The sequence below is a fragment of the Streptomyces sp. MNU76 genome (genome assembly GCF_020982545.1).
Taxonomy (GTDB): Bacteria; Actinomycetota; Actinomycetes; order Streptomycetales; family Streptomycetaceae; genus Streptomyces.
In genome coordinates this window covers 1085923-1142774 of record NZ_JAJKLK010000019.1, presented here as the reverse complement: position 1 = coordinate 1142774, position 56852 = coordinate 1085923, and the positions used below count along the sequence as shown (strand labels likewise).

General features: G+C 70.8%; 48 protein-coding genes and 5 pseudogenes (2 of these 53 only partly in view). 21 read left to right on the top strand and 32 right to left on the bottom strand.

What is annotated here, in order from left to right; translation table 11 throughout:
* A protein-coding gene (locus E4N62_RS31680) for a SpoIIE family protein phosphatase (protein WP_374117092.1) crosses the window boundary here: on the top strand, positions 1 to 155 show its end. Its footprint begins 1948 nt before the window's first position; the window shows 155 of its 2103 coding nt (coding positions 1949-2103); its start codon lies beyond the left edge, outside the window; the stop codon is at positions 153 to 155.
* 315 nt (positions 156 to 470) lie between these two features.
* On the opposite strand, the gene E4N62_RS31675 is transcribed toward E4N62_RS31680, so the two are convergent.
* The gene (locus E4N62_RS31675) at positions 471 to 2849 is read right to left on the bottom strand and encodes a transglycosylase domain-containing protein (RefSeq protein ID WP_230220311.1); all 2379 of its coding nucleotides are present in this window, start codon (positions 2847 to 2849) and stop codon (positions 471 to 473) included.
* Positions 2850 to 3193: 344 nt separating this feature from the next.
* Here E4N62_RS31675 and E4N62_RS31670 point away from each other — a divergent pair, with 344 nt between their 5' ends.
* The 9 genes from E4N62_RS31670 (at position 3194) to E4N62_RS31630 (ending at position 14245) form a co-directional block, all read left to right on the top strand.
* Positions 3194 to 3718: a PadR family transcriptional regulator gene (locus E4N62_RS31670; RefSeq protein WP_033531809.1), complete on the top strand. Its 525-nt coding sequence runs from the start codon at positions 3194 to 3196 to the stop codon at positions 3716 to 3718.
* Positions 3715 to 4419 (top strand): ABC transporter ATP-binding protein, encoded by a 705-nt coding sequence (locus tag E4N62_RS31665; protein WP_230219871.1) that lies wholly within the window; start codon positions 3715 to 3717, stop codon positions 4417 to 4419. The genes E4N62_RS31670 and E4N62_RS31665 overlap by 4 nt, the downstream gene beginning before the upstream one ends.
* Complete coding sequence (locus E4N62_RS31660) at positions 4416 to 6770, top strand: ABC transporter permease (protein WP_230219870.1); 2355 nt, start codon at positions 4416 to 4418, stop codon at positions 6768 to 6770. Before E4N62_RS31665 ends, E4N62_RS31660 begins: the two co-directional genes overlap by 4 nt.
* Positions 6771 to 6870: 100 nt before the next feature.
* Positions 6871 to 7404: a carboxymuconolactone decarboxylase family protein gene (locus tag E4N62_RS31655; protein ID WP_230219868.1), complete on the top strand. Its 534-nt coding sequence runs from the start codon at positions 6871 to 6873 to the stop codon at positions 7402 to 7404.
* Positions 7405 to 7576: 172 nt separating this feature from the next.
* A complete protein-coding gene (locus tag E4N62_RS31650; protein WP_230219866.1) occupies positions 7577 to 8359 on the top strand; it encodes a class I SAM-dependent methyltransferase in 783 nt (260 codons plus the stop codon).
* Between the two features lie 612 nt (positions 8360 to 8971).
* Positions 8972 to 9745 (top strand): isoprenyl transferase, encoded by a 774-nt coding sequence (locus E4N62_RS31645; RefSeq protein WP_230219864.1) that lies wholly within the window; start codon positions 8972 to 8974, stop codon positions 9743 to 9745.
* Between the two features lie 350 nt (positions 9746 to 10095).
* Positions 10096 to 11421, top strand: a complete 1326-nt coding sequence (locus E4N62_RS31640; protein WP_230219862.1) for a PhoH family protein — start codon at positions 10096 to 10098, stop codon at positions 11419 to 11421.
* Positions 11422 to 11809: 388 nt separating this feature from the next.
* The gene (locus E4N62_RS31635) at positions 11810 to 12535 is read left to right on the top strand and encodes a transglycosylase SLT domain-containing protein (RefSeq protein WP_230219860.1); all 726 of its coding nucleotides are present in this window, start codon (positions 11810 to 11812) and stop codon (positions 12533 to 12535) included.
* A 330-nt stretch (positions 12536 to 12865) separates the two neighbouring features.
* A complete protein-coding gene (locus E4N62_RS31630; protein ID WP_230220309.1) occupies positions 12866 to 14245 on the top strand; it encodes an AI-2E family transporter in 1380 nt (459 codons plus the stop codon).
* Positions 14246 to 14263: 18 nt separating this feature from the next.
* Here the strand turns inward: E4N62_RS31630 and E4N62_RS31625 are convergent, their stop codons facing one another.
* Together E4N62_RS31625 and E4N62_RS31620 are read right to left on the bottom strand one after the other, a co-directional pair.
* Positions 14264 to 14461 carry a hypothetical protein gene (locus E4N62_RS31625; RefSeq protein WP_230219858.1) on the bottom strand — a complete coding sequence of 66 codons (198 nt, stop codon included), beginning with the start codon at positions 14459 to 14461 and terminating at the stop codon, positions 14264 to 14266.
* 36 nt (positions 14462 to 14497) lie between these two features.
* Positions 14498 to 14749, bottom strand: coding sequence for a hypothetical protein (locus E4N62_RS31620; RefSeq protein WP_230219856.1), 252 nt, complete (start codon positions 14747 to 14749; stop codon positions 14498 to 14500).
* Between the two features lie 160 nt (positions 14750 to 14909).
* Between E4N62_RS31620 and E4N62_RS31615 the strand changes: the two genes are divergently transcribed.
* The 3 genes from E4N62_RS31615 to E4N62_RS31605 are packed head-to-tail and all read left to right on the top strand — an operon-like array spanning position 14910 to position 15988.
* A complete protein-coding gene (locus E4N62_RS31615) occupies positions 14910 to 15203 on the top strand; it encodes a winged helix-turn-helix domain-containing protein (RefSeq protein WP_230219854.1) in 294 nt (97 codons plus the stop codon).
* A gap of 57 nt (positions 15204 to 15260) precedes the next feature.
* Positions 15261 to 15596: a hypothetical protein gene (locus E4N62_RS31610; RefSeq protein ID WP_230219852.1), complete on the top strand. Its 336-nt coding sequence runs from the start codon at positions 15261 to 15263 to the stop codon at positions 15594 to 15596.
* Positions 15572 to 15988 carry a DNA-binding protein gene (locus tag E4N62_RS31605; RefSeq protein ID WP_230219850.1) on the top strand — a complete coding sequence of 139 codons (417 nt, stop codon included), beginning with the start codon at positions 15572 to 15574 and terminating at the stop codon, positions 15986 to 15988. Before E4N62_RS31610 ends, E4N62_RS31605 begins: the two co-directional genes overlap by 25 nt.
* A gap of 80 nt (positions 15989 to 16068) precedes the next feature.
* Here E4N62_RS31605 and E4N62_RS31600 read toward each other — a convergent pair.
* The 14 genes and pseudogenes from E4N62_RS31600 to E4N62_RS31540 all read right to left on the bottom strand — a co-directional run bounded on the left by E4N62_RS31600 (position 16069) and on the right by E4N62_RS31540 (position 28120).
* Positions 16069 to 16690 (bottom strand): annotated as a pseudogene (locus tag E4N62_RS31600) (OmpA family protein).
* Positions 16687 to 17289 carry a hypothetical protein gene (locus E4N62_RS31595; RefSeq protein ID WP_230219848.1) on the bottom strand — a complete coding sequence of 201 codons (603 nt, stop codon included), beginning with the start codon at positions 17287 to 17289 and terminating at the stop codon, positions 16687 to 16689. Before E4N62_RS31595 ends, E4N62_RS31600 begins: the two are co-directional and overlap by 4 nt.
* 15 nt (positions 17290 to 17304) lie before the next feature.
* On the bottom strand, positions 17305 to 17925 hold the full coding sequence (locus tag E4N62_RS31590) for a pilus assembly protein TadG-related protein (protein ID WP_268270059.1): 621 nt from the start codon (positions 17923 to 17925) through the stop codon (positions 17305 to 17307).
* A complete protein-coding gene (locus tag E4N62_RS31585; protein WP_230219845.1) occupies positions 17922 to 18134 on the bottom strand; it encodes a hypothetical protein in 213 nt (70 codons plus the stop codon). The genes E4N62_RS31590 and E4N62_RS31585 overlap by 4 nt, the downstream gene beginning before the upstream one ends.
* A gap of 101 nt (positions 18135 to 18235) precedes the next feature.
* The gene (locus tag E4N62_RS31580; protein ID WP_230220307.1) at positions 18236 to 19006 is read right to left on the bottom strand and encodes a response regulator transcription factor; all 771 of its coding nucleotides are present in this window, start codon (positions 19004 to 19006) and stop codon (positions 18236 to 18238) included.
* Positions 19007 to 19114: 108 nt separating this feature from the next.
* Positions 19115 to 19297 (bottom strand): annotated as a pseudogene (locus E4N62_RS49750) (two-component sensor histidine kinase); the annotation flags it as partial.
* Between the two features lie 184 nt (positions 19298 to 19481).
* Positions 19482 to 20039: a histidine kinase gene (locus tag E4N62_RS31575; protein ID WP_230219844.1), complete on the bottom strand. Its 558-nt coding sequence runs from the start codon at positions 20037 to 20039 to the stop codon at positions 19482 to 19484.
* Positions 20040 to 20624: 585 nt separating this feature from the next.
* On the bottom strand, positions 20625 to 21536 hold the full coding sequence (locus E4N62_RS31570; protein WP_230220305.1) for a DUF5936 domain-containing protein: 912 nt from the start codon (positions 21534 to 21536) through the stop codon (positions 20625 to 20627).
* A gap of 19 nt (positions 21537 to 21555) precedes the next feature.
* Positions 21556 to 22512: a type II secretion system F family protein gene (locus tag E4N62_RS31565; protein WP_230219843.1), complete on the bottom strand. Its 957-nt coding sequence runs from the start codon at positions 22510 to 22512 to the stop codon at positions 21556 to 21558.
* A 30-nt stretch (positions 22513 to 22542) separates the two neighbouring features.
* A complete protein-coding gene (locus E4N62_RS31560; RefSeq protein ID WP_230219842.1) occupies positions 22543 to 23883 on the bottom strand; it encodes a CpaF family protein in 1341 nt (446 codons plus the stop codon).
* A gap of 27 nt (positions 23884 to 23910) precedes the next feature.
* Entirely contained in the window at positions 23911 to 24420 is a 510-nt protein-coding gene (locus E4N62_RS31555) for a TadE/TadG family type IV pilus assembly protein (RefSeq protein WP_308185890.1), read from the bottom strand.
* Entirely contained in the window at positions 24417 to 26030 is a 1614-nt protein-coding gene (locus tag E4N62_RS31550) for an AAA family ATPase (RefSeq protein ID WP_230219841.1), read from the bottom strand. Before E4N62_RS31550 ends, E4N62_RS31555 begins: the two co-directional genes overlap by 4 nt.
* A gap of 367 nt (positions 26031 to 26397) precedes the next feature.
* A complete protein-coding gene (cpaB, locus tag E4N62_RS31545) occupies positions 26398 to 27114 on the bottom strand; it encodes a Flp pilus assembly protein CpaB (RefSeq protein ID WP_230219840.1) in 717 nt (238 codons plus the stop codon).
* Between the two features lie 142 nt (positions 27115 to 27256).
* Positions 27257 to 28120, bottom strand: a complete 864-nt coding sequence (locus tag E4N62_RS31540; protein ID WP_230219839.1) for a hypothetical protein — start codon at positions 28118 to 28120, stop codon at positions 27257 to 27259.
* 338 nt (positions 28121 to 28458) lie between these two features.
* On the opposite strand from E4N62_RS31540, the gene E4N62_RS31535 reads away from it, so the two are divergent.
* Both E4N62_RS31535 and E4N62_RS49745 read left to right on the top strand, forming a co-directional pair.
* Positions 28459 to 30174, top strand: coding sequence for a chitinase (locus E4N62_RS31535; RefSeq protein WP_230219837.1), 1716 nt, complete (start codon positions 28459 to 28461; stop codon positions 30172 to 30174).
* Between the two features lie 134 nt (positions 30175 to 30308).
* Positions 30309 to 30587: pseudogene (locus E4N62_RS49745) on the top strand (epoxide hydrolase N-terminal domain-containing protein); the annotation flags it as partial.
* 206 nt (positions 30588 to 30793) lie between these two features.
* On the opposite strand, the gene E4N62_RS31525 reads toward E4N62_RS49745, so the two are convergent.
* Both E4N62_RS31525 and E4N62_RS31520 read right to left on the bottom strand, forming a co-directional pair.
* Positions 30794 to 32116 (bottom strand): Nramp family divalent metal transporter, encoded by a 1323-nt coding sequence (locus tag E4N62_RS31525; protein ID WP_230219835.1) that lies wholly within the window; start codon positions 32114 to 32116, stop codon positions 30794 to 30796.
* A 189-nt stretch (positions 32117 to 32305) separates the two neighbouring features.
* Positions 32306 to 32701 carry an ATP-binding protein gene (locus E4N62_RS31520; RefSeq protein WP_184898931.1) on the bottom strand — a complete coding sequence of 132 codons (396 nt, stop codon included), beginning with the start codon at positions 32699 to 32701 and terminating at the stop codon, positions 32306 to 32308.
* Between the two features lie 453 nt (positions 32702 to 33154).
* Here E4N62_RS31520 and E4N62_RS31515 point away from each other — a divergent pair, with 453 nt between their 5' ends.
* Positions 33155 to 34531 (top strand): M14 family metallopeptidase, encoded by a 1377-nt coding sequence (locus tag E4N62_RS31515; RefSeq protein WP_230219833.1) that lies wholly within the window; start codon positions 33155 to 33157, stop codon positions 34529 to 34531.
* A 92-nt stretch (positions 34532 to 34623) separates the two neighbouring features.
* Here E4N62_RS31515 and E4N62_RS31510 read toward each other — a convergent pair whose 3' ends face one another.
* The 5 genes and pseudogenes from E4N62_RS31510 to E4N62_RS31490 all read right to left on the bottom strand — a co-directional run bounded on the left by E4N62_RS31510 (position 34624) and on the right by E4N62_RS31490 (position 39397).
* Positions 34624 to 35211, bottom strand: a complete 588-nt coding sequence (locus tag E4N62_RS31510; RefSeq protein WP_230219831.1) for a hypothetical protein — start codon at positions 35209 to 35211, stop codon at positions 34624 to 34626.
* Between the two features lie 77 nt (positions 35212 to 35288).
* Complete coding sequence (locus E4N62_RS31505) at positions 35289 to 36740, bottom strand: GntP family permease (RefSeq protein ID WP_230219828.1); 1452 nt, start codon at positions 36738 to 36740, stop codon at positions 35289 to 35291.
* A gap of 150 nt (positions 36741 to 36890) precedes the next feature.
* Positions 36891 to 37299, bottom strand: a pseudogene (locus tag E4N62_RS31500) (RidA family protein).
* Between the two features lie 16 nt (positions 37300 to 37315).
* Positions 37316 to 38077, bottom strand: coding sequence for an IclR family transcriptional regulator (locus E4N62_RS31495; protein WP_184898924.1), 762 nt, complete (start codon positions 38075 to 38077; stop codon positions 37316 to 37318).
* Positions 38074 to 39397, bottom strand: a pseudogene (locus E4N62_RS31490) (PfkB family carbohydrate kinase). The gene E4N62_RS31495 and the pseudogene E4N62_RS31490 overlap by 4 nt, the downstream one beginning before the upstream one ends.
* A 145-nt stretch (positions 39398 to 39542) precedes the next feature.
* Here E4N62_RS31490 and E4N62_RS31485 point away from each other — a divergent pair.
* Positions 39543 to 40838: an amino acid deaminase gene (locus E4N62_RS31485; RefSeq protein ID WP_230219826.1), complete on the top strand. Its 1296-nt coding sequence runs from the start codon at positions 39543 to 39545 to the stop codon at positions 40836 to 40838.
* 152 nt (positions 40839 to 40990) lie between these two features.
* Positions 40991 to 42613, top strand: a complete 1623-nt coding sequence (locus E4N62_RS31480; protein WP_230220300.1) for an amidohydrolase family protein — start codon at positions 40991 to 40993, stop codon at positions 42611 to 42613.
* A 136-nt stretch (positions 42614 to 42749) separates the two neighbouring features.
* On the opposite strand, the gene E4N62_RS31475 is transcribed toward E4N62_RS31480, so the two are convergent.
* Together E4N62_RS31475 and E4N62_RS31470 are read right to left on the bottom strand one after the other, a co-directional pair.
* On the bottom strand, positions 42750 to 43676 hold the full coding sequence (locus E4N62_RS31475) for a serine protease (protein ID WP_230219824.1): 927 nt from the start codon (positions 43674 to 43676) through the stop codon (positions 42750 to 42752).
* 390 nt (positions 43677 to 44066) lie between these two features.
* Positions 44067 to 44462, bottom strand: coding sequence for a hypothetical protein (locus tag E4N62_RS31470; RefSeq protein ID WP_230219822.1), 396 nt, complete (start codon positions 44460 to 44462; stop codon positions 44067 to 44069).
* Positions 44463 to 45248: 786 nt separating this feature from the next.
* Between E4N62_RS31470 and E4N62_RS31465 the strand changes: the two genes are divergently transcribed.
* Positions 45249 to 46460: a pyridoxal phosphate-dependent aminotransferase gene (locus E4N62_RS31465; protein WP_086804985.1), complete on the top strand. Its 1212-nt coding sequence runs from the start codon at positions 45249 to 45251 to the stop codon at positions 46458 to 46460.
* Positions 46461 to 46569: 109 nt separating this feature from the next.
* A complete protein-coding gene (locus E4N62_RS31460) occupies positions 46570 to 46995 on the top strand; it encodes a hypothetical protein (protein WP_230219819.1) in 426 nt (141 codons plus the stop codon).
* Between the two features lie 409 nt (positions 46996 to 47404).
* On the opposite strand, the gene E4N62_RS31455 is transcribed toward E4N62_RS31460, so the two are convergent.
* Together E4N62_RS31455 and E4N62_RS31450 are read right to left on the bottom strand one after the other, a co-directional pair.
* Positions 47405 to 48298, bottom strand: a complete 894-nt coding sequence (locus E4N62_RS31455) for a hypothetical protein (RefSeq protein ID WP_230219817.1) — start codon at positions 48296 to 48298, stop codon at positions 47405 to 47407.
* Positions 48295 to 48690 (bottom strand): hypothetical protein, encoded by a 396-nt coding sequence (locus tag E4N62_RS31450; RefSeq protein ID WP_230219815.1) that lies wholly within the window; start codon positions 48688 to 48690, stop codon positions 48295 to 48297. The genes E4N62_RS31455 and E4N62_RS31450 overlap by 4 nt, the downstream gene beginning before the upstream one ends.
* Positions 48691 to 48856: 166 nt before the next feature.
* Between E4N62_RS31450 and E4N62_RS31445 the strand changes: the two genes are divergently transcribed.
* Positions 48857 to 53575 carry a CHAT domain-containing protein gene (locus tag E4N62_RS31445; RefSeq protein ID WP_230219813.1) on the top strand — a complete coding sequence of 1573 codons (4719 nt, stop codon included), beginning with the start codon at positions 48857 to 48859 and terminating at the stop codon, positions 53573 to 53575.
* A gap of 78 nt (positions 53576 to 53653) precedes the next feature.
* Here E4N62_RS31445 and E4N62_RS31440 read toward each other — a convergent pair whose 3' ends face one another.
* The 4 genes from E4N62_RS31440 to E4N62_RS31425 form a co-directional block, all read right to left on the bottom strand.
* A complete protein-coding gene (locus E4N62_RS31440) occupies positions 53654 to 54748 on the bottom strand; it encodes a hypothetical protein (protein WP_230219812.1) in 1095 nt (364 codons plus the stop codon).
* Positions 54749 to 54911: 163 nt separating this feature from the next.
* Positions 54912 to 55700 carry a PP2C family serine/threonine-protein phosphatase gene (locus E4N62_RS31435; RefSeq protein ID WP_230219810.1) on the bottom strand — a complete coding sequence of 263 codons (789 nt, stop codon included), beginning with the start codon at positions 55698 to 55700 and terminating at the stop codon, positions 54912 to 54914.
* A gap of 1 nt (position 55701) precedes the next feature.
* Positions 55702 to 56463 carry a VWA domain-containing protein gene (locus E4N62_RS31430; protein WP_033531750.1) on the bottom strand — a complete coding sequence of 254 codons (762 nt, stop codon included), beginning with the start codon at positions 56461 to 56463 and terminating at the stop codon, positions 55702 to 55704.
* Between the two features lie 71 nt (positions 56464 to 56534).
* Positions 56535 to 56852, bottom strand: the 3' portion of a protein-coding gene (locus E4N62_RS31425) for a hypothetical protein (protein ID WP_230219808.1). Its footprint extends 30 nt past the window's final position; the window shows 318 of its 348 coding nt (coding positions 31-348); its start codon lies beyond the right edge, outside the window; it ends in the stop codon at positions 56535 to 56537.

Sequence of the window (56852 nt, the reverse complement as noted above, 5' to 3'; positions counted from 1 at the left end):
CCGATGACGTGCCTCAGCTGCCGCGGCTTCGGCAGGCTCGTGCGACGGACGAGGGGGGCCGTGGGCTCTACCTGGTCAATCGGCTGGCGAAGCGGTGGGGGGCCACTCGGTTGAGTGCGGGGAAGGTTGTGTGGTTCGAGCTCAACCAGGCGTGAGCGCTCTGCTGGGTCGAGCCGTTGAGAGCTCGGGAGCGGCTGTACTCCGAGGGGCGCGGGTTCGTCGTGGCTGGTCGCGCAGTTCCCCGCGCCCCTTAGAAGCAAAAGACACAAGCAAAAGGGCGCCCGGTGAGATCACCGGGCGCCCTTCGCTTGTCGCCTGCGCTAGGGCGTGTTTCGGAAGTCCCTTCTGCTCTGCGACGCCCGGCACGCTCCCCCGGTCTCGGCTGGCGCTCGACCGGGAGGTACCCCCACCGCCGCACCGGACGCCGCAGAGCCGCCCTTCGGGCGACGAAGGGACTTCCGAAACACGCCCTAGTCGTCCGCCTGTGGATCGTTCGGGTTCGTCGGGAACTCGATGCCGCCGTTGTCGCCCGACGGGGTCTCGTCCGGGGAGGTCGCCGGAGTCGTCGAGGGCTCGCTGGTCGGCTCCTCCGTGGTGGGTGTCTCCGAAGGAGTCTCGGACGGCGTCTCCGACGGGGTCTCGGACGGCGTCTCCGAAGGAGTCTCGGACGGCGTCCGCGACGGGGTCGGGGACTCCGTCGGCGCGACCGCGGCACCCTGCTTGGTGTCGAGGTCGAACTTGGTGGTCTTGCCCATGACGCCGAAGGTGTACGTGGCCCAGATCTGGGCGGGGAAACCACCGCCGTTGACCCGGGGGACGCCGAGGGCGTTGTACATGGAGACGTGCTTGCCGTTCTTGCTCATGTCCTCGCCGAACAGGCCGACGGAGGTCACGAGGTTCGGCGTGTAGCCGGTGAACCAGGCGGAGCGGTTCTCGTCGGAGGTACCCGTCTTGCCCGCGACCTGCTGGCCGTTGCGGGCCGGGTTGTCGCGGACGGACGTCTTGGCCGTACCGTCGTCGACCACGCCGGTGAGGACCGAGGTGACCGTGTCGGCGGCCTCGCGGGTGATGACCTGCTCGCCGATCGGGTCGTCGAACTCGACTTCGTCGTCCCGGCGTTTGGCCTCGGCGAGGATGGTCGGGGTGACCTTCTTGCCGTGGTTGTCGAGGGTGGCGTAGATGCCGGCCATCTCCAGCGGGCTGGCGCCCATGGAACCCAGGGTCTGGGCGGGGACCGCCTGCATGCCCTCGGTGTCCATGCCGAGCTTCCCGGCGACCTCCATGACCTTCTCCATGCCCACGTCGACGCCCATCTGCGCGAAGACGGAGTTGATGGACTTGTTCATGGCGGTCTGCACGGTGACGTCGCCGTAGTTGACGTTGTCCTCGTTCGGCGGGGCGAAGCCGACCGCGGTGCCGTCGTCCTTGACCTTGTGCCGGCTGTCACCGTCGTAGACCGTGCTGGCGGTGATCGGGTCGCCGTCCTGCGTCTCGGCGTTCTCGTCGACGGCCGCGGCGAGGATCACGGGCTTGAAGGTGGAGGCGGGCTGGTAGTCGCGGCGGGTGGCGTTGTTGGTGAAGTGCTTGACGTAGTCGACGCCGCCGTACATGGCGACGACCTTGCCCGTCTTCGGGTCGACGGAGACGGCACCGGCCTGGATGTGCTGGTCGACCTTGCGCTTCTTCGGGTCGAGCTTGCTGGTGAGGCGTTCCTCGACGGCCTTCTCCAGCGCGGCCTGCTTCTTCGGGTTGATGTTCAGCGTGATCGTCCAGCCGCGCCTGTCGATGAGCGCCTTGGCGTCCTCGGTGTCGTCCGCCTTGCCCGAGGCCACGAGCTGCCTGGCCAGTTGGTTGTTGGCGGCCTCGACCAGGTAACCGTTCTGACCGGCCATGCCGGCGGCGGCCTGGGGCGCCTTCGGCTTGGGGAGCTTCATGCCCGCCCGCTCCGAGGCGGTCAGCTGCTTCATCTCGACCATGTTGTCCAGCACGTAGTTCCAGCGCGCCGTGACCAGCTTCTTGCCGGTCGGGGTGGCCGTGGCCAGGTCGTACTGGCTGGGGGCCTGGAGCAGCGCGGCGAGGTACGCGCCCTCCTCGACCGTGAGCTTGTAGGCGTCCTTGCGGTAGTACGCCTGGGCGGCGGCCTGGATGCCCGACGCACCGCGGCCGTAGTAGCTGGTGTTGATGTAGCCCGCGAGGATGTAGTCCTTGGTCTCCTCGCGCTCCAGCTTCAGGGAGATGACCAGTTCGTTGAGCTTGCGGGTCACCGTCTGGTCGGACGTCAGGTAGTAGTTCTTGACGTACTGCTGGGTGATGGTCGAGCCACCCTGCTTGCCCTTGCCGGAGAGGGTGTTGATGACACCGCGCGCCATGCCCTTGAGGTCGACGCCGGGGTCGCTGTAGAAGGTCTTGTTCTCAGCGGCGACGAAGGCCATCTGGACCTTCTTGGGGACCTTGTCGAGCTCGACGATCTCGCGGTTGGTGTCGCCGGTGCGGGCGAAGATCTTGCCGTTGGAGTACTTGTAGACGTTGCTTTCCTGCGTCGCCTCGGGGTTCCCCTTGGGGATGTCGATCATCAGGTAGAGCACGATGAAGGCGCCCATGCCGAGGAGACAGACACCGAAGAAGGCGCCGAGGATCTTCTTCCAGGTGAAGAGGCGGCGCAGGAAGCTCCTCTGACCCTTCTTCTGCTTCTTGTTGCCGGCCTTGGCCGCGGCGCGGGCCGCCGCCCGGCCTCCGCCCTCCGGCGGGGCTATGACCGCCGTCGCCCCCGCATCGCCTCCGGACGAGGGCTGGGGCGCCGCGCGGCGACCGCCGCGCTGCCGCGCTCGTCTTTCTTCCGCTCGTCCCATGGCTCCGGTCCGCTCCGCCTTCTGCTCGGTCTCATACGTCACTCGGGTCTTGTCAGCTCAGCAAGCTAACACCGAGGACTATGACAAGGGGGAGTCGGTCCGCTCCGTGGCGACGTGACAAAGCGCACGCGCGACGCGTGTCCACAGACCTCATCCCACCGGAACGGACGTTCCAGCAGGGGCGATGGTTGCCCCACCCGGCTCATGAGTTTCCGACGCGTTCCTGACGTTCTCGGTGACAGAACCGTGACAATCACCTCTGACCTGCGTCCCCTCCCCTCCGGTAGCGACCTATACACGGTAGGTATACGTGCGGTGTATACCCCGTGTGTACAGTCGTGCTCATGTCCATCGGTCACACTCTCCTGGGACTCCTGGAGTCCGGGCCCCGACACGGTTACGACCTGAAGCGGGCCTTCGACGAGAAGTTCGGTCACGACCGGCCTCTGCACTACGGCCAGGTCTACTCGACGATGTCGCGCCTGCTGAAGAACGGCCTCGTCGAGGTCGACGGCATCGAGCCCGGCGGCGGCCCCGAGCGCAAGCGGTACGCGATCACCGAGGCCGGCATCACGGACGTCCAGCGGTGGCTGGCGACACCCGAGAAGCCCGAGCCGTATCTGCAGTCGACCCTCTACACGAAGGTCGTCCTCGCCCTGCTCACCGACCGGAACGCGGCCGACATCCTCGACACCCAGCGTTCCGAGCACCTGCGCATGATGCGCATCCTCACCGACCGCAAGCGCAAGGGCGACCTGGCCGACCAGCTGATCTGCGACCACGCCCTGTTCCATCTGGAGGCCGATCTGCGATGGCTGGAGCTGACCGCCGCCCGACTGGGCAAGCTGGCCGAGGCGGTGACCCGGTGAACCCGACCGCCTCTCCGGCCCCCGCCGGCTCCCTGCTCGTCGCGACCGACCTGCGCAAGGCCTACGGCCCGACCACCGCGCTGGACGGCGCCGAGTTCTCCATCCACCCCGGCGAGGTCGTCGCGGTGATGGGGCCCTCCGGCTCCGGGAAGTCGACGCTGCTGCACTGCCTCGCCGGGATCGTGCCGCCCGACTCGGGCTCGATCACCTACAACGGCCGCGAGATGGTGTCCATGAACGACGCCCAGCGCAGCGCGCTCAGGCGTAGCGAGTTCGGGTTCGTCTTCCAGTTCGGCCAGCTCGTCCCGGAGCTGACGTGCGTGGAGAACGTGGCCCTGCCGCTCCGGCTGAACGGCGCCTCCCGCAAGGAGTCCGAGCGGACCGCCCTCGGCTGGATGGAACGCCTGGAGGTCGACGACCTCGCCCGCAAGCGGCCCGGTGAGGTCTCCGGCGGCCAGGGCCAGCGGGTCGCCGTCTCGCGCGCGCTGGTCACGGGCCCCCGGGTGCTGTTCGCGGACGAGCCCACCGGCGCGCTCGACTCCCTCAACGGCGAACGGGTGATGGAGCTGCTCACCGAGGCCGCCCGGTCCACCAACGCCGCCGTCGTCCTCGTCACGCACGAGGCACGGGTGGCCGCCTACTCGGACCGCGAGATCGTCGTACGGGACGGGAAGTCCCGGGACATGGAGCGCGTCGTATGAGGTCCGCCGTGTTCCGCCAGTGGTACCGGGACCTGGCGATGGGGGTGCGGTTCGCCTTCACCGGGGGCCGTGAGGGCTGGGTGCGCGCCGCGCTCACCGCGGTGGGCGTCGGCCTCGGGGTGGCGCTGCTGCTGCTCACGGCCGCGGTGCCGAACGCGCTGTCGACGCGGGGAGCCCGGGAGGAAGCCCGGCAGGACCGGGGAATCGGCTACCTGGAGAACAACACCCGGTCCAAGCCGACCGACCGGAGTCTGCTCGTCGCCGACACCGACACCGAGTACCGGCACCGGGAGATAAGGGGACGGCTCCTCGAACCCGAGGGCGAGCACGCGCCGCCACCGCCGGGGCTGGACGAGTTCCCCACGCCGGGCGAGATGATCGTCTCCCCCGCGCTCGCCGAACTGCTGAAGTCGGACGCCGGGGAACTGCTGCGCGACCGGCTGCCGTACGAGACCGCGGGCACCATCGGCGAGGCCGGGCTGATCGGCTCGGGGGAACTCGCCTACTACGCCGGCGCCGAGGGGCTCGCCCAGCGGATCAACGGCTCGGTGGTGGCCCGGATCGACCGGTTCGGGGCGACCGAGCAGCCCGCCGACGAGGAGATGGACCCCATCCTGCTCCTGCTCGTCCTGGTCGTCTTCGTGGTGCTGCTGATGCCGGTGGCCGTCTTCATCGCGGCGGCCGTACGGTTCGGCGGGGAGCGGCGCGACCGCCGACTGGCGGCACTGCGGCTGGTCGGTTCCGACGGGCGGATGACACGCCGGATCGCGGCGGGCGAGGCCCTCGCGGGCGCGGCGCTGGGGCTGGTCTTCGGCACCGGGTTCTTCCTGCTCGGCCGGCAGATCGCCGGTTCGGTCGAGGTGTTCGACGTCAGTGTGTTCCCGAGCTACCTCGACCCCTCCCCCGGCCTCGCGCTGCTGGTCGCGTTCGCGGTGCCGGCCGCCGCCGTCCTCGTCACCCTGTTCGCGCTGCGCGGCGTCGTCATCGAACCGCTCGGGGTGGTCCGTACGGCGAGGCCCGCGCGGCGCAGGCTCTGGTGGCGGCTGCTGCTGCCGCTCGGCGGTCTCGCGCTGCTCTACCCGATGGTCGGCCAGGGGTCGGAGAACGGGGAGTTCAACGAGTACATGGTGACCGGCGGTGTCGTCCTGCTCCTCGTCGGCATCACCGCGCTGCTGCCGTGGGTCGTCGAGGCGTTCGTCGCCCGGCTGGGCTCCGGCCCTCTCTCCTGGCAACTGGCCGTTCGCAGGCTCCAGTTGAGCAGCGGCCCGGCAGCCCGCATGGTCAACGGCATCGCGGTGGCCGTGGCCGGCGCGATCGCCCTGCAGATGCTGTTCGCCGGGGTCGAGGGCAGGTTCACCCGGCCGACCGGGAAGGACACCACACGGACCCAACTGGAACTCTCCATGCCGGACGACCTCCCGGTGAGCGCGGTGGGCCAGGAGCTGAAGCGGGCCAAGGGCGTGAAGGCCGCCGCGACGCTGTCCGACGCGGAGGTCTCCGCCACCGCCAAGGACCCCGAGGAATGGGCCCGGGTGACCGTCGGCGACTGCGCCGCGCTGCGCGAGCTCGCAAAGATCTCCTCCTGCCGCGACGGCGACGTCTTCACGCTGAGGGCCTCGGAGGACCCGGTCACGGCGAAGCTCGTGACCGCCGGGAACACGCTGTACTTCGACGCGTCCTACAGCGGAGAGGAGCGGGGCTCCGAGATCGCCTGGAAGCTGCCGGACTCTTTGCGGAAGGTGTCCGCCCGCGCCGACACGCTGCGGCCGGGGACAGGGGGGCTGCTGGTCACTCCGAGCGCCCTGCCCGCCAAGGCGGAGGACGAGCTCGACAGCACCGTCTACGTACGGGCGGATCCCCGGGTTCCGGACGCCCTCGACGAGGTGCGCAACGCCGCCGTCGCCATCGATCCGCTCATCCGGACCTGGGAGTGGGAGTCGATCACACGGGCCGACGAATTCACGGACATCCGCACCGGTCTGCTGGTCGGCGCGTCCGCCGTACTGGTCCTCATCGGCGCGAGCCTCCTCGTCTCCCAGCTGGAGCAGCTGCGGGAACGCCGCAAGCTGCTGTCGGCGCTGGTCGCCTTCGGTACACGGCGCCGCACGCTCGGCCTGTCCGTGCTGTGGCAGACCGCCGTCCCGATCACGTTGGGCCTGGTCCTCGCCATGACGGTCGGGCTGACCCTGGGCGCGGTGCTGCTACGGATGACGAACGTGGACGTGTCCGTCGACTGGTCCGGGGTGCTGTCCATGACCGGCATCGGCGCGGGCGTCGTCGTCCTGGTCACGGCACTGAGCATGCCGCCGCTGATGCGGATGATGCGGCCGGAGGGGCTGCGGACGGAGTAGACCGGTGCCGCGGCGGCCCCGCGGCACCGTCACACTGGACCCCGCCGACCGCTCGCCCGGCAGTGAGGACGACCGGCAGTGAGGACGAAGTGAGGACGCCATGTCGCTCGACACCCTGAGGTCCCTGATCCCGGACTACGCCAAGGATCTCCGCCGGAACCTCGACGCGGTGCTCGGTGACTCCGGGTTGTCGGCACAGGGGTTGTGGGGGACGGTGCTGGCCACGGCGATCGCGTCGCGTTCGCCGGTCGTGCTGCGCGAGCTGGCGCCGGAGGCGAGGGCGCGGCTGTCGCCGCAGGCGTACACGGCGGCGAAGTCCGCGGCCGCGGCGATGGCGTTGAGCAACGTCTTCTTCCGTACGCGGCATCTGCTGTCCGACCACGAGTACGGGGCGCTGCGGACGGGGCTGCGGATGAATGTCATCGGCGACCCCGGGGTGGACAAGGTCGACTACGAGTTGTGGGCGCTGGCCGTGTCCGCGATCAACGGGTGCGGGGCGTGTCTGGACTCGCACGAGCGGGTGCTGCGGAGGGCCGGCGTGAGCCGGGAGACCGTGCAGGAGGCGTTCCGGGTCGCGTCGGTGGTGCAGGCGGTGGGGGTCACGGTGGAGGCGGAGTCGATTCTCTGCGAGTAGGGGCGCCGGGAGCGGGGTGGCTTGGATTCGCCTACGAGCTCGGCGGGTGAGGTCGTGGGGCGGCCGCGGGTCGGATGTGGTTGATCGCGCAGTTCCCCGCGCCCCTGAAGGAGCCTGCGGTCCTTCATAAATGCGGTCGCGCGCGCACTCGCCTTCTTGGGAGGCTCGCTCCATGGCCTCCTCCCTCCCCTCCCCCACCTTCGAGAGCCTCGTCGCCGAGGCCGATGCCGTGCCCACCGACGGGTGGGACTTCTCCTGGTTCGAGGGGCGGGCCACCGAGGCCCGGCCCTCGTGGGGGTACGCGCGCGGGATGGCCGAGCGGCTCGGGCGGGCCTCGGCGGCGCTGGACATCCAGACCGGGGGCGGTGAGGTGCTCGGTTCCGCTCCGCGGTTTCCGGCGGTGACCGTGGCCACGGAGGGGTGGCCGCCGAACGTCGCGAAGGCGACCGCCCTGCTGCACCCCCGGGGCGCGGTGGTGGTGGCCAGTGCGGAGGACGCGCCGCTGCCGTTCGCCGACGGGGCGTTCGACCTGGTCACCAGCAGGCACCCGGTGCGGGCGCACTGGTCGGAGATCGCCCGGGTCCTGCGGCCCGGCGGCACGTACTTCGCACAGCACGTGGGGCCGAGCAGCGTCTACGAACTCGTCGAGCACTTCACCGGACCGTTGCCGGAGGAGAACCGGAACGCCCGCCACCCGGACGGGGAGCGCGCCGACGCGGAGGCGGCCGGCCTGGAGATCGTGGATCTGCGGGCCGAGCGGCTGCGGATGGAGTTCTTCGACATCGGGGCGGTCGTGCACTTCCTCAAGAAGGTCGTCTGGATGGTCCCCGGCTTCACCGTCGAGGCGTATCTCCCGCAGCTGCGCGCCCTGCACGAGCGTATCGAGGCCGAGGGCCCGTTCGTGGCGCACAGCGCCCGCCATCTGTTCGAGGCCCGCAGGCCGTCGGCCGGCTGAGCCGGTGTCCACATCGTTATCGCCCGCGGCTTGGCTTCCCCGGGTCTACTCGCGTAGGTTCAGACCAAGGTAATTCGCGTGAGCAAAGCTGCGCGGCACGGCCTCGCGCAGTGGAGGGGGCTGCGCGAAGCCGTGCGCCCCGCCGTCGGCGTCAAGCGCGCGTTCCGCCCGCGCTCACCCGTACGGGGACGCCGAGCCCCTCCCTCTCGGAAGTCGCACAAGGGTACCCAAACCCCACATTCCCACTGGGATTCCTTCATTTCCCCTTGGAATCCGCCGGGATTCGGCCATGATCGCCCCTCGATCACACCCTGAATGAACGCCTCCGCACTCACCGCCACGCTGTCGTCCGACTTCGGAGAGTAGTTGTGGCACGCCGATGCACGCAGCATCACTCACGAAGGGTTATGGTGGAAACCCCCCCTCGGGCCGGTCCGTCTCCCCCCCACGGACCGGCCCGTTTTTCTGCCCGGAAGGCGGCCCTCCGACGAGGCCGCCGCCGGGGCCCCGGAGGGCGTCCGACCCCGCGCACCCCTTGGCGTAGTTGGCCTCCAGCCCCGGTAGGCTCTGCCAACCTAGGGGACTGCCACCGCACCGGAGGGGCTGGAAGACGTGAACCTGCGCGACACACTGCGCGGCCTGTTGGTCAAGGTCTACGCACGCAGGGTCGAGGGCCACCTGGACCACGCCCAGGTGCCCGAGCACATCGGCGTCATCGTGGACGGCAGCCGCCGCTGGGCCAAGGCCGCGGGCTCCACCACGGTGCAGGGCCACCAGGCGGGGGCGAACAAGATCGAGGAGTTCCTCGGCTGGTGCACCGAGACGGACGTGAAGGTCGTCACTCTCTGGCTGCTGTCCACCGACAACTTCAACCGCCCGAAGGAAGAGCTCGTCCCGCTGCTCGGGATCATCGAGGACACCGTCCGCTCCCTCGCCGCCGACGGCCGCTGGCGCGTGCACCACGTCGGCGCGCTGGACCTGCTCTCCTCCGGGATGCAGCGCACGCTCAAGGAGGCCGAGGAGGCCACCGCGGACGTCGACGGAATACTGGTCAACGTGGCCATCGGGTACGGCGGACGCCAGGAGATCGCCGACGCCGTCCGGTCGATGATCCAGGACGCGCAGGAGCGCGGCACCTCGATGGAGGAACTCGCCGAGAACGTCTCCGTGGACCTGATCGGCAGCCATCTCTACACCGTCGACCAGCCCGACCCGGATCTGGTGATCCGCACGAGCGGCGAGCAGCGGCTGTCCGGATTCATGCTCTGGCAGACCGCCCATTCCGAGTACTACTTCTGCGACGTCTTCTGGCCGGCCTTCCGCAAGGTGGACTTCCTGCGCGCGCTCCGCGACTACGCCGCGCGACACCGCCGCTACGGAGGCTGACCCTCCGCGATACGCGTGAGGTGTGTATCGCCCCCACCGGGACAGAAGTAACGAGGAGTTCACCGGGCCGCCGTCGTACGGCTTGGCATGGCGGCGCACGTTCGAGGGCATAAGCCAGTCAGGTCGACGCCCGAACCACGGGTGTCGGATCTCAGCGGGCGGCTCGGGGCCGTCCGCCCGGGAGGCCCTTTGCACCAGCCCGATCGTGCGGTCACAGCACGGACGAAGCAGCGGAGGGCCGGTCACCGGCCCGTGCAACGGCGCCGACGACCGGTCGCTTGTTCCCACCCTGCCCACCCTGGGTTCAAACCCGTCGCTCCCCGACCTCATCCGAGGGGGTACGTCCTTCCGTGGTGACCAGCACAAAGCGCCGCATGCCAGACCGGCGCACCTACGTTCTCGACACCAGCGTCCTGCTGGCCGACCCGAATGCTTTGAACCGCTTCGACGAGCACGAAGTCGTGCTGCCGATCGTGGTGGTCACGGAGCTGGAGGCGAAGCGGCACCATCCCGAACTCGGCTACTTCGCCCGGCAGGCCCTGCGCCTGCTCGACGAGTTCCGGGTCCGGTACGGCCGCCTCGACGCCCCCATCCCGATCGGGGACCTCGGCGGCACCGTACGGGTCGAGCTCAATCACTCGGATCCCAGCGTGCTGCCGAGCGGCTACCGCCTGGGGGACAACGACTCCCGGATCCTCGCGGTCGCCCGCAATCTGCAGGCCGAGGGCTTCGACGTCACCGTCGTGTCGAAGGACCTCCCGCTCAGGATCAAGGCGTCCTCCGTGGGCCTCCTCGCCGAGGAGTACCGCGCGGAGCTGGCCATCACGGACGCATCCGGCTGGACCGGGATGTCCGAGCTGACGCTGCCGGGCGAACAGGTCGACATCCTCTTCGAGGAAGGGTCGATCTACGTCCCCGAGGCGAGCACGCTGCCCGTCCACACCGGCCTGACGATCCAGTCGGAGCGCGGCAAGGCGCTCGGCCGCGTCACGCCCGACGGCAACATCCGTCTGGTGCGCGGCGACCGGGAGGCGTTCGGCATCAAGGGGCGCAGCGCCGAGCAGCGCATCGCGCTGGATCTGCTGCTCGACCCGGACGTGGGCATCCTGTCGATGGGCGGCCGGGCCGGCACCGGCAAGTCGGCGCTCGCGCTGTGCGCGGGGCTGGAGGCCGTGCTCGAACGGCGCCAGCACCAGAAGGTGATGGTCTTCCGGCCGCTGTACGCGGTGGGCGGGCAGGAACTCGGCTATCTGCCCGGTTCCGAGTCCGAGAAGATGAGCCCCTGGGCGCAGGCGGTCTTCGACACGCTGTCCGCGGTCACCAGCCGCGAGGTCATCGAGGAGGTCACCGCGCGCGGCATGCTGGAGGTCCTGCCGCTGACGCACATCCGCGGCCGTTCCCTGCACGACGCGTTCGTGATCGTGGACGAGGCCCAGTCGTTGGAGCGGAACGTCCTGTTGACCGTTCTGTCCCGGATCGGTGCGAATTCGCGGGTCGTTCTGACGCATGACGTCGCCCAGCGGGACAACCTGCGGGTCGGTCGCTACGACGGCGTCGTGGCCGTGGTCGAGAAGCTGAAGGGCCATCCCCTCTTCGCCCACGTCACGTTGACGAGGTCCGAACGGTCCCAGATCGCGGCCCTTGTGACCGAAATGCTGGAGGACGGCCAGGTTTAACCCGACCCCCACACCAACCCCGGGGCGCCGCCCGGCAAAAGGCTCAGCAGCCTAGCCGGGCGGCGCCTCGGCGTGTGGGCTTTTCCTGGAATCTCCGGCGTCAAACGAGGTGTGACCTTTCACACTCACCACTGAATTGCCTCCCGGTGTCGGGTTACGGCAGAGTCTCATTCCTGTCAGGCCCCGCATACGACACACCTGTACCCCCAGCGGTACGGAACAACAGCACCACCAGGTCAACTCAACAGCGTCGTCGTATGCCGCCCGAGCACCACGCGGCGCTCCCCGCATGGGGAGTTGCCCACCGGGCCCGCGCCTCCGTGACCCCGCAGTTGGGAGGCCAGCGTCAGGGGCACGATTGCGTCCGCCAGGGTCACCGAGGCGGGCGATGCTGGAAGGAAACCGTGTGAGCCGGATTTCGGTCCGGGGATTCGCAGTGGCCTCGGCCACCGCGGTCACCGCAGTCGGCAGTGTCGTCGGAGTTGCCTCGGGCAGCACCGCGCAGACGACCACTGACGACGCCGAGGCGGTCGCGAACGACACCACGTTGCTCGCCGACATACCCGTGGGCCAGCAGGCCCAGGTGCAGACCGCGTCCCTGACTGCTCAGGCCGACGCCCAGGCCATCGCCGCCGACGCGAGCGCCCGTAAGGACGCCGAGGAGACCGCCCGTAAGAAGGCGGCCCAGGACGCGATCGACAAGCAGAAGGCCGCGGAGAAGGCGGAGCAGGAGCGCAAGGCGAAGGAAGCGGCGGAGGCCGAGGCCAAGTCGAAGGCCGCTGCCGCCGGCTCGCTCGGTGACATCCCCGCACAGAGCTCGTACACCGTCGCCGAGATCCAGGCGATGGCGAAGGCGGTCGTGGCCAGCGACCAGTGGACGTGCTTCAGCAACATCGTGAACCACGAGTCCACCTGGAACTACAAGGCCGTGAACCCCTCCTCGGGCGCCTACGGTCTCTTCCAGGCGCTGCCCGCCGGTAAGTACGCCTCCGCCGGTTCCGACTGGCGGACCAACCCGGCCACGCAGATCAAGTGGGGCCTGAACTACATGGAATCGCGCTACGGCAGCCCGTGCGAGGCCTGGACGTTCTGGCAGGCCAACCAGTGGTACTAGGGGGTGTTTCGAAAGTCCCGCACAGCACCCACGGCGCCCGGCACGCACTCTCGCCGCACCGGCCGAAACCCCAAGTACACCCAGTACGAGGGCTTTCGTCCGGCACGCCGAGAGCACGCACCGGACACCGCGGACACCGCACAGGACTTTCGAAACACCCCCTAGACCGGTCGGCGACAGGGTGACGCACACCCGCCGCTCAACCTTGTGAAGCCCTCCACCGTCCTTTGGTGGGGGGCTTCTGCCATGTACGGTCGGAGCCCCCGAGAGGATGCGCGGCCTCCGGGAGGAGTGGTGACCCACAGGAGCGACGGGGGAAGAGGACGGATGATGTCGCGAGTTCCAGGGTGGCTCGGCCGGCTCGGCGCCGGACTGAGCGGATGGGGCGAGCGGTTGGAGCGGCGCCGGGCGGAGATGGAGGCGGAGGCGGAGCGCGCTGACGAGGGCGAGGACACCACCGCGGGACACCGTCGCCACGACGACGGCACGGGCGGCGCCGCCGACGGCCCCGACACCCCCGGGGAGAGCACCGAGAACGAGGGCGTCGACGACGGTAGGAGCGGCTCTCCCGGCTCGCCCGCCGGTGCCCGGGGCCGGACGGCCGCCCCCGTCCTCCCCACCCGTCCGGACCCCGCGTCGGTGGTGCCCTGGGGCATGCGGGTGGCGGCCGAGGCCGGCTGGCGGCTGCTCGTGCTCGCGGGCACCGTCTGGGTGCTGATGCGGGTCATCAGCTCGGTACGACTGCTGGTGCTGTCGTTCACCGCCGCGCTGCTCGTCACCGCCGTGCTCCAGCCGACCGTGGCACGGCTGACCCGGCACGGCGTACCGCGCGGCCTCGCCACCGCGCTGACCGCCGCCCTCGGCTTCATCGTCATGGGACTGATCGGCTGGTTCGTCACCTGGCAGGTCATGGAGAACATCGACGACCTCTCCGACCAGATCCAGGACGGCATCGACGAGTTGCAGCGCTGGCTGCTCGACAGCCCGTTCCACGTCACCGAGAACCAGATCAACGACATCGCCAAGAACCTCCGCGAGGCGGTCAGCGACAACACCGACACGATCACCTCGGCGGGGCTGGAGGGCGTGACGGTCATCGTCGAGGCGCTCACCGGCATCCTGTTGACGATGTTCTCCACGCTCTTCCTCCTGTACGACGGCAAGAGGATCTGGCAGTGGACGCTGAGACTGGTGCCCACGGCGGCCCGGCCGGGTGTCGCCGACGCGGGGCCGCGCGCCTGGCGGACACTGACGGCGTACGTGCGCGGCACGGTGGTCGTGGCGCTGATCGACGCCATCTTCATCGGCCTGGGGATCTACTTCCTCGATGTGCCGATGGCGGTCCCACTGGCCGTGTTCATCTTCCTGTTCTCCTTCATCCCGCTGGTGGGTGCGGTCGTCTCGGGCGCGCTGGCCGTCGTGGTGGCCCTGGTGACCCAGGGCGTGTTCACGGCCGTCATGACGCTGGCCGTGGTGCTCGCCGTGCAGCAGATCGAGGGACACGTCCTCCAGCCGTTCATCCTCGGCCGGGCCGTCCGGGTACACCCCCTGGCCGTCGTGCTGGCGGTCGCCGCCGGTGGCATGATCGCCGGGATCGGGGGCGCGGTGGTGGCCGTGCCGCTGGTCGCGGTCACCAACACGGTCGTGGGGTCACTGCGGGCTTACGCGGACGAGCACGGGCGGGGCGAGGCCGTCGGCCCTGGGGCCTGACGTCGCACGGGCAGGGTGTCAGAGCGGCCTGTCCGGTCCCTCCGTCGGCGGTGGGTAGTGCGGGGCGCAATCCGCGCAGGCGTACACGTTGAAGCCGGGGCCGGTGGCGCCGTGGTGCTCGTGGACCAGGACCGGGCTCTCGGTGACGCGTTCGCAGCGGGCGCACATACGGACCGGGGGGCGTCGCGGTACGCGGTGGTCGGCGCCGCTCGTCATCGTGTCGCTCCCGCCAGGGCGCCGGGGCCGTGCGCCTCACCAGAGGGCGCGGCGTCGTTCACGTAGGCCACGGGTCGCGCGGCGGCGGACGCGGTCGTCCAGGGTGAGGGGACGGGAGTGGGGCGGGGTGGCTGTGCGGGTCACGGCACCGGGTGGGCGCGGTGACGCCGTGCGGTGGGGAGTTGGGGCGGACGGGACGGGGACGGGGCCCGCGCGGTGGCGGCCGCGTGAGTGCGGCAGCCAGATGCCCAGCATCCGGGCCAGGGGTCGGACGATAAGGTCCAGCATTGTCGGCGCTCCTTCGAAGCGTTCGGCCATGCCCCGGGACGGCCCCACCGTCGCCGGGGTCTACTAGCACAGGCACGCTACAGAGCGGAGCTGGGAGGTGTATAGCAGTTAGGCGTGCTCCATAGGTTCGCACAGCTGAGCGGTGTCGTACGTTGTTGGAATGACCCCCGCTTCGGACGAGTCGCCGATCGACCCGAGCAAGATCGCCTACGTGTACATGCAGATGGCCGACCACATCGCCGAGCGCATCAGCAAGGGCGAACTGAGGCCGGGCGCCCGCCTGCCCGGAGAGCGCGACCTCGCGGCGGAGTACGGAGTCGCGCACCTGACCGCCCGCCGCGCCACCCGCGAACTACGCGAACGCGGCCTCGTCGTCACCCTCCCCGCGAAGGGCACCTTTGTCGCCTACCCGCAGGAGTCGGAAGCGGAGAGCAACACCGATCCGGACCACTAGGCCATCACTGCCCTGCGTTTACTACTCTGCTTGCCACTTCATTGCTAGCCTTGCCTCATGGAGACTCCGGAGTCGTACGCCAAGGACGAGGGGCCGGCGCAGAAGGTCAGCGTGTCCATGCCCGCAGGCCGTATCGCGGCGGTCAAGGCCCGTGTGGGCGTGCGCGGCTTCTCCGCCTACGTCAGCGCGGCCGTGGAACGGCAGATACAGCGCGATCTGCTGGAGGAACTGCTCCAGAACAAGGAGAAGGAGATCGGCCGCCCTTCCCCCGAGGTCCAGGAATGGGCCGCCGAGATCTTCCGGGAGGCGGAGGCCATGGCGGCCAACGATCACTCCGCTGAGGCGACCGAGGGAGACGAGAGCCCAGAATGGCACGATCGCAAAGCCGGTTGAGCCATGGTGTCCTGCTCCTCGACAGCGAGGGGCTGAGCAGGTTCATGGCCAACGATCCACAGGTCACCGGCTTGATCCGCACCGCACAGGCGAACGACACCCTCGTGGCCCTGAGCAATCTCACCTTGATCGAAGCGTGGCATTCCAAGGTACGCATGGATCGCCTTCGCTGGCACACGTCCCGTCTGGAGGTGTTGCCCGTCAGCGATGCCATCACCTGGCAAGCCATCGACCTACTGCGGAACGCGAGCCTCCACGGGCACAAGTACGCGATCGACTCCGTCGTCGCGGCCACGGCTCTGGGCTACGCCGGGCCCCGCATCATCGTCACCTCGGACGTGAACGACATGAACAAGCTCTGTGGCGACCGAGTCCGCGTCGTGGGCGTGTGAGGGAGACCTGTCCTGCCATCAAGGGCCTGCCCTTGTCCCACCAGTGACGGCAGGAGTCAGGTCTGTTCGTCGCCGGTCCCCTACTCGGTCCTCGGGAACGAGACCTCCACCCGGCGGTTCTTCTTGCGGCCCTCCTCGGAGGAGTTGTCGGCGATCGGGTAGTCCTCGCTGTAGCCGCGCACCTCGAAGGTGATGTTGCCGCCCAGGTCGGCGGCGAGGATGTCGTGGACGGCCTCGGCGCGTTTCTTGGAGAGGGTCAGGCCGTGGGCGTACGAGCCCAGGTTGTCCGTGAAGCCGAAGACGCGGACGGTGCCCGCGCTCTGCTTCTTGATCTCCTCCGCGATGGTCTGGATGCGGGAGCGAGCCTGCGGGTTGAGCTTCGCGCTGTCCTTGGGGAAGAGGACCTCGGCCTGGAGGGCGAACGTGACGTTCTCGTTGGTGTCCTCGCGGCGTTCCTCGCCACCGAGGTCCTCCACGACCGACTTGATGTCCAGGACCTTGGCCGGGGCGAGCGTGGCCCCCTGGGCGAGCTTCAGCCCCGGGCTGTTCGCGTCGACCTCCGGGGGTGGGGAGGTGGTGACGGTGCCCGGGGTTCGCTGGGATCGTCCGCGGCGGCCGGGGAGGGGTCGCCAGGGCGAGGCCGAGGGCGGCGAGGACGGCGAGGGCCGCGGTGACCCGTGGGGTGAGGACGGTCATGGTCACTCGTCCTCGGAGAGTTCGATCGTGGCGGGGGGCATGGAGCCGACTTGGAAGTCCACGGAGGTGGTGCCTTCGGGAGGGGCGGGGAACTGGGCGAACCAGTCGGCGCTGGCTCCCTGCACCAGGGCGCCGGTGAACCGGGTGCACAGGCAGCGCCCTTGGGTGTCACGGAGAATGAGGTACTTCTTTTTACCCGCCTGATCGACGAGACTCGCGCCCGCGACTGAACCGCCGTTGTTGGACAGTTCGCGTTCGTCCCCCCGCCAGTCCGCAGCGACCCAGGACCGGCTGCCGTTGTTCGTCACCGTGCCCTCGACGGTGACAAAGCCTCCACCGTCGCGAACGGCGGAGGTGACCTTGAGCGTCAGGTTGTCGCCTTTGACCTCGGCCAGCACCGACTCGCCAGCAGGTGAGTCGGTCTCCTGTTTGCCGTCGTTCCCATCGGGCTCAACTGACTTGCTGGAAGGTGCCGAGGACGAATCGTCCTTCGCCGAGTTGTCGTCCCCTCCCCCGCCACAACCGGCAACCGTGAGGAGCAGCACGGTCGCGATCGCCACCGCGGTCACTGTCCTGCGGCCCTTCATGGTGTGCCGAAGGTTCATCGGTACTGCTTCCTCTCACTTGGCCAGATACACAGAGAACATCACGGACGCGTCGGGAAGGTCGGCCAGATCGAAATTGCCGGGATCGATGTCCACGGAAACGCCGTCGCAGTCCAGGGAGACAGGATCCGCGGGATTCGTGTTCACACCGAAGTCGCAGCGCGGCTGGATGACGGCGACCGCCTGGGCCGTGGCTGTCATGTTCTCGGTGCCGGGGATGATCGAATCGCCGACGGTGTAGTCCGTCACGACGCCGACCTGGAAGCCGGGGGCTCCGTCCACCTCGGTGAGCTGGGCGCCGCCTTCGAGGGTCGAGTTGTTCTGGGCTGCCAGCTCAGCAGCCGCGGCATCAGCGCCCTCGACGGGTAGTACTGCTCCCCCACTCAGGTCGAGCCATTCCAGCCAGTCGCCGCCGCCCGCGTCGATGGCGTCCCCAAGCTCAAGCAACAATTCGTCCCGCGCTTGCTGAGCGGCTGCCAACGCAGCCGCGTCTGCGGCGGACTGGGCACCGTTACGGGCGGACGCGGCCTGGGCGAACGCGAAGAAAGCCAACGCCACGAAGAGCAAAATGGTCGTAAGCCAGATGTAGATAGGGAGAGTCGACCCTCGATCCCCGAGGAGCCGTGGAGGTGTCAGCCTCCGCCGATAACGCTGTTCACAGCATCGAAGATCGCGCCCGAGATCAACCCGTCCAGCCCCAGTCCGTCGATCATCACGAAGATGCCCGCGATGATGATCATGATGCCCGCGTACTCCACGAACCCCGCGCCCGCGTCCCGGCCCCTTCCCCGCATGCGGGACGCGACCGTGGTCCTCCAGGTTTCGAAACGGTGTTTCACCTTCATGGCGGTTGCCTTCCCGCGCGATGCCGACACCAACCGGATCACCGTACGTGAGTCGGCCCGTACGGGGTGGGTCCGGGGGCCCAATTTTGTCGGGGGTGGGGTCATCGGGGCCACCCCCCGAGGGCCGTGCCCAGCCAGTGGGCTATCGCTTCGCTGCGGGTCGAGCTGTGCAGTTTCGCGAAGATGCGGTTGATGTGGTTCTTGACGGTCTTCTCGCTGATGAAGCAGGTGGCGGCGATCTGGCGGTTGTTCATGCCGGACGCGATGAGGTCCATCACCTCCACCTCCCTTGAACTCAGGCCGAAGGACGGTCGGTTGGAACGGTCGAGAGTACGGCGGTGCGGAGTCGGAGTGCGAGCGGGGCCCACCTTTGGCGACTGTGCCACAAATGATTGCAGCTGCGAAGCAAGGTCGTGACTTTCGTGTGAAGGTTCGTAGGAAACGCCGAGTGAAGTTGAGACAGTCGCGGAGATGGTCGGGCGCCCCTCCCGCAGATCCCGTACCGCTGCCATCAGTTCGGGGGCCGTGAAGTCCCCGTGGACCAGGTAGCCGGACGCGCCGCGGCGCAGGGCCTCGGTCACCACCTCGGGCTCCGTGCTGTAGGTCAGCATCAGCACGGCGCAGAGGGCGGCCAGTTCGGGGAGCGCGGTCAGGCCGTCCGTGCCCGGCATGCGGACGTCGAGGAGGGCGACGTCCGGGCGGTGCCGGCGCGCTTCGGTCACGGCCTCCTCGCCGTTCGTGGCCTGGGCCACCACCGTGATGTCGGGGTGCGCGCCCAGCAGGGCCGTGAGACCGGCGCGGACCACCGGGTTGTCGTCCGCGACGAGTACGCGGAGGGGCGGGCCGGGGCGTGCCTGCGGCTGGTCAGGCATGTGCGGCCTCCTGTCGGAGGGTGAGGGGGTGACCGGGGGTGCGGCGGTGGGCAGCGGGAGGGTCAGCACTACTTCCGTGCCGGTGGGGGTCGTGCGTACGTCGAGGGTCGCGGCCGTGCGAGCCGCTCGTTCCGCCATGCCCAGGAGGCCGAAGTGGCCGGATCTTTGCGCTTCTTCGAGGGTGAGGGTGGGCGGCAGGCCCACTCCGTCGTCCTTGATCGTGAGGTGGAGCTTGTCCGGGGTGGTTCTCAGGGACACGTCCGCTCGCGTCGCGTGGGCGTGGCGGTGGATGTTCTCCAGGGCCTCCGAGGTGATGGCCAGGAGGTCGTGGGTCGTTTCGGGTGGGAGGGGCGGGGCGCCTCGTCGGCGGTATGGGTGGCGACGGTGACGTGCGTGCGGAGCGCGGTGCGGGACGTGAAGTCCGCCGCCCTCGCCTTCAGTTCGGCCGTGAGGTCGGTGGGCGGGGCCGGTGTCGTCAGGTCGGTGTGACGGCGTAGGTCCGTGAGGAGGTCGCGGGATTCTGCGGCGGCCCGGCGGGCGGCCGACGCGACCAGGCCGCCTGTTGTCTGAGGTGGGCCGGGTCGGGGGTGGGGTGGTCGGCCGAGGTCGCCAGGGCGTCGGCGGCCAGGGCCAGGCCGTGGAGGGTCTTGGCCACCGAGTCGTGGAGGTCGCGGGCCAGGCGGGCGCGTTCGGACTCCACGGCCTCCGCGACGGCCAGGCGGGACGTGGCCTCGGCGAGCGCCTGGGTGGCCGTGCCGAAGCGGAACATCAGGTTGCGGAGGGTGACACCGATGATGCCGGCGGCGACGCAGAAGCCGGCGATGAGGAGGGTGTTGGCGCCGGCGCCGGGGCGGTGTTCCCAGGCGCGGTGGACCGTGAGGAGGACGGCGATCTGGAGGCCGGTGAGGACGCCGGCGCCGCGCCAGCCGTAGAGGAGGCCGGAGAGGAGGGGGGTGCAGACGGTGGCGTAGGCGAGGGGAGACCGGGGAGGCGGTGAGGAGGAGGACCGCGCCGAAGAGGAGGTCAGAGCCATGAGGGTGGGGTGGGCGAGGAGGCGGGGGCGAAGCGGTCAGTCCCTGAGCATGGCGTACGAGATGGTGATGCCGAGGACGGCGGCGATGAGTACGGCGTGGGTCGGGGCGCCGTCCGTGGTGTTGGCCATGGCGAAGGGGTGCCGATGGTGAGGGTGACCAGGCGGACGGCGAAGGTCTGGCGGGCCAGGGCCTGGAGGGCGTTGAGCTGGAGGCGGAGGGTGGCGGGGGTGTGGCGTCGTCGGCGAGGTAACCGGTGGTGGGGGCTCCGCCGGGGTGGGGCCCGCCGGGGGCGGGCGGCTGTGGGTGGGGGCCCTCGCTGGTGTCGGGCGGTGGCTGCGCGCGTGCGCCCTCGGGGGTGGGCGGAGGTTGGAGGCGCTCACCGGCGCTTGCCGGGTGCCGCCTGCGCCCACCCTCCCCAGTCTCGGCTTCGCTCGACCGGGGGACCCCATCGCCCCAGCGGCACGATTGCCCGCAGTGAGAACAGGCAGAAGCGGCAGGCTGGCACGATTGCCCGCAGGTGGGGGAGGGTGGGAGGGAGAGCCGCAGGCGGGCCCGCCAGGGGCTGCGCGCGCTTTGGGAGTTCATCAGCGGCCCAGGATTTCGCCGAAGTTTGTGCCCGAGCCCAGGAACATGCCTGCGGCGATGAGGATCATCGTGGCCGGGAGCATGAAGACCAGGGTGACGAGGGTGGCCTTGGGGATGGTGCGGGCGGCTCGGCGGCGGGCGTTCTGCGCGTCGGTGCGGCGCATGTCGGCGGCCAGTTGGATCAGGGTCTCGGCGATGGGGGAACCCAGCTCCTCGCCCTGTTGGAGGGCCGAGACGAACTGGGCGACCTGCTCCGAGGAGTTGCGTCGGCGGAGTTCGTCGAAGGCCTGGCGGCGGCTGACGCCCATGTCCATCTGGCGGAGGGTGATGCGCAGTTCGTCCGCCCAGGGGCCCTCGTACTTCTCGGCGACCCGGTCCAGGGCCTGGCGGAAGCCCAGCCCCGCCGAGACCACGACCGCGAGCACGTCGAGGAAGTCGGGCAGCGTGCGGTCGATGACGTCCTTGCGCTCGCGCACGGCCTGCCAGATCGCCGCGTCGGCGGCGAGGAGGCCGAAGGCGAAGGTGAACGCGGCGAACAGGGGGCGCCCGCTGGTGAGGAAGACGAGGCCCATGAAGGCGCCGAAGAAGCCGTAGACGGCGCGGCGGGCGGCGTAGCGGTTGAGAGTGAGGCCGCCGGGGTTGCCCGCCATGTCGATGCGGTGGCGTTTGGCCTCGACCCGGCGCGGGCCCATGAGGCGCAGCACGAGGGGCGCGAAGCGCATGCCGAGGCGGTCGACCGCCGAACCCGTCCTGGAGACGCGGGTGGCGCCCACCTCCAGGGCGAGGGCGAGGTCGCTGGGGAGTTTCGCGTCCGCGCGGATCATGCGGATGCCCAGGAGGACGCCCGCCACGGAGATCGCCATCAGGAGGGCCAGGAGGAGCGGGAGGAAGGAGGGCGTCGAGGTCGTCATGTCGGTCACCGGGGCCTTCTCATACTTCGATCTTGCCGAGGCGGCGGATGACGAAGAAGCCGATCGTGTAGAGGCCGATCGAGATCAGGACCAGGAGCTGGCCGAGGGGCGAGCCGGTCACCCGGGCCAGGGCGCCGTCGTTCGAGGAGTTGATCAGGAGGAGCGAGCCGAGGCCCAGGAGGGGGACGGTGAAGGCCGTCGCGTTGACCTCGGAGAGCATCGTGCGGACCTCCCGGCGGGTCTCCTTGCGGTCCTCCAGGGTCTGGGTGAGGTTGCGCAGCGAGCTGACCACCGTTCCGCCCGCCTTGTTGGACAGGACGAGGGTGGTGACGAGGACGATCAGTTCGCGGGAGGGGAGACGTTCGGCGAGTTCGCCGAGGGCGTCGTCGACCGAGCGGCCGAGCGCCAACTGGTCGGCGACCCGCGCCAGTTCCTCACCGGCCGGGGCTTCCAGTTCCTCCGCCGCCATCGCCAGGGCCGTACGCAGGGCCAGGCCGGCGGCGGTGGCGTTGGCGAGGAGGCGGGCCACGTCCGGGAGTTGGTTGATGAAGGCCTCGATGCGTTTCTGGCGCTGCCAGTTGAGGAGGATGGCGGCCGCCCATACGCCCACGGCGCCCGCGATCGGGCCGAAGAAGGGGGCCAGGGTGGCGGCGGCGACCAGCCAGAGCGCCACGACGAGGAGGGCGACGTAGGTGGCGAACTCCCCCGCCGTGAGGTCCAGTCCGGTCGTGGTCAGCCGGAGGTGGATCGCGCGGCCCAGGCGGGTGCGGCGCAGGCGGCGGTCGACGGCCGTGAAGCGCCGCACGCGGCCCGTCGCCGTGCGGAGCGGGCCGCCCTGCCGGCCCGCGAGACGGTCGACGAGGGCCTGGCGCTGGGCCCGGCCGGAGGCGTACACATGCGCACCCGCGACGGCGAGGGTGCCGCAGAGGACGGTGGCGCCGAGCGCCAGCAGGGTGGTGTTGTCGGTGGTCGCCATGGTCGGTCCTACCTCCTCGGGGGCTCTCGGCTATCCGATGGCCTGGCGGGTGTTGAGCGGGTCGATGGCCTCGGCCACGCCGTACGCGGGCGGTAGCGGCTCGTTGGCCACGTACAGCTTCTCCGCGACGGGGCGGGGTATCGGCAGGTGCTCGAAGCGGCCGTGGACGACACGGTCGGCGCCGAGGGGGTCCGGGGCGAAGCGGGACACGGTCGCGATCCGGAACTGTTCGCGGCCGTGCGAGACGAGCAGGGCGATCTCGGTGACCTTGCGGGAACCGTCGGCGAAGCGGGTGAGCTGGACGACCACGTCCACCGCCGAGTTGATCTGGTCCTTGAGGGCCTCGAAGGGGATGAGGACCTCGGACATCGAGCCGAGGGTCTGCAGGCGCATCAGCGCGTCCTCGGCGGAGTTGGCGTGGACCGTGGCGAGGGAGCCGTCATGGCCGGTCGACATGGCCTGGAGCATGTCGAGGGTCTCACCGCCCCGGACCTCACCGACGATGATGCGGTCGGGGCGCATCCGCAGGGAGTTGCGGACCAGGTCGCGGATGGTGATCTGGCCCTTTCCCTCGATGTTGGGGGGCCTCGATTCGAGGCGGATGACGTGGTCCTGCTGGAGTTGGAGTTCGGCGGAGTCCTCGATGGTGATGATGCGTTCGCGGGGTGGGATGAGGCCGGAGAGGGCGTTGAGGAGTGTTGTCTTTCCGGTGCCGGTACCGCCGCTGACGATCACGTTGAAGCGGGCGCGGACGAACGCCGCGAGGAGCATCAGCATCTGCTCGTCGAGGGAGCCGAGGTCGATGAGCTCGGGGAGGGTGTACGCGCGGGGGAAGCGGCGGATCGTGAGGGTGGGGCCGGTGAGGGCCAGCGGGGGGATGATCACGTTGACGCGCTCACCGGTGGGGAGGCGGGCGTCGACCATGGGGTTCGATTCGTCGACCCGGCGGTTGACGGTCGAGACGATGCGTTCGATCGTCTGCATCAGCTGGTCGGTGGAGGCGAAACGCAGGGGCAGTTGCTCCACGCGGCCGCCCCGCTCGACGAAGATCGAGTCGGGCCCGTTGACCATGATCTCCGTGACCGAGGCGTCGGCGAGGAGGGGTTCGAGGACGCCCAGGCCCAGGGCCTCGTCGACGACCCGGCAGATCAGCTGGGAGCGTTCGCCCGAGGAGAGGACCGGGCCCTCCCGGCTGATGATGTGGCCGAGCACGCGTTCCAGGCGGGCCCTGCGGTCGGCTGCGGTCAGGGCCGACATCTCGGCGAGGTCGATCTCTTCGAGGAGCTTGGCGCGGTAGACGGCCACGAGGTGTCCGTCCTGGCGTCCGGCTCCCCCCTCGTCGGGGGCGGCTATACGGGATCGCAGGCTCATCTTCTCGTCAACTCCTCCTCGGCGGGGTCAGGGTCGGGGGTCAGGGTCGAGGTCGTTCGGCATGGTGGCCGAGCGTTCCACGGAGACCGGGTCGAAGAGGGGGATCACGGAGGGGACGGTGACGACGACCGTGGCGGTGGTGGTGTCCGTGCCGCCGCCTCCCGGGTCGACGGAGGGGTCCAGCCACGCGCTCGCCGCGGCGGCGCCCGCGGCCGCGCCCGTGCCGGGCTGGAGCGACTCGGCGCGGGCGGCCGCGCGGGCGGCCGAGCCTGCCTGGCTGATGCCGTAGCCGATCAGGCCCAGTTGGATCGCCGCCATGCCTACGAGGAGCAGGATGGGGAGGAAGCCGGCGAACTCCAGGATGGAGGAGCCTCGGTCGTTCCAGCGGCGTCCCGTGGGTTCGGGGTTCGCGCGGGGCGGTGGGTGGGTCGGGCGCGCCGGCGCGCGGTGGGTGGCTCGGGGGTGCCGGTGGGTCTTCGCGGGTGCGTCGGCCTTCCGCCGGTGTGCGTGCGTGTTGTCGGGGGTTCGGACGGTCATGGCGTGTCCCCCTCCAGTGCCGCGCCCGCCTCGCCGTTGACCGTCCAGCCCGTGTCGAAGCCGGGGAAGAAGAGGGGGACGTTGGCCTGGACCTCGGCTCGCATGACAGGGCCGGCGGGGGCGCAGTCGATGGAGGTGTCGCTCCAGGCGCCCGGGAGGTTCGCGCTTCCCGCGCTCTCGCAGGCACCGGCGATGTCGCCGTCCACCGCGTACGCGGCGGTGGCGGCGCGGGCGGCCTCGTCGGCGGCGTTCCCGGCGAGGGAGTAGGTGTAGCCGTAGAGGGCCGCCTGCCAGAGGATCGTCATGGTGATCAGGATCAGGGGGAGCATGCCGGCGAATTCGACGGTCGCCGAGCCCCGGTCGCCGCCCTTGCGTCGCAGGACGAGTGCACCCCGGTCGGAGGAGCGGCGGCGTCGGCCACCGTGGCCGTGTTCCGGCGGGGCGACCAGTTCCAGTTCACCGGCCAGCGCCCAGAGCGCCTGTTTGACGACGGAGCGGGCGTCGAGGTCCTGGAGGCGGCCCGCGTCGACCACGGACTGGAGTTCCTTGAAGGCGGCGGGGACGGCGGCGCGGGCCACCTTGGTGCCGGTGACCTTCTCGACCAGGGGCGGCTGGATCTCCGTGGCACGCGAGAGGCGGTTGACGACTGTCAGGGTCTCCTCGGCCTTGCGGATCTGGAGGCGGTCCCAGAGGCGGACCATGCGCTTGGCGGCGCGGACCGCGACGACGTCCGGGGTGACGAGCAGGAGGGCCTGGTCGGCCATCTCGACGGCCGCCGCGGTGGCCGCGTTCATCTGGGATCCGCAGTCGACGACCACCACGTCGTGCCGGGAGCGGAGGGTGGCGACCACCTGGCGGGCCACCCGGTCCGTCACCTCCTCGCCTCGTTCGCCCTCGGCGGGGGCGAGGAGGAGGGAGACGCCGGTGTCGTGGGCGTAGACGGCCTCCTGGAGCACCCGGGGGTTGAGGTCCGTGATGGCGGCCAGGTCGGCGACCGAGCGGCGGAACTGCACGTCGAGGTACGAGGCCACGTCCCCCGACTGGAGGTCGAAGTCGAGGAGGGCGACCGTACGGCCGGACGCGCGGGCCGCGAGGGCGAGTTGGACGGCGGTCACGGTGGCGCCGACACCGCCCTTGGCCCCGCTGACCGTGACGACGGTGCCGCCGGGGCCCGCGTACAACTCGGGCGCGCCGCTGCCCAGGTGGCGTCGCATGCCCGCCGACCACGCGGCGGCGGCCTGGACGCGCTCGGCGAGGGCCTCGTAGGAGAGGGGGAGCTGGACGATGCCCCGGGCGCCGGAGTCCATGGCGGCGGTGAGGACGCCGGTGCTGGTGTCGGAGGTGACGAGCACGACGCCGACCGCCGGGAAGCGCAGGACGAGATCGCGGACCAGGTCCAACGCCGGTACCGGGCCGATGCGTTCGTGGACGAGGACGACCTCCGGCAGCTCGTCCAGCGAGTCGGCGGCCAGCCGCGCCAGGGTGTCCAGCAGCGCGGTGGAGTCGGAGACGGGCGGTGCCGGTTCCGCGTCGGCGAGCTGGCCGAGGAGGGTGGTGAGGGCGCGGGCCGAGTCGACGTCTCCGGCGGCGGGGAGGATGCGGACGGTCATCGGCGGATCCCCGTTCGTGGGGCGAAGGACGCGGAGGGCGAGGAGATCACGGCGGTCGGGAGGGGTGCGGAGGTCTCGGACGGGCGGGGTGCGGGCGTCGCGCACCGGCAGGGCTCGCCGTGCGTCACGCGCCAGCGGGGTTCACCGTGCGCCGCGCACCGGCAGGATTCGCCGTACGCCGTACGCCGCGACCACGGTCCCGGCGTACCGGGCTCCCTCGCCCCACTCGTCGCCCACGGGGCCCCGGTGCGCCGTACCCCCCTGAGCATGCCCAGCCTCGGCACGCCCATCCGTAGACGCATTCGACGCACCCCCGTTCGAGGCGCCCTCGTGCGGACGTTCCGGACCGACCTCATCGCGGGGCCTCCTACTTGTCCTCGTCGAGGGTGTACGAACGGTCGTCCGGTACGACGACGGTGGCCTCGCCGCCCCCGACGAGGGCGAGACGGACGTGCTCGGCAAACGACTCGGCGTAGGCGACGCGCTGGGCGTCGGCGGTGTCGAGCGCGAAGGTGATCGGGACGGCCTCGGTCGCCGTGCGCCGACGGTCGCTGCTGGACTGGCCCGGTTCGAGCGGGGTCAGCTTGCCGACGTCGATGACCCGGGCGTCCGCGACCATGAGCTTGGAGGTGTCCTTGCCCGAGTCGCTGTCCTTCTCCTCGAACGTGGCGTAGATGTTGACCAGCGACCCCGGGGTGATCTTTCCGGCGACTCCGGTGGCGGCGTCGATCAGGATGGCGATCTCCTGTTGGCCCGCTTCGAGTTCGGGCCGGTCGACGATCATGTCCGACTGGAGCAGGGAGCCCTTGCTCAGCCGGGTGACGGCGATCTTGCCGCGGATCTCCGCCAGATCGGTGACGGCCGTGCCGGACAGCCACCGCTCCGGCATCGAGATCTTCTCGAACTGGCCCGCCGTCAGCTCCTTGTAGGGCGCGATGTCGCTCTTCAGTCGATACGCGGTCACCTCGGGCCCGACCTTCGCGTTCACGTCACGGATCACCGAGAGCACCCCGGCGAAGGCGGCCAGGGCGCACAGGGCCGAGAGGACCAGCAGGATGACGCCGCGGCGCTGGCGCGAGTTCACTACATCTCACCTCGTGGGGACGTGCCGGGCACGTGAGCGGGCCTGCCGCTCGGTCGGGGCGGTGACGGACGGGGCGGTGACGGACGGGGCGGTGACGGACGGGTCGTACGGTCCTGCGGGCCGAGGGGTCGACGTACGGCTGTCATGTGACCCCTCTTGGCAGCGCGCGCACGGGCGGCGGCGGTTCGGGCTCTCGGAGCGGGGCCGCGCAGAACCCGCAGCGGTCGCCGATGAGTTCGAGGCCGCACCAGTGGCAGGTCTCGCGGCGCACGGACGACACGAGCTGGTAGAGCACGGAGACGTCACTGAGGCCGGCGACGAACTCGACGAGCTTGCCGGTCCCCCACCAACGCACGGAGCCCTCGGGCAGCGGCACCGGCAGGGACCCCTGCACCTGCCAGGCCGGGGCGAGCGTCCCGGTGACCCAGTCGGAGGGCGGCTGCGGTCCCTGCGCCACGAGCAGCCGGGTGCCGAACTCGGGTCCCGCGAGGGGCTCCTCGTCGGCGGTGTGGAGGCGGACCAGCTGGGGCCGCGGGTTGGCCAGGACGGCGAACTGGGCGCCCGGCAGCCAGGACTTGGCGTGCGACTTCAGCGTGACCGGCACCCGGTCGAGCTTGGCGACCGAGCCGAGGAGCGCGCCGGCGTAGATGTAGTGCGCGAGGAGGCGCACGGAGGAGGCGAGCACTCCGGGGCTGAAGTCGCACACGGACAGCTGCCGCAACTGCTGGGCGAGCAGGGCGACGCCGAGCGGGGGCAGGTCCACGCCGAGCAGGGCGATGCGGTCGCTCTCCAGCACGGAGCGGACGGTGTGCAGCCGCCGGGTGACGGCGGGCGCGTCGGAGGACGAGTGGAGGGCGATGACGTAGCCGTGCTGCTCGATGAGCGCGTGCATGCCGTACAGGGAGTCCTCAAGGGTCTTCTGCGGCTGTACGACTGCGGGCGGGGTCTGCCGGTCGTGCGGTGGGAGCACCAGGTCGGAACTGGTGACGGCTATCGCGGTCGGCACGCTGCACACCACCCCGTTCACTTCGGCGGAGTGGTCGACCACCGCCTCAGACGGCCCCTGTGGGGAGCGACGTCCGCGTCGACGTCCCTCCCGCATCGTCTTGCATCAGCACCATATCCACGGCATGGCCCGATCAACACTGAATCTCCTTGATCAACTCACGCGGGGTGGGGCCGTATCCACACAGAGTGAGACGCATATGCCTCAACTCGGCAGGCGAGCGGGGGTGTTGGGCTCCACGAACGGGCGAACGGGGCTCGTGCGGGAGTATTGACAACTCGATTGGTCTGGACCAACTTACGAGTATGTTCAGACACAGAAGACACCCACGCACGCGGATGAACGCGCCGGGGTGCGAGCGCACGCGGGCGCCGGGTCGGACCCGGCTCCGGTCGGGAGTCGTCGCCGTCTCCCTCGCCCTCGGTCTCTCGCTCGTCGGCGCCGGACAGGCGTCCGCCGCGGACATCAACAACGCCAGGAACGCCGGATTCGAGTCGGGGCTCAGCGACTGGAACTGCTCGGCGGGCAGCGGCACCACCGTCTCCTCCCCCGTGCACGGCGGTGCGGCCGCGCTGCGGGCCACCCCGGCCGGGCAGGACAACGCCCGCTGCACCCAGGCCGTGGCGGTGAAGCCCAACGCGACGTACACGCTCACCGCCTGGGTGCGCGGCGGGTACGCGTACCTGGGCGCGACCGGGACCGGGACGACCGACGTCTCGACGTGGACGCCCGACTCGACGGCCTGGAAGCAGCTGTCGACCACCTTCACCACCGGCGCCTCGACCACCTCGGTGACGGTCTACACGCACGGCTGGTACGGGCAGGCCGCGTACTTCGTCGACGACGTGTCCGTCTTCGGTCCCGACGGCGGGGGCGGCGGTGACCAGCCGCCCACGATCCCGTCCGCCCCGTCCGGCGTGACGGTGTCGGGCTCGACGTCCTCCTCGGTCTCCCTGGCCTGGAACCCGGTGTCGGGCGCCACCGGCTACCAGGTCTACCGGGGCGGCACGAGGGTCCAGTCGGTGACCGGGACCTCGGCCACGGTGACGGGGCTGGCGGCCTCCACCTCGTACACGTTCCAGGTCACGGCGACGAACGCGGCCGGTGAGTCGGCGCGTTCGGCGACGGTGACGGGGACGACGACGGCGACTCCGGGCGGCGGCACCGGCGTCCCGAAGCACGCGGTGACCGGGTACTGGCAGAACTTCGACAACGGTGCGGCGGTGCAGCGGCTCTCCGATGTCCAGGCGCAGTACGACATCATCGCCGTGGCCTTCGCGGACGCCACCGCCACCCCGGGCGCGGTCGACTTCACCCTCGACTCGGCGGGGCTCGGCGGCTACACCGTCGACCAGTTCAAGGCGGACGTCCGGGCCAAGCAGGCGGCCGGCAAGAAGGTCATCGTGTCGGTCGGCGGCGAGCGCGGCACCGTGGCCGTGAACGACGCGGCCTCCGCGGCGAACTTCGCGGACTCGGTGCACGCCCTGATGCGGACGTACGGCTTCGACGGCGTCGACATCGACCTGGAGAACGGGCTCGACGCGACCTACATGACCCAGGCCCTGCGGTCGCTGTCGGCGAAGGCCGGCCCCTCGCTGGTCATCACGATGGCGCCGCAGACCATCGACATGCAGTCGACGTCGAACGCCTACTTCCGGACTGCGTTGAACATCAAGGACATCCTGACCGTCGTCAACATGCAGTACTACAACAGCGGTTCCATGCTCGGCTGCGACGGCAAGGTCTACAGCCAGGGGTCGGTGGACTTCCTCACCGCCCTCGCCTGCATCCAGCTGGAGAACGGGCTCGCCCCCTCCCAGGTGGGGCTCGGGCTGCCGGCCTCGACACGGGGCGCGGGCAGCGGGTACGTGTCGCCGACGGTGGTGAACAACGCCCTCGACTGTCTGGCCCGCGGCGCCAACTGCGGCTCCTTCAGGCCGCCCAGGACGTACCCCGACCTGCGGGGCGCGATGACCTGGTCGACCAACTGGGACGCCACGGCGGGCAACGCGTGGTCCAACGCGGTGGGTCCGCATGTGCACGGACTGCCGTAGGTGAGCAGGGGTGACCTGGGCCCGGCCGGGCGTGCCCGTACGGCTGTGGCGCAGGTCACCGGAACTGGCGGGGAGGCCCGTCGGTCAACCTCTTTCGAGCAGATTCGAAAGGCTTGTCCGGCGCGGGAGGGTACGTGAGCATCGGTGCCCCGGTCGGCGGCCGGTCGTGCCCCCGCCGACCGGGGCACGGCACAGGTGAGAGCAAACCGCCCGCCCTTGCGGACACATGCTGTCCGCAAGCCTTCCCACACTGGACTCATGACAGACAACAGCGTGCGCAGCCACCGGATCGACATCCCTCGGCCCAGCTGGACGATCTGCACACCCGCCTGGACCTCACCCGCTGGCCCGACGAACTCCCGGACGCGGGCTGGGCGTACGGCACCTCGCTGCCGTACCTCCGCGACCTCGCCACGTACTGGCGCGGCACCTACGACTGGCGCGAGCACGAGGGCGCCCTCAACACGCTCCGCGCGGACGGGCTGCGGGTCGTGGTCAGCGGCTTCAACTCCGGCGCCCAGCACACCGCCGCGACCCGTGACCCCCGCGCTCACCATGGCTCAGCTGAGGGAGATCGCCGTCAGCGAGCGATGGAAGTCGCTCGGCTGACGGCCCGGCGTCAGAAGAGGTCGGCCCACGGCTGGTCCCAGATCTGCTTCACGGCCAGGACGAGGAACAGCAGGCCCGCGACGGCCAGCATGCCGTTGCTGACGATGCCGTTGCGCCATTCCCGTGGTGTGCGGGAGGAGTTGAGGAGCCAGAGGAGGGTGGCGGCGAGGAACGGCAGGAAGGCCGCGCCGAGGACGCCGTAGAGGATGATCAGGCGGAACGGCTGGCCCTGGAAGAGCAGGACGATGGGCGGGAAGGTGAGCCAGAGCAGGTAGGCGCGGAACGGCCAGGACTTCTCGTGCCGGCCGGAGGCGACCTCCTCGCCCGTCACCCCCTCCTTCCTGCGGAAGCGCGCCACGAAGTCCGCGAACATCAGGCTCACGCCGTGCCAGACGCCGATGAGGGAGGTGTACGAGGTGGCGAAGAAGCCGATCAGGAAGAACTTGGCGGTGGCCGTGCCGTACTCCTCGGCCAGGATGTCACCGAGCTGGATGAGCCCCTTGTCGCCGGAGGCGAGGGCGATGTTCGCGGAGTGCAGCAGTTCGGCGCCGACGAAGAGCATCGAGATCACGAAGATGCCGGTCGTGATGTAGGCGACCCGGTTGTCCAGGCGCATGACCTTCATCCAGCCGGTGTTCGTCCAGCCCTTGGCGTTGACCCAGTAGCCGTACGCGGCCAGCGTGATCGTGCCGCCGACTCCGCCGATCAGGCCGAGGGTGTTGAGGATCGAGTCCTTCTCGTCGGGCAGGACGGGCAGCAGCCCGGCGAAGGCGTCGCCGAGGTTGGGCGTGACGCGGATCGCCAGATAGACCGTGACCAGGAACATGACGCCCACCAGGACCGTCATGACCTTCTCGAAGACCTCGTACTTGTTGAACCAGACGAAGAGCAGGCCGCTCAGGCCGCACAGCACGGCCCACCACTTGAGGTCCATCACGTCCGGGAACAGCGCCTGGAGGGGCAGGGCGCTGGAGGACATCGCGGCGGCGCCGTAGACGAAGCCCCAGATCACGACGTAGACGACGAAGAACCACGTCGTCCAGCGGCCGAGGCTGGCCCAGCCGTCGAAGAGGGTGCGGCCGGTGGACAGGTGCCAGCGGCCGGCCGCCTCGGCCAGGGAGATCTTGACGAGGCAGCCGATGACGGCGGCCCACAGCAGGGTGTAGCCGAAGTTGCTGCCGGCGATCAGGGTCGCGACCAGGTCGCCGGCGCCGACACCGGTCGCCGCGACGACGATGCCGGGACCGATGTACTTCCAACTGGATTTACGGGGTGGGGGGTTGGTGTCGGATGTTGCGGGTGTGTCAGTGGGGTTTCCCGTGGTGTCCGCCATGAGGGTCAAGAAACCCCAAGGGCCCCAGCATGACAAGAGGGCAAGCCCGGGCGCCCCTCCAGGGGCGCGGGGAACTGCGCGACCAGCCACGACGGCGCCGCAGACAACCGACGGCACCAGCGGCGGGTGGCTTCGGTACCGGATGCCACCGAAGCCACCGGCCCCGCCGAACCGCTCAACCCGGCGGAGCTACACGCAGCCGTCCGCCCCGCACGTGCCGAGCTCGAACCACACGGTCTTGCCCGAGCCGTCCTGCCGGCAGCCCCAGCGCCCAGCCAGGGCGTCCACCAGGAACATCCCCCGGCCGCTCTCCGATATCTCCGTCACCCGGCGCACCCGGGGCGGGCGGCCGTCCGTGTCCGACACCTCGCAGCGCAGTACCCCGTGGGCGGCCGACAGGGTCAGCTTCAGTCGGCTCTCCGCGTGCACCAGCGCGTTGGTGACCAGTTCGCTCACCAGCAGCTCCGCCGTGTCGGTCTGGTCGAGCAGACCCCACCCCTCCAGCTGCCTGCGCACCTGCGCGCGGGCCTGTGCGGCGGCGGCGGGACGGGGGTCGTACTCGACACTCAAGTGGCCTGCACCCATGGGGGGTTGGGGGTACGAGGCGAAATGGGGGCCGGAATCCGGAAGGAGACCCCCGGAGAGTTGCAGCATGCTTCCAGGGTTGCCGCCACGCGTACGCCGCACACGGGGAGGACTACCCGTTTCCGGCCCTGCATATACCTGTTCCCCGCCCAGGTACGTCCATAATTGGGGGTTTACGCGACCGATGGCCGTGTACGCGACTGTGTAGGGCTTACGTGCGCCGTGAACTCCCGGCCCGTTCGCCCCTGTTCCGGCCATCTCGGCCCCTGCCCACACCAGCCCACTCTTGACCTGGTCATGCCAGACCCGCACCATGAGCGCCACACCCGCACCAGGGCCCGGCCGGCACCCCACGGTCACCGGCCGGGCCCGAGGCACGTCGCAAGGATCCACCCCCCGCTCCACTCCCCGCTTCCGGAGACCCCGGAATTCCTGGAGAAACTAGGAGACTCGATGCGACTCCGCATACGCGGCAGGGCGGCCACGCCCGACGGCACCGGCAGGAGATCAGGTCGCCGCACCGCCGCCCTCGCCACGCTGCTGGCGCTGGCCCTCGCCGCCCCGGTCGCCGCGACCACCACGGACGCGACGGCGACCAGCGCCGAGCGGCCGAAGGCCTCGGCCGACGACATCCGTCAGTACGAGGTCCACATGCACTCGGACAGCAAGTCCCGCACGGCGCTGCAGCAGGCCGGGGTGACCGTCGACGACGCCGACGACCACTCGGTGTTCGTCTCCGGACGCGCGGACCAGATCAAGAAACTGAAGCAGCAGGGCTACGAGATCACCCCGCTCGGTGCGGCCCCGGACCGGTCGAACGGCGAGGACGACGTACGGCTCTTCGACTTCCCGTCCGCCGACTCCCGCTACCACAACTACGCGGAGATGACGAACGAGATCAACTCCGTGGTCGCGGCGAACAGTTCGATCGCCAGCCAGCGGGTCATCGGCACCTCGCACCAGGGCCGGAACATCGTCGCGATCAAGATCAGCGACAATGTCGGCACGGACGAGGCCGAGCCCGAGGTGCTGTTCACCCACCACCAGCACGCCCGTGAGCACCTCACCGTCGAGATGGCGCTCTATCTGCTCAACGAGCTGACCTCCGACTACGGGACCGACTCCCGCGTCACCAACATGGTGAACAACCGCGAGATCTGGATCATCCCTGACATCAACCCGGACGGCGGCGAGTACGACATCGCCACCGGCTCGTACCGCTCGTGGCGCAAGAACCGGCAGCCCAACAGCGGTTCGTCGGCCGTCGGCACCGACCTCAACCGCAACTGGAACTACCGCTGGGGCTGCTGTGGCGGCTCGTCCGGGTCCACGTCCTCGGACACCTACCGGGGTACGGCCGCCGAGTCGGCGCCCGAGGTGAAGGTCGTCGCCAACTTCGTGCGCAGCCGGGTCGTCGGCGGGGTCCAGCAGATCAAGACCGGTATCGACTTCCACACCTACAGCGAGCTGGTGCTGTGGCCCTTCGGGTACACCACCGCCAACACCACGACCGGGATGACGGCGGACGACCGCAACGCGTTCGCGACGGTCGGCGGGAAGATGGCCGCGAGCAACGGGTACACGCCCGAGCAGTCCAGCGACCTCTACATCACGGACGGGTCGATCGACGACTGGCTGTGGGGCAACCAGAAGATCTTCGGGTACACCTTCGAGATGTATCCGAGGTCGGCGTCGGGGGGTGGGTTCTATCCGCCCGACGAGGTGATCGCCCGGGAGACCGCGCGGAACCGGGACGCGGTGTTGCAGCTGCTGGAGAACTCGGACTGCATGTACCGGTCGATCGGCAAGGAAGCGCAGTACTGCGCCTGAGCTGCGCCGCCTGAGCCGGTGAGGGCCCGGGGGCTTCTGTGAGTGGGGAACTGCGCGTCCGTCAGGGCTGGGCGCGCAGTTCCCCGCGCCCGTCAGGGGGCGCTGTCCTCGGGCTCTTCTTGGTCGGTGCCGTCGTCGAAGTACGCGTCGAGGACCTCGTCGATCTGCTTCTCCCAGGCCGCGTGCTCCGACTTGGCCTTGGCCTCGATCTCCAGGAAGTACCAGCGGCGGTCGGGGGTGTGGACCGTGATCGTGAAACGCTTGCCGAAGCGGGGGGACTCCGTCTCGATCGCGCCGATCTCGTCCCAGGTGAACTCGCACTCCTGGTCGTCCAGACGCAGCCGTACGCCGCCGGCGTCCGCGATGATCTTCGCGCGGCGGTCGGAGGCCTCGAAGACGGGGCCGTCCGTCGTGTCCCCGGCCGCGTCGCCCACCTCGTCGGCTTCGGCCTCTTCGGCCGAGGGTTTCTCGGCGGTGGACGGCTCGTCCCGGTTCGGGGCAGCCTCGTCCGGCTCCCCGGTCTCCGCCGGTTCGGCGGACTCCGTCGGCTTGATGTCCTCCGGCTCCTCCTGCTTCTCCTTCTTCACGGACACCGGTGCCGTGAGTCCGGGGATGTGCGACGGGTCGACCGCGGCTGCGGCGGCCAGGGGCTGGTTGTTCGAACCGATACGCTGCTCCACAGCGGGCAGTATGGTCGACGACCCTGTGTCGGGGACAGTCGGGCCGGGCATATGTCCGTATCTGGGTTTCACGGCGTTCAGACGAACACGCTCAATACCGCCGCTACCGCGAAGCCCGCCAGCGACAGCACCGTCTCCAGGACCGTCCAGGTCTTGAGGGTGTCGCGTTCGCTGATGCCGAAGTACTTGGCGACGATCCAGAAGCCGCCGTCGTTGACGTGCGAGGCGAAGATCGAGCCCGCCGAGATGGCCATGATGACCAGGGCGACGAAGGCCTGGGAGTGGTCGCCCCCGGCGAGGAGGGGCGCGACGATGCCGGCCGTGGTCACGATCGCCACCGTCGCCGAGCCCTGGGCGACCCTGAGCACCACCGAGAGCAGGTAGGACAGGACGATCACGGGCAGGCCCACGTCGTTGAACGTGTCCGACAGGGCCTGCGCCACGCCGCTCGCCTTCAGTACGGCGCCGAAGACTCCGCCCGCGCCGACCACCAGCAGGATGTTGCCGACCGGCTTGAGGGAGGCCGTCGACACCGTCTCCAGCGACTTGCGGGACCAGCCGCGGCGGATGCCGAGCAGGTAGTACGCGAGGAGCAGGGCGATCGTCAGCGCGACGAAGGGGTTGCCGAAGAACTCGATCACCGAGCGGAGCGTGGAGGGGTCCAGGGCGATCGAGGAGAAGGTCGCGGCGAGGATGAGGAGGAGGGGTGTGCCGATGATGAGGAAGACCGTGGTGAGCGGGACCGGGTGCTCCGTGGGCACCACGCCCGCCGCGCGCTGTTCGTCGATCACCGCCTGACGGGACTCCTCGGCGGCCTCGACCATGTCCTGCGGGACGGGGACGTAGATACGGCGGCCGATCCACGCGGAGAACGCCCAGGCGGCCAGTACGGCGGGGATGCCGCAGACGAGGCCCATCAGGATGACCCAGCCGAGGTCCACGTGGAGGAGACCCGCGGCGGCCACCGGGCCCGGGTGCGGGGGCAGGAAGGCGTGGGTCATCGACAGGCCGGCGAGCAGCGGGAGGCAGTAGAGCAGGATCGACTTGCCCGAGCGCTTGGCGGCGGCGTAGACGATCGGGGCGAGGACGAAGATGCCGACGTCGAAGAAGACCGGGATGCCGAAGATCAGGCCGGTCAGGCCCATGGCGAGGGGGGCGCGTTTCTCGCCGAAGAGGTTCAGGAGGCGGGAGGCCAACACCTCGGCTCCGCCGCTGACTTCGAGGATCGCGCCGAGCATGGTGCCCAGGCCGATGATGATCGCGACGTGGCCGAGGATGCCGCCCATGCCGGACTCGATGGTCGAGACCGCGTCGCTTCGCTGGACGGTGCCGAAGAGTTCGGTGACGGAGAGTCCCGCGGCGAGGCCGACGGCTATGGAGACGGCGAGGAGGGCGACGAAGGGCTGGAGTCTGGTCCTGATGATGAGGAAGAGGAGGAGGGCTATGCCGAGGGCGGCGACGGTGAGAAGGCCCGCGGTGCCGTCTATGAGGAGGAGCAGGCCGCCGGTGTGTGGGGGTGTTTCGGGCATGGGGGTCCTCTGGGTGGGAGCCCACTGGGTGGGGCATGCGGATTCTGGGCAGGGGATCGCAAGAGAGGCCGGGTGCGGGTTGTGTGGGGTTGCTCGCGCAGTTCCCCGCGCCCCTGAAGGGCCTGCGGCCCTATGGGCGCGGGGCGCGGCTCAGGCGTCCAGGACTGCCAGTGCGTCGATCTCGATAAGGAGGCCCGCCGGGAGGCCGACGTAGACCGTCGTGCGGGCGGCCGGTGCCGTGGTGAGGTGCTGGGTGAAGTACTCGTTGTAGATCGCGTTCATCTCGGCGAAGTGGTCCACGTCCGTGAGGTAGACGCGGATCATCATCACGTCGTCCCAGGTGGCGCCGCCCTCTTCCAGGATCGCCCGGACGTTGGCGAGGGTCTGGAGGGTCTGTTCGCGCAGGGTGGGGCCGGCGGGGTGGGGGCTCGCCCTCGACGGCGGGGAGGAAGCCGACCTGGCCCGCGACCTGGAGGATGTTGCCCTTCCGGACGCCGTGGGAGAACTTCGCGGGGGGTGCGGTGTGGGTCTTCGGGGTGAGGGCGATCTTGTCGGTCATCGGGGGTCCTTGTCCGTCATACGGGGGCTGACGTGGGGGTTCTGCCGGAGTACTCGCCGCTGATCGCGTCCGCGGTGCGGCGGACCAGCGGGAGCAGGGTGAGGAGTTCGTCGGCGGTGACGACGACGTTGGGTGCCGAGACCGACATCGCGGCGACGACCCGGCCGTCGGTGCCCCGGATGGGCGCGGCGACGCAGTTGATGGACTCCTCGTGGCCGCCGAGGTCGGTGGCCCAGCCCTGTTCGCGGACCCGCGCCAACTCCTTGAGGAAGGCGGGGGCGTTGGGGGTCGAACGGGACGTGTACAGGGGGTAGTCGAGCTTCTCCGCGAGGGCGCGGCGCTCGGCTTCGGGGAGGTCGGCGAGGCACAGCTTGGCGACGGCGGCGACCGTGATGGCGACCGGCTTGCCGATCCGCGAGTACATCCGGACCGGGTAGCGGCTCTCCACCTTGTCGATGTAGATGACCTCGTTCTCCTCGTGGACGGCGAGGTGGACGGTGTGGCCGCACTGTTCGTTGAGGCGTACCAGGTGGGGGTGGGCGATCTCGCGGATGTCGAGGTTCTCCACGGCCTCCTGGGCGAGGGCGAAGAGACGGGCGCCGAGGCGGTAGCGCTGGTCGGACTGGCGGTAGACCAGGCCGTGTTCGTGGAGGGTGCGCAGGAGGCGCAGGGCCGTGGACTTGTGGACGCCCAGGCGGTCGGCGACCTGGCCGAGATCGGCGGGGCCCTCGGCGAGCAGCGGCAGGATGCTGAGCGCGCGGTCGACGGTCTGGCTCATGGGGTGTGTACCTCCTCCTCGGCCCGGTCCGGTACGTCAGTCCAGCCGGGGGCGAGTCGAAGTCTCCCCCACGCGTCGTCGTCCAGGGCGGCGAGGCGGTCGGCGTGGCCCCGCCGGGGTGGTGGCGAGGTCACCGGGGGCGGTGAGGGCGGCGGCGGCCATGAGGTGACCGTGGCGGAGGCGGTCGCGGGCGGGCAGGCCGCGGAGGGTGGCGGAGAGGAAACCGGCGGCGAAGGCGTCACCGGCCCCGACCGCCGCGGTGACGTGGACCGTGGGGGCGGGGACGAAGGTGGTCGTGTCCGACTGACCGGCCCGCGCCTGCGCGGACGCGGGCTGCCGGGGTGTGCGTGGGCCCGGCCGCCGGCTCGCCCCCGGCACGCCCATCGGCCGGACCGGCGCCTCGCCCGCCGGGGTGGGGTCGAGGGCGGGCCGGGGGTCTCCGTCCTCGGTCCGGCGGGCGCCGTCGGGTGGGGTTGTGCTCGGTGGTGGACGCCGGCCGCTGCGGGCGGACACCCCCCGGCACGCCCCCTTCCGTCCGTGCGCGGCCGCTCCTGCGATGGGGGCGTGCGTGTGAACAGGGTGGCTCCGTGGGATCCCTGTTTGACCACCAGGGTGCGGGGTTCCGGCAGGAGGGCGCGGATGGATGAGGGGCCGCCGGTGACACCCCACGCCTCCTCCGCCTCGTCCTCCCCGACGAACACCAGGTCGGCGCCGCGTGCCAGTTCGAGCAGGACGTGGGGGCCGTCGGGGTCGCGCCACAGGCTCCGGCGGTGGTTGACGTCGAAGGAGACCAGCGGGCGGTGGGCGGGGCGCGGGGCCGTCAGGTCGCGGAGCAGGCGCAGGCAGTCGGCGGAGAGGGCCGCCGTGATGCCGGAGAGGTGCAGGACGCGACCGGCGCGTACGGCGGTGAGGTCCACCGTCCGCGTCGACATCGCCGAGGCGGCCGAACCGGCGCGGTAGTAGGCGACTTCGAGGGCGCCCGTGGCGCGGTCGCCGGCCGTGCGGAAGTACACGCCCGTGGGCCGTACCGGGTCGCGCCGCACGGACGACACGTCGACGCCGTAGGAGCCGATCTCCTCCACCAGGTGGTCGCCGAAGCCGTCCGCTCCGACCCGGCTGACCCAGCGCGCCGTGTGGCCCGCGGAGGCCAGCGCGCAGGCCACGTTGGACTCCGCGCCGCCGATGGCCCGGTCGAAGGAGGGTGTCGGCGAGGCGCCCGGGGCGGGTGGGCAGGAAGGTGACCATGGACTCGCCGAGCGCGACGACATCGACGACGTCGGGAGCGGCGGCGTCGGGGGAACGGAGTCCGTCGGCGGTCACGATGGTGAGGGCTCCTCGTCGCGTCGACAGGCCCCAGGGTGGGGCGGCACCGTTGACCCGGCGCTGGCTGGGATATTAGATAGCCGTGAGCGATATACGCAATGGGCGTTGCACTCACTGCAACGCACCTCGTCAGGGAGGTCCCGTGGGTGTCGAGAGCGTCGAGAGTGGCGAAGCGTCGGGCCGGCTGGCGCGGGAGCGCGTCGACCACCGCTTCAAGGGCCTTCCGCCGGACGCCGACGGACTGACGGTGGCCGAGCTGACCGCGCAGCGCCGGAACCTGTTCACGGGCGGCTTCACCACCCCGGTGCTCGCCCTCTCCGCCGAGCGCCTGGAGCACAACCTGGCGCTGATGGAGGCGTACTCCGCGCGCCACGGCCTCGCCTTCGCCCCGCACGGCAAGACGTCCATGGCGCCTCGGCTCTTCTGGCGGCAGATCGAGCACGGCGCCTGGGGCATCACCCTCGCCGTGCCCCACCAGGTGCGTGTGGCACGGGAGTTCGGCATCGAGCGGGTCTTCCTGGCCAACGAACTCGTCGATCCGGCCGCCCTGCGCTGGATCGCCGACGAGCTGACGGCCGACCCGGACTTCCGGTTCGTCTGCTACGTCGACTCGGTGCGCGGCGTGGAGCTGATGGACGCGGCGCTACGGGGCGCGCGCCCGGCGCGTCCCGTGGACGTCGTCGTGGAGCTGGGCGCCGGCGAGGGCGCGCGGACCGGCGTGCGCACGGAGGCCGAGTGCGCGGTGATCGCGGACGCGGTGGCCGGGGCGGACACACTGCGTCTGGTCGGGGTCGCCGGGTACGAGGGCGAGGTACCGGACGCGAACCCGGAGCGGGTGGCGGCGTGGCTGCGCCGGCTCACCGCGCTGGCCGCCGACTTCGACAAGGCGGGGCGGTTCGCGGGCCTGGACGAGGTGATCGTCAGCGCGGGCGGCAGCGCCTGGTTCGACACGGTCGCCGAGGTCTTCGCCGAGCTGCCCGAACTGTCCGTGCCCGTACTGAAGTTGCTGCGGTCCGGCGCGTACGTCTCGCACGACGCCGGGCACTACCGCCGGATCACCCCCTTCAACCGGATCCCCGAGGAGGGCGCCCTGGAGCCGGCCTTCCGGCTCTGGGCGCAGGTCGTCTCCCGGCCCACCCCCGAGCAGGCCTTCGTCAACGCGGGCAAGCGCGACGCCGCGTACGACCTCGATCCGCCGTCGGCGGAGGTGGTGCGGGACGCGGGCACGGGTGCGGTCCGCGAGGCCGCCGGGATCACGGTGACGGGGCTGTCGGACCAGCACGCGTGGCTGCGCACGGAGTCCGGCGCGGAGCTGGAGGTCGGTGACTGGGTGGGGCTGGGGCTGTCGCATCCGTGCACGTCGTTCGACAAGTGGAAGCTGATTCCGGTGGTGGAGGCGGACGGGACCGTGACGGACTACGTCCGCACGTATTTCTGACCCCGGCCGCTTCCGGCTCCGGCCCGCTTCCGGCTCCGGCCGCTTCCGGCCCCTGTCACTTCCAGCCCCCGACCGCTTCCGACTCCGGCCCGCTTCCGGCTCCGGCCGCCGAGCCCTGAAAGGTGACCCGCATGGACGAACGGGTAGCGCGCATGGACGAACTGGTCTTCCGTGACGCCGAGGTCGTGGACGGCTCCGGCGACCCCTCCTACCGCGCCGACGTGGTCGTGGCGGACGGCAGGATCACGTCGATCGTCAAGGAGGCGGCCGCGGCGGGGTGCCAACGGCCGCGGGCACGGCGGGAGATCGACGCCGAGGGCCTCGTCCTGGCCCCCGGCTTCATCGACATGCACGCCCACAGCGACCTGGCGCTCCTGCGGGACCCCGAGCACACCGCGAAGGCGGCCCAGGGGGTGACCCTGGAGGTCATCGGCCAGGACGGGCTGTCGTACGCGCCCGTCGACGACCGCACCCTGGAGGAGGTCCGCCGCGCGATCACCGGCTGGAACGGGTACGGCGAGGACATCGACTTCAGCTGGCGCTCGGTCGGCGAGTACCTGGACCGGCTCGACCACGGCTTCGGGGGTGAGGGGATCGCCGTGAACGCCGCGTACCTCGTGCCGCAGGGCACGGTCCGGATGCTCGCCGTGGGCTGGGAGGACCGGGAGGCGACGCCCGAAGAGCTGGACCGTATGCGGGAGTCGGTGGCGGCGGGGCTCAGGGAGGGTGCCGTCGGAATGTCGTCGGGGCTCACGTACACCCCCGGCATGTACGCGAAGGACGCCGAACTGACCGAGCTGTGCCGGGTGGTGGCGTCGTACGACGGCTACTACTGCCCGCACCACCGCTCGTACGGGGCGGGCGCGCTCCAGGCGTACGAGGAGATGGTGGACCTGACACGGGAGGCCGGGTGTGCCCTGCATCTGGCCCACGCCACCATGAACTTCGGTGTGAACGAGGGGCGGGCACCGGAACTCCTCGCGCTCCTGGACAAGGCGCTCGCGACCGGCGCGGACATCTCCCTCGACACCTATCCCTACACCCCCGGCTGCACGACCCTCGTCGCGATGCTGCCGAGCTGGGCGAGCGAGGGTGGCCCCGAGGCGATCCTGGCGCGGCTGGCGGACGACGACACGGCCGGGCGCATCCGGCACCACATGGAGGTCGTCGGCGCGGACGGCTGCCACGGCGTGCCCATCGAGTGGGACACCATCGAGATCTCGGGCGTCACCGACCCGGCGCTGTCGTCGTACGTCGGCCGGACGATCGCGCGGTCGGCCGGGGCGCGCGGCGAGGAGCCCTGGGTGACCGCCCGGCGGCTGCTCGTCGAGGACCGGCTCGGTTCCACGATCCTGCAGCACGTCGGGCACGAGGAGAACGTGCGGGCCATCATGCGCCACCGCGTGCACACCGGCGGCTCCGACGGCATCCTGCGCGGGGACAAGCCGCATCCGCGCGCGTACGGGACGTTCCCCCACTATCTCGGCCGGTACGTGAGGGAGTTGGGCGTGCTCTCCCTGGAGGAGTGCGTCGCCCATCTCACCTCACGCCCCGCCGCGCGGCTGCGCCTCGCGGACCGGGGACTCGTCCGCGAGGGGTACCGCGCCGACCTGGTCCTGTTCGACCCGGCGACCGTGGCCGCCGGGTCGACGTACGAGGCCCCCCGCACGCTGCCCACCGGCATCCCGCACGTCCTGATCGACGGCCGCTTCGTCATCGAGGACGGCCGCCGGACGGACACGCTGGCGGGCCGGTCCGTCCGGCGGGGCGTCTGATGGGGGTGCCCGTCCGGCCGCCGTCCGTCCCACGCCCCGTCAGGGGCGCGGGGAACTGCGCGAGAAGCCCCACCGGGCCGCGGACGAACAGCCGCCCGATGGCCCCGGCGGTCTCCACGGCCCCCCGAGCGGAGCGCTACGGCTTGGGGAGCACGCAGCCCGCGGCCGAGAGGTCGAGCTTGTTGTCCACGCCGAAGCAGGCGGGGACGTGCCAGGTCTGCTGGGCGTAGTTGATGCCCCGGCGGACGGTGACGGTGCCGTTCGCGTCGACCTCGCAGGGGTTGTTCAGGGTGCAGCGCTCGCCGCTCTCGTTGCCCGTGTTGTTGACGCCGACGACCTTGTTGGTGGCGACGTCGAGGACCGGGGAGCCGGAGGTGCCGCCGATGGTGTTGCAGGCGGAGGTGTAACGGATGGAGTCCTTCCAGGTCCAGTCACCCTCCTTCAGGCGGTACGCGAACCCGTCGACGTCGCAGCTGTAGATCCGCTTCCAGTACCCGGAGACGACGCTGATGTCGGTGCCGACCGCCGGGCGGGCGGTGTCGTAGACGAGCGCGTCGATGCCGTACGTGCTCTTGATCTGCGCGTACGTGGTGGTGAGCTGGTACACCGCCATGTCCGTGTCGGTCATCGTGCCGTACGCGATCTTGCTGGCGCGCAGGGTGCCGACGCGGGTACCGGCGGAGTTGAGCAGGCCGAAGGTGCGGGTGGAGGCCCGGTCGACGATGACCTGTCCGGGGGTCGGGAAGCCGCCCTCCAGACAGTGGCCGTTGGTCATCACCAGCGCCGGGTCGTTGTCCTCGGAGTCGGGCATCCGGACGACGGAGCCGGAACAGTTGCTGAGCGAGACGGTGCCGGCGAAGTTGACGGCCTGGACCGCCGGGGCGGGGGCCGTGAGGCCGGCGACGGTCTTGTCCGCCGTGTCGACGACATCGCCGACCACGGACTTCACGGCCGCGTCCGCCGACTTCCCGGGCGCCGCCGGTCCGGGCGCCGCGACCGCCGGTGCCGCGCCCGCCCCGGTGATCACCAGGGCGAACAGCGAGGCAACGAGAGGCTTTCTCATGTGGGGGTCCCCTCACTACAGCTATATGGCTGCGTGGTGGCAGAAGATCTTCCGGCCACCGCAGCTTGTCATGCGCATTGTGAGGGCGATGTGGAGGACGAGCAAGGAGTTGGTTCCGGCCGCGTGATCTTCGGCCAGAGGGTGGGGGGTTGGGGCCGGAGACCGACGAAGCTCGGTCGGCAGGGCGATCGGCGAAGACAGATCGACGGAACCCGACCGGCCGAAGTATGCGAGTCGCCGACCAGCGACAGGCCGGCGGAGGCCCAACCAGCAGACGTGGGTGTGCTGGTGAGGGCGTGCGGACGCGGGCCCCGGGGATCCGGGGCCGGGCCGGTAAGTGCGCGTTCGTCGGTCGTCGGTGGCGGTGGCGGTGGCGGTGGCGGTCCCTGGTTACCTGGGGTCCTTCGTCGCGCCCTGGCCTCGGCCCTGGTTGCCGTTGCCGTTGCCTCGGGGCGACGTGGTCTCCGTGGTGGTGGGGGCCGCCGACGACGGCGCGGAGGTCTCCGAGGGCGATGCGGAGTCGGCGGGCTCGGTGGTCGTGGCGGTCGAGGACGGGGACGTGGACGCGGAGGCGTCGGGCGAGGAGTCGCCGGGAGCCTTCTCCGCCCCCGTGTCGGCGGAGGCCGACGGCGTGGCCGCGTCCGCGCCGCCGGAGCGGTCGTCGGCCGGGGCCGACCGGACGGGTTCCGGCGTGCCGGGCCCCTCCTTGTCCCCGCCTCCGAGCCCGGCCAGCCCGCCGCCACGCCCCCGACGAGCACCGCGGCGCCGATCCCGCCCGCGACCCACGCGCCCCGCCTGCGGGCCCGGCGCCGACCGAGCGTGCTCCGGCGCCCGTCGACCGGCCGCGCCCGCCGCCCGGCCCTGTCCCCATCGCCTCCGGCCCGCCCGTCCCGTCGTACGCCCCTCCGTACGCCCGTCGTACGCCCCCGATACCCGGGCGTGTGCGGCGCGGGGTCCTCGTAGGGCGCGCCCTCCCCGTGCGGCACACCACCGCCGTACGCCAGGCCCTCCTCGTGCGAGGCACCCTCCCCGTACGACGCACCACCGGTCGCGCCCGGCGCCGTGCCGTCCCCGACTCCCCCGCGTATCTCACCCGGAAGGGCGTCGGCGGACGGCACGATCTCGTCCAGTTGGACCGTGTCGTCGTAGGCGTTCTGCCAGCCGTGCGCCGTCGCCGGGTCCGCGAAGACCTCGTACGCGGGCGTGGCGTGGGGGTCGCCGACGGGGAGGTACACGTTCGGCGGTGTCCCGGTGTCGGCCTCGTTCCGGTCCGGCCCGTGCGCGCTGTCCACGCCGCCCACCCCATTCATCGCGTTCCACTGCCTTCGTCGTCGTGCTTCGTCGTGGGCCGTACGCCCAGGCGGCATGGGCCGAACGCCCAGGTCCACGGGCGTACGGCCAGGTGCCGTGCGGTCGGCGGCCGTGCGGTGGGGGGGTCGGCCGGACCTGCTCGCGGATTGTAGAGAGGAGGGCGCCGCGGGAACAGCGGCGGGGCATTTCGGGGTATTGCGCCCGTCCCACGTGGTGGAAAACACGGCCCGGATCGCGTTACCGCGCCGTAAGCTCACGGACATGCAGGTGATCCAGTCGACCAAGCTCGCCAACGTCTGTTACGAGATCCGGGGCCCGGTGCTCGAGGAGGCGATGCGGCTTGAGGCGGCGGGGCATCGGATCCTCAAGCTGAACACGGGCAATCCGGCGGCGTTCGGCTTCGAGTGCCCGCCCGAGATCCTGGAGGACATCCTCCGCAACGTGTCGTCGTCCCACGGGTACGGCGACGCGAAAGGCCTGCTCGCCGCGCGCAGGGCGGTCGTCATGCACAACCAGACGATCGGCATCGAGACGGACGTCGAGCACGTCTTCATCGGCAACGGCGCCTCCGAGCTGATCGTGATGGCGATGCAGGGCCTGCTCGACGACGGCGACGAGGTCCTCGTACCGTCCCCGGACTATCCGCTGTGGACGGCGGCGGTCTCCCTGTCCGGCGGTACGGCCGTGCACTACCGCTGCGACGAGCAGTCCGACTGGATGCCGGACCTCGCGGACGTCGAGCGGAAGGTCACCGACCGCACCAAGGCGATCGTCATCATCAACCCGAACAACCCGACGGGCGCGGTGTACGACGAGGCGATGCTGCGCGGGCTGACGGACATCGCGCGCCGCCACAACCTGCTGGTCTGCTCGGACGAGATCTACGACAAGATCCTCTACGACGGTGCCACGCACACCCCGACCGCCGCGATCGCCCCCGACCTGCTGACCCTCACCTTCAACGGCATGTCGAAGGCGTACCGGGTGGCCGGCTACCGGGTGGGCTGGATGGCGATCTCCGGGCCGCGCGCGCACGCCGACTCCTACATCGAGGGTCTGACGATCCTCGCGAACATGCGGCTGTGCGCGAACATGCCGGGGCAGCACGGCGTGGTCGCCGCGCTCAGCGGGCGGCAGACGATCAACGACCTGGTGCTGCCGGGCGGGCGGCTGAAGGAGCAGCGGGACGTCGCGTACGAGTTGCTCACGCAGATCCCGGGCGTCTCGTGCGTGAAGCCGAAGGGTGCGCTGTATCTGTTCCCGCGCCTCGATCCGAACGTCTTCAAGATCAAGGACGACCGGCGGATGGTCCTCGACCTGCTCCGCCAGGAAAAGATCATGGTTGTGCAGGGCACCGGCTTCAACTGGGCCGAGCCCGACCACTTCCGGGTCGTGACGCTCCCGACGGTGGGTGACCTGCGGTCCGCGATCACCCGGATCGGGAACTTCCTGGACGGGTACGGGCAGGCCTGACACCGCGCGCCGCGTACGGCGAACCAGGGCATTCAGCACTTTCGGACGTCGCTCAACTTTAGACCAAATCTAAGGTAGGCTGGTCGCCCGAGAGCTTGGAGGCCATCCCATGTACGAGCCGATCCGCACCAAGTCGGTCCACACGATGGCCGGCACGACCTCCTCCGACTTCCCTCACCGTTCGCGTGAGGAAGAGCTGGACATCCAGCTCGCGGGTCACCTGGCGGCGCTGCTGGCGGCGACGGACGCGCTCCGCGCGGTCGCCCCCTCCGCCGATCTCGACACCACCGCGGAGCGCCTCGCCGCACAGGTGGCCCGCCTGCGCGGTGGCCGGCCGCCGGCACGCTCCACCGGGGCTCCCGCCGGCGACGGGCGGGACGTCGGCGAACTCCACCGCCGCGCCCACGCCCTCGCGGGCCGCGCCCTCGTCGTCGCGGCCTCCCGCGCGGACACCGCGGCGGCGATCCTGGCGGCGGAGCGGATGGACGCGCACGCGGCGGCCGAGGGTGCGCCGCGCGAGCTGGCGTCCCGCTGAGCCGGCGCCCCCGGAGTCGGCATATTCCGGGAGCAGGCGCCCCGAGTTGACGCCCTGTCGAGCTGGAGGCTTTTCATGGGCCCGGCTTCCTCGACGGCCCCGGTCCGCGTGCACCCGCAACGACGCGTGGGCCGGGCGCCGCAGCTTGCGTTGTCTCTGGACGGCGTCGGGCGCCCCGGCCGTGGCTGAGAAGTCGGCGATCTGTCTGGCCGGCTGCCCGGAAAGGGCGGTCGGCCATCGGGATGGTGAGGCCGCGCGCGACGTCGCCGAAGCCGACCGAGGTGATGACCGCGTACTCGTCCAGGTGGTGTCGCGACGGACGTCGTAGCCGCCTTCGTCCAAGAGGGCCACTGAGGCAACATTCGGTGTCGTCGTCGCGCCGGACGGCCACGGTACGGTGCGCGGCCGGCTACTCGAACATGGGTGAGCGCGGGTCCCAGCGACTCTTACGGAACCAGGCGGAAAGCTCGGCCCCGTGGCCCGGATCGGCCTGACCCGGCACCGGGTCGTGCCCCATGGCCCTGACCAGGTCACGGTAGTGCACGTCGATGGTCGCCTCGATCAGGTCGGCCAAGGTGCGCGTCGCCTCGCGCCCCTTGAACTGCGCACTGACCGCGATCCCCGCGGCGATCAGCAGGGCAGGACTCCACCAGCATGTCAGCGTGGCGTACAGCAGGGCCCAGCCCCATCTTCTCCCAGCCGCTCGATAGGCCTCGGCAGCGGTCGACAGTTCGGTCTGCGCGGCTTCGGGGAGCAGCATCCAGATTCGTGGCCATGCGGCGTCCAGATCGAGAGAGTAGGACCGCCGGACCCTCTCCCGAACGACGTGGAAGCGGTCCCCCGTCCATGTCGGGCTCCTCGGTTCCAGGGCGCAGATCCGGTTCGCTGCGGCGATCGCGGCCGCGATCTCGTCCTGTCCCGCGGTCGGTGCGTTGGCACGGTTCACAGCCCGGTGCCAAAGTGCCCTGCGAGCCGCGGCCATGGCGCGCGACGGCCCGTGACGCCCCGGCAGGTGCCACAGCCGATCGACAAGTCCGCCGAGGACCGCGGCGGCCATGCCGAACGCGACGGAGCCCAACAGCAGGGTGGCGAGCAGCAGTACGACGGTGCCGGCCGATCGCAGGTCCGGATCGGTCGACCAGGCGGTGAGCCGGGCTCGTAGCAAGGTGTGGTCGAGCGGGGCTTCGCCGCTGAGCGTCAGTGCCACCCCCAGCGTTGCGAGGAACAGCGCACCGGGGAGAGCGAGCAGGCTCACCCAGCGTTCGGCGAGCTTCTTACCCAACTCGCCCAGCAACGCGTTCACTCGTCGATGTCGCGGGCGACGAGTGACGTCCCTCGGCCCGCGCAGACCGGAGCCGGGCCCTGACCCGGCATGACGCGCCCGCGACCGGCACACAGACCCGCGGGGCAGGACCACCACTGCGCGCCGCTCTGCTGCCGCTCACCCGGAAGCGGTCGATAGGCCAGGACGTTGGCGGGGTAGAAGCCTTCACCGAACTCCCGGACCGCGAGGGCCTCCAGTGCGTCCAGATCCGCTTCCAGCCCGGCGCTCAACCGCCCGTCGCGCAGCGCTGAAACGGCCCGGTCGAAGCGGGCTCCCTCGCCGTGCCGCCGGGCAAGGTCCGCGAGGTCGGTCCCGGCCAATTCGCGGCAGAAAGCTGCCGTCTTCGCGGGGGCAGGGAGGGAAGCGGTCATGAGACGTCGTCCTTCACGATGTCGCCCATGTGCGCAAGAGTAGGTCCAACGGCCCTTCTCACACCGGGGAATATCGGAAGATCCTCTGATCCCGGGCGATTCCCGGTCGCGGCTGGGATCCTGGACCACCGCCAAGGGGCGGGCGGCCGACCAGGGGGCGGGAGACATGGGCGACGCACCGATCACCGATCGCGAGAGACTGATCGCCAATCTCGAAGAACGGATACGCCGCGCCGAGGCGGAGGCCAGCGCGGCCTGGCTGATGGAACCGGCGGCAAAGGAGGAGGCTGCGCAGCTGTGCGGGGTCGTCCCACGGCCGGAGGACGATGTCGACGTCTGCCAGGTTCTTGCACGGTTCCACACCTTGCGGCACAGCATCCTGCTCGCGCGCTCGCCCGAGACGGGTGCCGGGGAAGTGCCGGCCATGGTGCGCTTCCAGGCCGCTCTGTATCTCCACGACCCGCACCTGGTCCCCGATCCGATGCGGCACGCCGTGGCAGTGGTGCTCGATGCGCTCGGCGAGGCCGGGCCACGGGACGGTGTTCAGGGCCGTGGTGAGCTGGTCGAGCGGATCGTCTCGCTGCTGGCCCATCCCGACGTGGTCCGACCTGCCGACGGCGGTCGGGCCCGCGTGCAGTACCTCAGGCAACGCAGGGACGTAGGGACGGCGGACCCCCACGCGCTGGAGGAGCTGGCCGCGCTGCTCCTCGACGGTGCCGCTCCCGGCGGGACCTCGCTGGACGCACTGACCGAGGCCGTCGAGTGCTTCCAGCAGATGCCCTCCCCTGAACGCTATGCACGCACTGTCGGCCTGCAGAAGACGCTGGCCGCACGCGCACGCCGGCTCGCGCAGGACGGCCGCGTGGACGAGGCCGTCGCGGACGGCACGCAGGCCATGCGGCTGGCTCGACTGATCCTCGACAGCCAAGATCCACTGGTCCACCGCGTCACGCTGGCGCGCGCGGTGCACCTTCTGGCCAAGTACGTCGACGCTGCGCAGCGGCCCAGCGAAGCCCTGGAGTGGCTTGAGGAGGCGGTCTCGCTCTATGTGCGGCTGGCGAAGGAGGAACGCGCTCACCGCGGTCAGCTCGCTGACGCTCATCAGGACCGGGCTCGCGTGTTGCGGACCATCGGCCGGGCAGGAGAGGCGCTTGAGTCGGCCCGCCGGGCGGTGGACGGGTTTCGGGCCGTGGCCGAGGAGGATCCGGAGCCGCACGTCAGACACCTGGCCCACTGGCACCTGGCCCACGCCTTGGAGGAGTTCTGTGCCTGTCTGAGCGCACTGGACCGGGACGCGGAGGCCATCGAGCCGATGAACGAGGCGGTGGGCCTCCTCCGCGATCTGGCAGCGGCGGAGGAGGACGAGGCGGGCGCAGCCCGGTACACGGCGGACCTGGCGGAGAAACTGTGCCACCTGGGGCAGTGTCTTTCCTGGGCGGGACAGCTCGATGAAGCTGCCGGGGCCCTTGGCGAAAGCGTCGCCCACTTCGAGCAGTTGATCGAGCATGAGCCGGATCATCATCGAGAAGCGTTCGCAGAAGCGCTCGTCGCCCTGGGTACCGTCCACCGGTCGGCCGGGCTGCTCGACGAAGCGTGCTCGGTGGCCGGCCGTGCCGTCGAGCTGGCCCGGGGCGCGGCGCGGGGCGGGGCACCGTCCGGTGTCATGGGTCTCGCGCGGGTCCTGCTCAGTTGGTCCGAGGCGCTGGCGGACGTCAACCTCTTCGCCGAGGCGGAGGAAGCGGCGTGCGAGGCCGTCGACCTGTGGCGCCGATGGGTCGAGAGCGACCCCGCGCACGTGCTTGGGCTGAGCGTCGCGCTGGAGGGCCTCGCCGCGCGACGACGGGTCCTGAACCGTGGCGAAGAAGCCGTGGCCGTCGCCCGCGAGGCTGTCGCGCTGCGGCGCACGCTCGTCCGTGCCCTGCCACGCTCGCTGCGGGGCGCCCACGGCCATCACCACGGTCTCGCGGTGGCCCTCCGGGAGCTGGGCGAGAGTCTGGCCTGTGCCGGACGCCATGCCGAGGCCGCCGGGACGTTGCGGCGGGCAGCGGCCCTTCTGCGAGCCCTCGCTCAGCGCGACGTGCGCTGTGTCGCAGACCAGGTCCGGGCCCAGATGTCTGCCGCCCAACAGCTCGCGCGGGTCGGTCGGCACGCCGAGGCTCTTGACCTGTCCAGTGACGCCGCTGACCGGCTGCGCGACCTGTCGAGCGCACCCGGTGACTGGAGTCCGCCGGCGGCGCACGCTTACGGCACCCTCGCGTCGGTGCTCTCCCAGTGCGGCCGTACGGACGAGGCGGTCGACACGGCCCAGGAATGCGTGACGAGGTACCGGACGCTGGCCGGTGGCCCCGCCGGCGGCCACTACCAGGGCGAACTCGGCGTCGCTCTGCTCAGGCTGGCCGCCTGTCTGAAAAGCGCCGGACGGCTGCGGGAGGCGCTGACCGCAGCCGAGGACGCCCGTGGCGTGCTGGCCTTCGCCGTCACCCTCTCCTACGCCGGGTTCGCTCCGCATCTTGCCAAGTGTCTGTCCGAAAGGGCGGAGTGTCTCGTACTGTGCCGGCAGTTCACGGCGGCGCTCGACAGTTCGGCGCGCGCCGTCGACATGTACCGGGAACTGGCCCGTTCGCTGCCGGACGTGTACGAACCGGGGCTGGTCGAGGCACTGGGCGTCCGTTCCGCCGTGCTCCACCGCGCGAGCCGACAGGAGGCCGCACTGGACGCGGCGGTCGAGGCGACCGCGCTGGCGCGCCGGATCGCGGCGCGGAACCGGTGGGTGTACGGGGGACTGCTCGCGCAGACCCTGCTCAACGAAGCCGCGGTGCTGTCTGCCGTGCACCGGACGGCCGAGAGCACCCACCGCGCGGAAGGCGCGGTGAAGATTCTGCGCGAGCTCGTCGCCCGGAGTCCCGCCGTGTACCGGGAGTTCCTCGCTTCCGCCCTCCAGGACACCGCCTCGGCGCTGACGGACGCCGATCGCCCCGCCGAGGGACTGGTGTGTGCGCAGGAGGCCGTCGACCTGTACAGGGAGGACGCGGGGCGCGGTCTGCCCGCCTTCCGCTCCGCCCTGGCCGGGGGGCTCGCGACGCTGGCGAACCTCCACAGCGTCGTCGGGCGGCCGGACGAAGGTCTGTCGGCTTCCGAAGAGGCGGTGACGCTCTTCCGGGAGCTGGCCGAGCAGGATCCTCACCCGTACACGACGATCTTGGAGACGATGCGCGCCCGCCACGGCGTCCTGCTCGGCCTGTGCGGACGGCTCGGTGAAGCGGAGGCGGTACTGCGCCAGGTGGTGGCGTCACCCACCGTTGACGGCCCGACGCGCGTGACGGCGACGACTCGGCTCGGGCGGGTGCTGTCGCAGCGTGGGGACACCGCGGGGAGCCTGTGGGCGTATGAACGGGCGGTCGCCGAGCTCCCCGAGCTCCCCTTCCAGGTTTCCGGCCGCTGGGATCGAGAACTGGGCCTGGCTTCCTTGGAGGGGCTCGGGCCGGAGGCCGCCGCGGCGGCGCTGTCCGCCGGAGAGGAGGAGCGAGCCCTCGTCCTGCTCGAAAGGGCGCGCACCACGTTGCTCGCAGGCCGGATCCGGGAGTGGGACAGCCCGGCCCCTCGGTGGCCTGCTCTCGGGAGTCCCGCGACCGCTCCGGCGCCCGGGACCGCGCAGGCGACGCCGCCGGGCCGGGAGAATCCGGGCCCGTCCGCGCCGCGATCCAGCTCCGGCGTCAAGCGGACGGTGGACATGACCCGCGCGGATTTCGGTGCCGCGGCCGGCGACGGTGTGATCGTCGTGGTCAACGTGTCCCGCCTTCGTTGCGACGCGCTGCTGATCGGTTCCGGCGCGGCGGGGACCGACGTGCGGGTTCTCCCACTGGACATCACCTTTCACGGGGTGGTCGCGCAGTGCGAGGTGTTCCGCGGGGCGCTCGCGGCGGCGAAGCGGCACGGTGCGCCGCTCGCGGAGCGCCGCACGGCATGGGCGGCGCTGACCGGGGTGCTCGCCTGGCTGTGGGAGCACGTCGGTGCACCGGTGGTGGCGGAGGTGGACCGCTGGCCCCGGTCCACCTCCGAGCAGAGTGAGGACCCTGCGGAACGCGATCCGGCGGAGGGGGAGGCGCCGCGCCGTGTGTGGTGGTGTCCGACCGGCCCGATGACGTTGCTGCCGCTGCACGCCTGCGGCACGCACGAGGTGCAGGGCGCAAGCGTGCCGGACTCCCTGGTGTCGTCCCTGATCCCCTCCATCACCGTACTGGCCCACGCGCGGCGAGCCATGGCGGAGCGGGCGATGCGTCCCCAGTCGAGCCTGGTCGTCGCTGTGCCGGGCGAACCGGGCCAGGAGTCCACGCTGGAGGTTCTGGACGAGGAGACGGCGAAGATCCCCCCGTTGCTGCCCGACCCGCTGTACCTGCGGAGTGCTGACGCGACGAAGGACGTGGTGCTCCGGGAACTGGCATCTCGCTCGGTGCTGCACTTCGCCTGCCACTGCGTCACCGAACCGGTCCGCCCGTCGGCGAGCCGACTGGTCCTGCACGACCAAACGGAGAATCCACTGACCGCTCTCGACCTGTCCGAGGCGCGGACCCCGCAGGCGCAGCTCGCCTTCCTCACCGCGTGCAGCACGGCGGACAGCCAGACGATCGTGATCGACGAAGCCCTGCACATGGCGGGAGCCTTTCAGGCGGCCGGGGTTCCCCACGTCATCGCAACCATGTGGCCCGTGACCGACAATCCCGTCAGTCACATCGCACCCCAGGTCTACGCCTCGCTGGCGGACGGCACCGGGAGGCTGCGGGTCGCGGACACGGCCCGTGCGTTGCGCGAGCACGTTCGCGAGCTGCGCGAGCGGTATCCGCGCAACCCCACCCTCTGGGCCAACTACGTCCACCTGGGCCCCTGACGCCCACCCGACATGACGCGGCCCCACGAGAAGCCGGAGGTGCGCGGCTCGGCCTGAGGAAGGGGGCCCGAAGTCCGTTCAGCCGAAGTTCGCCAGGATCATGATGAGCAGCACGACGCCGAGCACCACCGCCAACACCTTCAACCCCGCGTACGGAGACGCCGGCTGATCCGGCGGAACCCCCGGAGGGACCGGTACCGACGCAGGCCGCGGCCCGTTGAAGACGTCGTGCCCGGTGACCGCGGCCCGCGTGCACCAGGGACACGTCGGCAGATGCGAGCCGTACGTGTGCAGGGGCCGCACCGTGCAGGCCCGCACCTGCCCGCGCTCCTTGTCCAGGGCCCGCAGCCACGCCTCGGCCTGCGGCCGCGCGTCGGGGTCCTGGACGCCCGGCCCGAACGCGGCCTTGGCGAGCACGAGGAGTTCGGTCGGCAGCACGGACGGGTCGATCGTGCCGCGCGGAATGGTGACCCGCTCGGGCCGGACGACGTAACTGCAGCTCGCGGCGATGTTGTCCTTGACCGTCGACTCGGAGGCGCTCTCGTGCGGCACCCCGCCGAAGGGATGGTTGCCGGCGGTGAGCAGCTGGTAGACGAGGACGGCGAGGGCGAAGTCGTCGCTCTGCCGGGTCGCGGGGCCGCCCGCCTGCCGCTCGGGGGACGAGTAGTCGGTGGTGTGCATCAGGCACGGGAAGAGCTCGCCGGTGACCGGGTCGGTGAAGGCGATGGAGTCGCAGTCGAGGAAGGTGACGAACCCGTTGGCGTCGACGACGACGTTGCTGCTGGAGAAGTCGCCGATGACGAGGTTGTCGTAGTGCATGCGGGCCGTCATGAAGGCGAGGTTCCAGGCGACGCCGAGCAGGAAGCGCCAGTCGGCCCGGTCCGGGAAGAGCTTGAGGCGCTGGACACGGGTGAACAGGCCGACCAGCTGCACGTGCTGGGGTTCGCCGAAGCGGCGCATCGCGTAGCCGAGGAACTCGCCGTTCGCCCCCCGGGCGATCGCGGTGGGCCAGGCCAGCTCCGGCGGCTGGCTGGCGTCCGTCGGGCGGGCGGCCAGCGGTGACATGGTCAGCATCCGGGTCAGCCGCCGTTCCTGGTCCGGCCCCGGGGTGTCCCGGTAGATCTTGACGACGATCCCCGTGTCCCTCCACCGGGAACACGGCCGCCTGCCCACCCCCCTTCAACGGCAACTCGGCCAGAGTGACCCGCCTACCGTCGAGAAAGACCGTGCGGCCGCTCATGGCCGTACCTCCGAGTGTTCGTCGAGCCGGTCGTCACCGCTGATGAGCCTGGGGCGTATGGCGCACATGGCGGCGCATGGAGCGCATGGGGCGCGCTCAGCGCCGGTGGGTGCGGACCGCGCGCAGCAGGGTCTTGTCGTCGGCGTTGAGGGCGGTGAGGCGGTCGGAGCGCAGGAGGGCGGCCAGATTGTGGTCGCGGTCGTCCTCGCCGGCCTGGTCGAGGGAGCGGAAGACGGCGTCGGCGAACGAGGTGTTCGGTGACTGCGCGCCGTCGGCCGACCGGTTGAGCATGGCCTGCGCGAGCCCGTCCGTGGAGAGCAGCACCCCGTCGACGCCGTCGTCCAGGACGCACTCGGTGTGGGTCCAGCGGTCCCTGTCGGGCGAGGTCAGGAACACCGTCTCGTTGCTGTACTCGCTGGCCGCCGCGGCCTGCGGCAGCAGATGGAACTGCCGTTCCCCGTCCTCCGTCCCGGCCCGTACGACGACGAACCCGTCGCCCACGGAGAGGTGACCGAGCCAGCCGGGCGTGAGCACCACCACCGTGAGCGTGGTCGCGAAGTCGGGCGCGTCGGCGCCGGTCCGTTCGAGGAAGTCCTCGCTGACGTCGCGCAACGCGTCCCTCAGCAGTTCGTGCACGGCGTCCCCCGGCCGGCCCCCCGCGGCCGCCTCGGCCCGCCGTACGAAGTGGTCCGTGGCGAGCCCCACCGCGAGGCGCGCGCCCTCCTCCGACCGGGGCCGGCTGCCGGCCCCGTCGGCGACGGCGAGCACGGCGACGGAGGGTGTGGCCGCGGCGGCGCACGCGTCCTGGCAGGGCAGGCCCTGGCGCCGGTGCCGGTAGCCCTCGACGCTCAGGCCGTGGATCCGCCAGGGCGGGGCGGCGTTCATCTCACGCCTCCCAGGCGGGGCGCTGTGTCTTGAACTGGCTGAAGATCTTCTCGAACACCTCGTCCCCCGCCCCCTTCTGCTCGGCGTTGGCACTGGCGGACATCATCTGGAGCAGCTCGCGGAAGGGGAATCCCTGCAGCCGGGCGTTGAACTTGGGTGCGAACGCCCGGAGCACCGACTCCCCCATGTCCGTGATCCCGCCGACGCCGATCGCGTACAGCCGGAACCGGCGGGCGCGCTGCTCCTCGGCGAGGACGGGCACCAGGCGGTGCCAGGATTCGGTGAGATGGCCGGTCGGGTCGGTGGGCAGACCGTCGGTGACGAGGCAGATCTGCGGCCGGTAGTACTGCAGTCCGGATGCTCGCAGCTCGCTCTTGCGGGCGGCGACGATGTGCATCGCCAGCTCCAGCGCCTCGGTCATCAGGGTGACCCCGGCGGCCGTGAGCTGCGGTGCCTGGAAGGCGTGCGCGGGTATGAAGGGGCTCGTCCGGGTACGCGGGTCGAGCAACTGGGGTCCGCGCCAGGCGCCGACGCCCTGTCCGCCGAAGGTGACGACGGCGACCTCCACGCTGTAGCTGAGGCTGACGTCGTCGTGGAGTTCCCTGGTCCACTCCGCGAGCGCGTTGTTGAGCGTCTGGATCGGCTGGCCCGCCATGGAGCTGGACGTGTCGAGACAGAGCACGAGCGGCATGCGCTGGGCGTTGTTCTCGAACTCGATGTCGGCGTATTCGGCCGGCAGGGTGGGCGGGTATTCGCTGTGCATGGTTCATCCCCCTGTGCTTCTGGTGGTGCTGGGTGGTTCCGGTGCGGCTGGTGGGCCTGGTGCCGTCGGGGTCACCTGGGCGGGGTGGTGCCCTTCGCGTGGCGGGCGGCGGTCGGCGGGAAGGCGTACAGGACGTCGGAGTCCCGCTCCCGGGCGTCGGTGACGTCGACGAGACTGCCGGGCGCGGGTGACGGGCGCCCCGGCTCGGCCCACACGGCCCGGCGGAGTACCCGGTCGACCTCGACATAGCCCTGCGGGTGGAGTTCGGTGCGTACGACCGCGGTCCGGGCGTGCGCCGGACGGGGGCCGACCTGCCGCCCGTGCTGGGGCGCGGGCGCGACCCGCAGCCGGGCGGTGGGCTCGTCCCCGCACTCAGCGTCGTCGCCACC

Excerpts from the sequence above, each read along its gene's own strand:
- E4N62_RS31655 (WP_230219868.1), top strand. The coding sequence starts at position 6,871 with ATGTCGCTCGACACCCTGAGGTCCCTGATCCCGGACTACGCCAAGGAT.
- E4N62_RS31560 (WP_230219842.1), bottom strand. The coding sequence starts at position 23,883 with ATGAGCCTGCGATCCCGTATAGCCGCCCCCGACGAGGGGGGAGCCGGA.
- E4N62_RS31515 (WP_230219833.1), top strand. The coding sequence starts at position 33,155 with ATGCGACTCCGCATACGCGGCAGGGCGGCCACGCCCGACGGCACCGGC.
- E4N62_RS31635 (WP_230219860.1), top strand. The coding sequence starts at position 11,810 with ATGCTGGAAGGAAACCGTGTGAGCCGGATTTCGGTCCGGGGATTCGCA.
- E4N62_RS31595 (WP_230219848.1), bottom strand. The coding sequence starts at position 17,289 with ATGAACCTTCGGCACACCATGAAGGGCCGCAGGACAGTGACCGCGGTG.
- E4N62_RS31475 (WP_230219824.1), bottom strand. The coding sequence starts at position 43,676 with ATGAGAAAGCCTCTCGTTGCCTCGCTGTTCGCCCTGGTGATCACCGGG.
- E4N62_RS31580 (WP_230220307.1), bottom strand. The coding sequence starts at position 19,006 with ATGCCTGACCAGCCGCAGGCACGCCCCGGCCCGCCCCTCCGCGTACTC.
- E4N62_RS31480 (WP_230220300.1), top strand. The coding sequence starts at position 40,991 with ATGGACGAACTGGTCTTCCGTGACGCCGAGGTCGTGGACGGCTCCGGC.
- E4N62_RS31450 (WP_230219815.1), bottom strand. The coding sequence starts at position 48,690 with ATGACCGCTTCCCTCCCTGCCCCCGCGAAGACGGCAGCTTTCTGCCGC.
- E4N62_RS31650 (WP_230219866.1), top strand. The coding sequence starts at position 7,577 with ATGGCCTCCTCCCTCCCCTCCCCCACCTTCGAGAGCCTCGTCGCCGAG.
- E4N62_RS31660 (WP_230219870.1), top strand. The coding sequence starts at position 4,416 with ATGAGGTCCGCCGTGTTCCGCCAGTGGTACCGGGACCTGGCGATGGGG.
- E4N62_RS31620 (WP_230219856.1), bottom strand. The coding sequence starts at position 14,749 with ATGCTGGACCTTATCGTCCGACCCCTGGCCCGGATGCTGGGCATCTGG.
- E4N62_RS31570 (WP_230220305.1), bottom strand. The coding sequence starts at position 21,536 with ATGACGACCTCGACGCCCTCCTTCCTCCCGCTCCTCCTGGCCCTCCTG.
- E4N62_RS31610 (WP_230219852.1), top strand. The coding sequence starts at position 15,261 with ATGGAGACTCCGGAGTCGTACGCCAAGGACGAGGGGCCGGCGCAGAAG.
- E4N62_RS31550 (WP_230219841.1), bottom strand. The coding sequence starts at position 26,030 with ATGACCGTCCGCATCCTCCCCGCCGCCGGAGACGTCGACTCGGCCCGC.
- E4N62_RS31535 (WP_230219837.1), top strand. The coding sequence starts at position 28,459 with ATGAACGCGCCGGGGTGCGAGCGCACGCGGGCGCCGGGTCGGACCCGG.
- E4N62_RS31670 (WP_033531809.1), top strand. The coding sequence starts at position 3,194 with ATGTCCATCGGTCACACTCTCCTGGGACTCCTGGAGTCCGGGCCCCGA.
- E4N62_RS31605 (WP_230219850.1), top strand. The coding sequence starts at position 15,572 with ATGGCACGATCGCAAAGCCGGTTGAGCCATGGTGTCCTGCTCCTCGAC.
- E4N62_RS31575 (WP_230219844.1), bottom strand. The coding sequence starts at position 20,039 with ATGGCTCTGACCTCCTCTTCGGCGCGGTCCTCCTCCTCACCGCCTCCC.
- E4N62_RS31525 (WP_230219835.1), bottom strand. The coding sequence starts at position 32,116 with ATGGCGGACACCACGGGAAACCCCACTGACACACCCGCAACATCCGAC.
- E4N62_RS31435 (WP_230219810.1), bottom strand. The coding sequence starts at position 55,700 with ATGAACGCCGCCCCGCCCTGGCGGATCCACGGCCTGAGCGTCGAGGGC.
- E4N62_RS31430 (WP_033531750.1), bottom strand. The coding sequence starts at position 56,463 with ATGCACAGCGAATACCCGCCCACCCTGCCGGCCGAATACGCCGACATC.
- E4N62_RS31675 (WP_230220311.1), bottom strand. The coding sequence starts at position 2,849 with ATGGGACGAGCGGAAGAAAGACGAGCGCGGCAGCGCGGCGGTCGCCGC.
- E4N62_RS31625 (WP_230219858.1), bottom strand. The coding sequence starts at position 14,461 with ATGACGAGCGGCGCCGACCACCGCGTACCGCGACGCCCCCCGGTCCGT.
- E4N62_RS31465 (WP_086804985.1), top strand. The coding sequence starts at position 45,249 with ATGCAGGTGATCCAGTCGACCAAGCTCGCCAACGTCTGTTACGAGATC.
- E4N62_RS31555 (WP_308185890.1), bottom strand. The coding sequence starts at position 24,420 with ATGACCGTCCGAACCCCCGACAACACGCACGCACACCGGCGGAAGGCC.
- E4N62_RS31630 (WP_230220309.1), top strand. The coding sequence starts at position 12,866 with ATGTCGCGAGTTCCAGGGTGGCTCGGCCGGCTCGGCGCCGGACTGAGC.
- E4N62_RS31505 (WP_230219828.1), bottom strand. The coding sequence starts at position 36,740 with ATGCCCGAAACACCCCCACACACCGGCGGCCTGCTCCTCCTCATAGAC.
- E4N62_RS31565 (WP_230219843.1), bottom strand. The coding sequence starts at position 22,512 with ATGGCGACCACCGACAACACCACCCTGCTGGCGCTCGGCGCCACCGTC.
- E4N62_RS31585 (WP_230219845.1), bottom strand. The coding sequence starts at position 18,134 with ATGAAGGTGAAACACCGTTTCGAAACCTGGAGGACCACGGTCGCGTCC.
- E4N62_RS31495 (WP_184898924.1), bottom strand. The coding sequence starts at position 38,077 with ATGAGCCAGACCGTCGACCGCGCGCTCAGCATCCTGCCGCTGCTCGCC.
- E4N62_RS31615 (WP_230219854.1), top strand. The coding sequence starts at position 14,910 with ATGACCCCCGCTTCGGACGAGTCGCCGATCGACCCGAGCAAGATCGCC.
- E4N62_RS31520 (WP_184898931.1), bottom strand. The coding sequence starts at position 32,701 with ATGGGTGCAGGCCACTTGAGTGTCGAGTACGACCCCCGTCCCGCCGCC.
- E4N62_RS31445 (WP_230219813.1), top strand. The coding sequence starts at position 48,857 with ATGGGCGACGCACCGATCACCGATCGCGAGAGACTGATCGCCAATCTC.
- E4N62_RS31460 (WP_230219819.1), top strand. The coding sequence starts at position 46,570 with ATGTACGAGCCGATCCGCACCAAGTCGGTCCACACGATGGCCGGCACG.